Source organism: Mycobacterium sp. FW102-FHT13B02 (assembly GCF_058790275.1).
This window is the reverse complement of the sequence record NZ_JBYTCM010000006.1, coordinates 167481-222345: the sequence shown is the minus strand read 5'-3', so window position 1 is coordinate 222345 and position 54865 is coordinate 167481. Positions and strand designations below refer to the sequence as shown.

Sequence of the window (54865 nt, the reverse complement as noted above, 5' to 3'; positions counted from 1 at the left end):
GCAAGTACTCCGGCAGGTCAGCGGAGGAGCGACGGGCGCAGCGGCGTCGGCTGCTGCTGGACGCGGCCGAGGCGCTGTGGCGCGAGGGCGGGCTGTCCGCGCTGAGCGTCCGCGCGGTCTCGGCCCGCGCCAAACTGACCGACCGCTACTTCTACGAGCAGTTTGCCGGCCTCGGTGCGCTGATCGGCGCCGTGATCGACGACGTGCTGGAAGGGCCCTTCGCCGCCATGCTGGGCGCCCTCAATTCACCACCGTCGGTCAGCGTGAGTACTCGGCTGACGCTGGCCCTGGCCGCCTTCATCGAGCATGCCGAGAACGATCCGCTGGCGGTGCGGATCTTCCTGACCGATGCCCGGCACATCGAGTCCGTCGCCGAACACATTCGGGTCGCCCAGCATCGGGTGGCCGCCGCGGTCCTGGCCTTGCTGCAGCCCGACAAGGATGCCGATCAGGAGAGCTTCGATGCGGCACTGTTCTGCGTCGGCGGAGTCGCGATACTGCTCAATGAGCGGCTGCTCGACCCCGCGAAAACCGTTACCGCAGAAGACTTTGCGGGGCAGGCGGTGCGGTGGTGCGCCCGGATCTTCAGCGTCGTCGAGGATCCGGGCACCGCAAACTAGGTCAGGCGCCTGCCCGCGCGGCCCGGTTCACCGCCGAGACGACGGCCCGCAGCGACGCCGTGGTGATCGACGGCGCGATGCCGACACCCCACACCGACTTGCCGCCGATCGAGGCCTCGACATACGCCGCGGCTTGGGCCTCCTCGCCGGCGGACATGGCGTGCTCGGAGTAATCCAGTACGTCGACGTCGAACCCGACGGCGCCCAGGGCGTCGATGAAGGCCGCCAGCGGGCCGTTGCCGGCGCCGACGATCTCGCGCTCTTCACCGTCGATCTTCACGATCGCGGTGATGGTGTCGGTGCCGCCGTCCTCTTCGGATGCGTCGACCTTCTGGCGCATGCGCTCCAGCGGGGTGATGGGCGTCAGGTACTCCTCGTTGAAGACGTCCCACATCTCCTTCGGGGAGACCTCGCCGCCCTCGCCGTCGGTGATCTTCTGGATGGCCTGGCTGAACTCCATCTGCAGCCGGCGCGGCAGCACCAGCCCGTGGTCGGCCTTCATGATGTACGCGACCCCGCCCTTGCCGGACTGCGAGTTCACCCGGATGACGGCCTCGTACGTGCGGCCGACGTCCTTGGGGTCGATGGGCAGGTACGGCACCTGCCACAGGATGTCGTCGACGTCAGCGTCGGCGGCATCCGCGTCCACCTTCATCTGGTCCAGGCCCTTGTTGATGGCGTCCTGGTGGCTGCCCGAGAAGGCGGTGTACACCAGGTCGCCGCCGTATGGGTGGCGCTCGGCGACGGGCAGCTGGTTGCAGTACTCGACCGTGCGGCGGATCTCGTCGATGTTCGAGAAGTCGATCTGCGGGTCCACACCGCGGCTGAACAGGTTCAGCCCCAGCGTCACCAGGCACACGTTGCCGGTGCGCTCACCGTTGCCGAACAGGCAGCCCTCGATGCGGTCGGCGCCGGCCAGGTATCCCAGCTCGGCGGCCGCGACGCCCTCGCCGCGGTCGTTGTGCGGGTGCAGGCTCAGGATGATCGAGTCGCGCGGGGCCAGGTGCCGGTCCATCCACTCGATCGAGTCGGCGTAGACGTTCGGGGTGGCCATCTCGACGGTCGCCGGCAGGTTCACGATCAGCGGCCAGTCGGGGGTGGGCTGGACTACTTCGGCCACCGCGTTGCAGACCTCGACGGCGTATTCCAGCTCGGTGCCGGTGTACGACTCGGGGGAGTACTCGAAGCGCCACAGCGTGCCCGGGTGTTTCTTGGCCTCCTCGACGCACAGCTTCGCGCCGTCGATGGCGATCTTCTTGACGGCCTCGCGGTCCGCGCGGAAGACCACGCGCCGCTGCAGGATGGACGTCGAGTTGTAGAAGTGCACGATCACCCGCGGGGCGCCGTTGCACGCCTCGAAGGTGCGCTCGATCAGCTCGGGCCGGCACTGCGTCAGGACCTGGATGGTGACGTCGTCGGGGATGGCGCCCTGCTCGATGATCTCGCGGACGAAGTCGAAGTCGGTCTGGCTGGCCGACGGGAAGCCGACCTCGATCTCCTTGTAGCCCATGCGGACCAGCAGGTCGAACATCCGGCGCTTGCGCTCCGGGCTCATCGGGTCGATCAGGGCCTGGTTGCCGTCGCGCAGGTCGACCGCACACCAGCCGGGTGCGACCGTGGCGACCTTGTCGGGCCAGGTGCGGTCAAACGGAACGTTCGCGGTACCGAATGCCGGGCTCCCGCCCGGCACCTCGTTGGCGAAGCTGCGGTACCGGCTGACGGGCATCGCGGAATTGCGCTGGGTGTTCCAGGACGGCTGGCCTTCGCGGCGCGGGCCGGACGGGGTGGTGATGGCGCGTACCGACGAGAAGGAGTCGGCAGAAGAATCGGGAGAGTAAGTGGTCACGGTGTGTTGCTCCGGTCTGTCTGGATGGGACCTAGAAGGTCAGGACCGGCGCATCGCCAACCCCCGCGACGGGAGGCCGGTCGGATCAGACCCCGTCGCGGCGTCCGAGGAGGAGCACCCGCGCGTTAAACATCACTGGCGAGTTTACTCCGGTCCAGTAGTTCTCCAAAACCCGGTCGAACCCTCTCGTGCCAAGTTCCTGGCCAGGTGTAATGGCCGCGGCGCCGACTGTGCCGATACAGTTCGTCCGTGTTGACGAGATGGTTGTTGAGCCTGGACCGGAGCTGGAAGATCGGCATCGCGGTCGCGCTCACCGTCGTCATCGGCCTCGTGGTGTGGCAGACCGAGTTCCGCGGGCCGACACCGGAGTGCAAGCCGGTGCGCGAGATGCTCGACTACAACAAGGCGCAAGCCGTGCAGATCGAGTCGAAGATCGACAAGAACTCGGGCGGCGTTCCGACCATTGCCGAGGAGACGGCGTACCGGGCCTGGGCGGACGGCATGGCCGAGCGGGCGCAGAAGGTCACCGGCGACAAGGTCGCGGCTCACGCGGTGCAGCTGGCGACGCTGGCGTCGCAATTCGCCTCGGCGCTGGACGCCTACCGGATCGCGGCGCAGGGCCGGGCGCCCGGCGCGCCCGCGCCGACCGAGGCCTACCAGCTGTCAGCGATCAACGCGCAGATCACGGAGCAGATGAAGGCGCTGACCGACGCCTGCCCGGCGCAGCGGAAGCTGACCGACATCTTCTAGACGGGCCAGTTCAGGACGACCTCGTCGAGCGGTAGCCGTTCACGGGGGCGGCCGTCGCGCTCGGCGATGTCGGGACCGGCCTGCGCGTAGTCACCGAGGGTGCCGACGGCGATGACCATCAGTGGGCGCAACGTCCCGGGCAGGCCGAACGCCTGGGCGGCGCCCGGCACGTCGAAGCCGGCCATCGGATGCACGATGAGGCCGCGGGACACTGCCTCGACCGACAGATTCGCCATCGCGGAACCGGCATCCACCGCGCTGTACAGCGCGGTCTTCTCGTCGGGTCCCTCGTCGGCACACAGCAGGATCAGCGCCGACGCGGCATGGGCGTAGCTGTTACCGCGTCGCAGCAGTCCGGCGAGAGTGACGAACGTCTCGTCCCCCCGAACTCCCACGACGAACCGCACGGGTTGGCGCCCGCCCCAGGTGGCCGCCCACCGCGCCGCCTCCAGCACTGCGGTCAGATCCTCATGCGGCAGTTCGGCATTGGGGTCGAAAGCACGTGGGCTCCAGCGGGCGGCGATGTCGGGATGGATCGCGACCGACGTCGCGGCGAGTCGATCAGACGCGCGATGCACGTCTGCCAAGCTACCGGGCAACAAAATCGGCTTCGCCCCTCCCTTATCCTTGTGGGCAGCATTGATGCGAATGCAAGCTGGCCAATTCAGAGAAGGAAACGCGAACAGTGGCGCTCGTCGTCCAGAAGTACGGCGGATCCTCGGTGTCGGACGCCGAGCGGATCCGTCGAGTCGCCGAGCGGATCGTCGAAACCAAGAAGGCCGGCAATGACGTCGTCGTCGTGGTCTCGGCCATGGGCGACACCACCGATGATCTGCTGGATCTGGCCCGTCAGGTTTCCCCGGCGCCACCTGCCCGCGAAATGGACATGCTGCTCACCGCGGGTGAACGCATCTCGAACGCGCTGGTCGCCATGGCCATCGAGTCCCTCGGCGCGCAGGCCCGGTCGTTCACCGGCTCACAGGCCGGCGTGATCACCACCGGCACGCACGGCAACGCCAAGATCATCGACGTCACCCCGACCCGGCTGCGGGAAGCCCTGGACGAGGGATTGATCGTGCTGGTCGCCGGCTTCCAAGGCGTCAGCCAGGACAGCAAGGACGTCACCACGCTGGGCCGCGGTGGCTCGGACACCACCGCCGTGGCGCTGGCCGCCGCCCTGCACGCCGACGTCTGCGAGATCTACACCGATGTCGACGGCATCTTCACCGCCGACCCGCGCATCGTGCCCAATGCCCGCCACCTGGACACCGTCTCCTTCGAGGAGATGCTGGAAATGGCGGCCTGCGGAGCCAAAGTGTTGATGCTGCGCTGCGTGGAATACGCCCGCCGCTACAACGTTCCGATTCACGTCCGGTCCTCGTACTCCAACAAGACCGGCACCATTGTCAAAGGATCGATCGAGGACATCCCCATGGAAGACGCCATCCTCACCGGAGTCGCCCACGACCGCAGCGAGGCGAAAGTCACCGTTGTCGGCGTGCCCGACGTTCCGGGCTACGCCGCCAAGGTGTTCCGCGCGGTCGCTGACGCCGACGTGAACATCGACATGGTGCTGCAGAACATCTCGAAGGTGGAGGACGGCAAGACCGACATCACCTTCACCTGTTCGCGCGAGAACGGTCCGGGCGCCGTCGAGAAGCTGACGTCGCTGAAGGACGAGATCGGTTTCTCGCAGGTGCTGTACGACGACCACATCGGCAAGGTGTCGCTGGTCGGCGCCGGCATGCGCAGCCACCCGGGCGTCACCGCCAAGTTCTGCGAGACGCTGGCCGCGGCCGGCGTCAACATCGACCTCATCTCCACCTCCGAGATCCGAATCTCGGTGCTGGTCAAGGACACTGAGCTGGACACGGCTGTCGCGGCGCTGCACGAGGCTTTCGGCTTCGCCAGCGAAGAGGCCGCGGTGGTCTACGGCGGAACGGGGCGCTAGTCATGGTTGCGATCGGTGTCGTAGGGGCGACCGGCCAGGTGGGCCAGGTCATGCGCAAACTCCTCGAGGAGCGCGACTTCCCGGCGAGCTCGGTGCGGTTCTTCGCCTCGGCGCGGTCCGAGGGCAAGAAGCTGACGTTCCGCGGCCAGGAGATCGAGGTCGAGAACAGCGAGACCGCCGACCCGTCGGGCCTGGATATCGCGCTGTTCTCCGCCGGCGCGACCATGTCGCGGGTGCAGGCGCCGCGTTTCGCTGCGGCCGGTGCCATCGTCGTCGACAACTCGTCGGCGTGGCGCAAGGATCCCGATGTGCCGCTGGTGGTTTCGGAAGTCAACTTCGACCGGGATGTAGCTGGCCGTGTCCTCCCCAAGGGCATCATCGCCAACCCGAACTGCACCACCATGGCCGCCATGCCGGTGCTCAAGCCGCTGCATGACGAGGCCGGCCTGACCCGGCTGATCGTGTCGAGCTACCAGGCGGTGTCGGGCAGTGGCCTGGCCGGTGTCGACGAGTTGGCCTCGCAAGCCCGCGCGGTGATCTCGGGCGTCGAGCAGCTGGTGCACGACGGATCGGCACTGGAGTTCCCCGCGCCCGTAAAATACGTTGCGCCCATTGCCTTCAACGTCATTCCGCTGGCCGGCTCGTTGGTTGATGACGGCTCGGGTGAAACCGACGAGGACCAGAAGTTGCGTAACGAGAGTCGCAAGATTCTCGGCATCCCGGAGCTCGCCGTGAGCGGCACGTGCGTGCGCGTGCCGGTGTTCACCGGGCACTCGCTGTCGATCAATGCCGAGTTCGCGCAGCCGCTTTCGGCGGAGCGGGCCCGCGAGCTGCTGGCCGACGCGGCCGGTGTCTCGCTGGTCGACGTGCCGACGCCGCTGGCCGCCGCCGGCGCCGACGACTCGCTGGTGGGCCGCATCCGCCAGGACCCGGGTGTGCCCGGCGGTCGTGGCCTCGCGCTCTTCGTCTCGGGGGACAACCTGCGAAAAGGTGCGGCACTCAACACTGTTCAGATCGCCGAACTGCTCGCCGCCAAGTAGATATCCGCCAAATCGACGAAATGGTTGCTGCCACCCGGGTGTCAGCAACCATTTCGTTGTTTTCGGCCCTGATTGTCGCGGCACCGATCGCGCAGGCTGATCCGCCTGCGCCGGTGCCCACACCGGTACTCAAGCCGCTGGCGCTCGGCGAGGTGACACGCATCGGTCCAGTGGCCGGAACCGGCACGCCGACAGCCGATTACGGCATCGGGGCCACCGATCTCTGCGAGTTCATGGAGTTCCCCAGCGGCATCCTGCAGATCTGCGGTGACAGCTTCGCGGGGCAGGGCGTCGGATTCGGCGGCTGGTACGCGCCCGTCGCGCTGCATGTCGACACCGACTCCGTCAATTCACCCGGCGGACTTCGCTACCGTGGCGTCACGGGCATCGACAAGCCACTGCTGGCCGACCCCAAAGTTCCGGGCACGTCGCAACTTCCGGCCGGTGTGGTGAGTATCAACAGGGAAAACTATCTGCTGATCACCACCACCAAGGACCTGGTGCCCGCCAGTTCGCGGCTGGTGAAGGCCGACCCCGCGCGCGGGGCGTGGCCGACCGTGCCGGGGTCCGTGCGGCCGGCCAAATACGCTGGGGGAGCGCAGAGCCAGATCACGGGGTACTACGACCCGGTGCCCACCGCCGACTCGCCGCGTGGCTGGGTGTACATCGTCGCCAACAACTTCGACCGCAGCAGTCTGATCTTCCTCTACCGCGCGACGCCGCAGTCGTTCACCGACCGGTCCAGCTGGCAGGGCTGGTCGGCCGTCGCGGGCTGGGGTAAGCCGCCAACCCCGTTGTGGGGCGACCGAATCGGTGAGATGAGCATGAAGCAGGTCGACGGCAAGACCGTGCTGTCCTACTTCAACAGCAGCACCGGCAACATGGAGGTTCGGGTCGCGAACACGCCGACCGAGCTGGGTACCGCCCCGGTCACTACCGTCGTGGTCGCCGGCGGCTGGCCTGAGCAGGCCGAAGAACTGCCTGCGCCACAGGACAATCAGCTGGCCCAGCCGTACGGCGGCTACATCTCTCCGGGCTCGACGCTCGACGAGCTGCGCATCCTGGTCAGCCAGTGGAACACCACGCCACGCGACACCGCGCCGTACCGCGTCATCCAGTTCGCGGTGAATCCGGTCAAGCCGTAGGTGCCGTCAGCGCAGCACCAAGTCGACCCCGGCGCTGTCGAACACCTCGAGCAGCCCGGTCCAGGTATGGGAGTCCAAGGCCTTCTTGGCTTTTGAGCTGTCGGTCAGCACGAATCGGAACGGCTCGTCGTCCGGGGTGCCGAAGCCGCCGCCGAGGCAGTCGGCCAGTGCGTCGAGATTGCTGCCGAAATAGCCGCCGGGGCCGCCCACCGCATGGCCCAACTCGGTGAAAAGGTCTGCGCGGGAAAGGATGTGTGTGCCCCGCACGGTGAAGGTCTTCACGCTCCTCCGATCTGGCAGAACGTCTCGTAGTGATCGCCGGTGTAGAAGAACTCCGGTGGGTTGGCCGGCGGCTCTCCGCCGGTGATCACTCGCCGCGTGCCGCGGGTCTTCGCGCCTGGCGTCGGCACCGTGTACTCGTGGTAGTAACCGCGCTGCTGGTTGGGCAGCCGGTGCTCGAAATTGCCGAACACGATGCCGTCCCGTGAGGAGGGGAACGGCCCGCCGTGGTGGATCAGATTGACGGTGGTGCCGGCCTCGGCAGGCAGCGACGACAGCTGGCAGACGGGCAGCCCGGACGCGCTCTTGGCCGTCGACGACGGCCCTGCCGACGGCGCCTGCGACGCGGCCGTCGGACCCGGCCCGGTCAGCGTGGCGGACTGCCTGGCACACGCCGGGATGAGGGGCAGCAGCAACGCGGTGCCGCACGCGAAGACCACGGCGCGCAGGGTGGTTCTGGACATCGCACCTTTTCTGCCGCATTCTCGAAATCGGAGCATCGGCCGGCCCCCAAAGCCCGGCCGATGCTTCCGCTACAGAGGCCACGCTACCGCGCCACGCGCCTCATAGCTGATTCTTACGCGCAACCCAGCCACGGCTGTGGTTGATGGACGGATCATCGATGACATGAGTGACGACACCCCTAAAGCAAACCCCGAGACGCCGGACACCCCGACGGACTCCTTCCCGCCCGTCCCCGCAGCGACCGCGGTGGCCGCGCCGGTCGTCGAGCACAAGCCCAGCAAACTCAACAAGGTGCTGGCCTGGGTCGGCATCGTCGCCGGCATCGTGTTCATCGTTGCGACGATCTTCTTCTCCGGCTTCATCCTCGGCGCGCATTCCGGTGGCGGCCACCACGGTTGGTACAAGCACCACCGGGGACAGGACACCTCGGAATTCCGAGAGGGTCACGGTCCGCGCGGCGGCGGTATGTGGCACCCGATGTTCCCCGGCGGTCCGGGCTGGCAGGGCGGCCCGAACGGTCCCGGCTGGCAGGGCCCCGGCGGACAAGGCCAGGGCGGCCCCGGCATGCAAGCACCCGGCCAGCCCGGTCCGGCCCAGCCCGGACGCTGACCCCACCAGTCCCGCATCAAGCGACAGGCCGTGCCCGATCAGGGTGCGGCCTGTCGTCTGTTCGGGGAACGTGGCCGGTCACTGGCATTATCGGAGTCATGACTGCGCGCCCGCTCTGGTTCACAGCCTGCGTCATCGCTGCACTGGTCGCCCCGCCCGCTGCGGCCGCCAAACCGTCGGACCCCGGCGTCGTGTCGTACGCAGTCCTCGGCAAGGGGTCGGTGGGCAACGTGGTCGGCGCGCCGATGGGCTGGGAGTCCACCTTCACCTCGCCGTACCAGGGCTTCTTCGTCGACCTTCCGGTGTGCAACAACTGGGGCGACATCGGCCTGCCCGAGGTCTACGGCGACCCGGACCTGGCGTCGTTCAACGGCGCCGTGACACAGACGTCGGCCACCGACGACAGCCACTCGGCCAAGCAGGCAGTGGGAGTGTTCGCGACCTCGGAGGCTGCCGCACGCGCGTTCCACCGGGTCGTCGACCGCACCGTCGGATGTTCGGGGCAGACCACAGCGATGCACCTCGAGGACGGCCGCACCCAGGTCTGGAGCTTCGCGGGGACGCAAGCCGGCCCGACGGACGAGGCGTGGGTCAAGCAGGAGGCGGACACCGATCGCCGCTGTTTCGTGCAGACCCGGCTGCGCGAGAACGTTCTGCTGCAGGCGAAAGTCTGCCAGTCCGGCAACGCCGGTTTGGCGGTCAACGTGCTGGCCGGGGCCATGCAGAACACCCTCGGGCAATGACGTTGTCCTGGGTGAGCCAGGTATCGCACAAATACGGCGCAGACTTTTGTCGGTGCCCCATGGCATCGTCGGACGAACACGTAATGCTCGGGACGCGTCTGAACTAGGCAATCCAGACTTGGTCCGGGAACACCAACCAACGGATGCGGGGGCCACCCCGATTCTTCGGAAGGGGATGTTCAGATGGGCACCGCTACTGCCGTGCGCCGTCCGCACGCCGAATACCCAGAGTTGTCGAGCGCGTACGGCGCCGCGCTCCTGGCCGGCGGGGGTTGCCTGCGGGACGGGCCGATCGGGCGCGTCGGCCTCGAACTCGAGGCGCACTGCTTCGATCTCTCGGACTTATCGCGGCGGCCCGCTTGGGCTGAGTTGACCGAAGCGGTTGCGGCGGTGCCGCAGTTGCCCGGCGGCAGCGCGATCACGATGGAACCCGGTGGTGCCATCGAGTTGTCGGGGCCACCACTGGACGGTGCGGGAGCCGCGATCGCGGCACTGCAGGCGGACCAGGAGGTACTGCGGGAATCATTGCGGCGCCACGGGTTGGGCCTGTTGCAGGTAGGGGTGGATCCGCTCCGACCGCAGGCCCGCGTCAACCCCGGCGGCCGATACCGGGCCATGGAGGAGTTCTTCGCGGCCGGCGGCACGGGTGCGGCCGGGGCGGCGATGATGACCTCGACGGCCTCGCTGCAGATCAACGTGGACGCCGGCCCGCGGGACGGCTGGGCTGACCGGGTTCGGCTGGCCCACGCCCTGGGCCCGACCATGATCGCCGTGTCGGCGAGCTCGCCGATGCTGGGCGGAGAATTCACCGGTTGGCAGAGCACGCGCCAGCGGATCTGGGGCCAGCTGGACACTGCGCGCTGCGGGCCGATCCTCGGCGCCAGCGGTGACGACCCGGCGAGCGACTGGGCGCGGTACGCCCTGAAGGCGCCGGTGATGCTGGTGCACACGCCGGAGGCGGAGCCGATCACCGAATGGGTGCCGTTCGCCGACTGGGCGGACGGGCGGACGCTGCTCGGCGGTCGCCGGCCGACCGAGGCCGACTTGGACTACCACCTGACGACGCTGTTTCCACCGGTCCGGCCGCGGCGCTGGTTGGAGATCCGCTACCTCGACGCCCTGTCCGACGACCTGTGGCCGGCCGTGGTGTTCACTCTGGTGGCGTTGCTCGACGATGCCCGGTTGTCGCATATCGCTTGGGAGGCAACAGAATCGGTGGCCACCGCCTGGGATCAGGCGGCCCGGGTGGGGCTGGCCGACCCGCGCTTGCGCGCATCGGCCGTGCGGTGTGTGCAAGCCGCCGCCGAGGTCGCACCGGCTGACGTGGCGGACTCGATGGAACGGCTGCTGCGGCAGGTGACCCAGGGGCGCAGTGCGGCCGACGATTTCGCGGACCGGGTCGTCGCGCATGGAATCGATTCGGCCATTACCGGGTTGGCACATGATGACCGGCTGGAAGGTGGGGTGTGAGTACGCGCGAGCTGTTGGCTCGAGGACTGGCCAGAGCCCGGGACCGGACGCTGGCCCTGGTCGAGTTCGACGACGCCGAATTGCTGCGCCAGTACCACCCGCTGATGAGCCCGTTGGTGTGGGACCTCGCGCATATCGGTCAGCAGGAAGAACTGTGGCTGTTGCGCGGTGGCGACCTGAGCCGGCCTGGGCTGCTGCCGCCGGAGGTGGACAGCCTGTACGACGCGTTCGTGCATTCGCGCGCCAGTCGGGTGTCCCTGCCGCTCCTGCCACCGACCGATGCGCGCGCCTTCTGCCGCACCATCCGGTCCAAAGCCCTTGACGCCCTTGACCGTCTGCCTGACGAGCCCGCTGCCGAGTTTCCCTTCGCCCTGGTGATCAGCCACGAGAACCAGCACGACGAGACCATGCTGCAGGCATTGAACCTGCGCAGCGGCCCGCCGCTGCTGGGGCCGGGCATGGTGTTGCCGCCCGGGCGCGGCGGGGTGGCGGGCACCTCGGTGCTGGTGCCCGGCGGACCGTTCGTGCTCGGCGTCGATGCCGCCGATGAGCCGTTCGCACTCGACAACGAGGGACCTGCGCACGTCGTCGACGTGCCGTCGTTCCGGATCGGGAGGGTGCCGGTCACCAACGCCGAGTGGCATGAGTTCATCGCCGACGGCGGGTATCGGCAACCGCGGTGGTGGTCCGCGGCCGGCTGGGAGCATCGGCAGCAGGCGGGCCTGGTGGCACCGCAGTTCTGGAGTGCCGACGGCACCAGCCGGGTGCGGTTCGGCCATGTCGAGGAACTGCCGCCCGACGAACCCGTGCAGCATGTCAGCTTCTATGAAGCCGAGGCCTATGCCGCCTGGGCGGGCGCACGGCTGCCCACCGAGGTGGAGTGGGAGAAGGCCTGCGTCTGGGATCCGGCGGCGGGAGCGCGGCGCCGATTCCCCTGGGGCGCGACCGAACCCGACGCGCACCGGGCCAACCTCGACGGCGGCGCGCTGCGTCCGGCACCGGTGGGGGCCTACCCCGACGGCGCCTCGGCCTACGGTGCCGAACAGTTGCTCGGCGATGTGTGGGAGTGGACCACGTCACCGCTGCGGCCGTGGCCGGGGTTCACACCGATGATCTACGACCGCTATTCACAGCCGTTCTTCGAAGGCGCCGGCAGCGGTGACTACCGGGTGCTGCGCGGCGGCTCCTGGGCCGTGGCAGGTGACATCCTGCGGCCCAGCTTCCGTAACTGGGACCATCCGATCCGCCGGCAGATTTTCTCCGGCGTGCGGCTCGCCTGGTCCGTCGAGAGCGAGGGCGACTGATGTGTCGCCACCTGGGCTGGCTCGGTGCTCCCGTCTCGGTGTCGTCGCTGATCCTGGAACCCGCGAACGGGCTTCTGGTGCAGTCTTATTCGCCCCGGCGGCAAAAGCACGGGTTGCTCAATGCCGATGGCTGGGGCGTCGGCTTCTTCGATGGCGTGACACCGCGACGCTGGCGCAGTGCCGCCCCGTTGTGGGGCGATGCGTCCCTGGCATCGGTGGCACCGGCGCTGCGCAGCGGGTGTGTGGTCGCCGCTGTCCGCTCGGCGACGGTCGGGATGCCCATCGAGCCCTCGGCGTCGGCGCCGTTCACCGATGGTGAGTGGCTGTTGTCGCACAACGGCGTCGTCGACCGCGCGGTGCTGCCCGTGTCCCGGACGGCGGAATCGACCGTGGACAGCGCGATGCTGGCCGCCCACATCTTCGCCCGGGGGCTGGACAGCCTGGCGGACACCGTGCGCGAGGTCGGGGAATCCGACCCGTCGGCGCGGCTGAACATCCTGGCTGCCAACGGTTCCCGAATGCTGGCCACCGTGTGGGGCGACACTTTGTCGGTGCTGCGTCGCCCCGACGGGGTCGTGCTGGCCAGCGAGCCCTACGACGACCACCCGGACTGGCAGGACATCGGCGACTGTCATCTCGTCGAGGTGACGGCCGCCGGGGTCGAGGTAACAGCGCTGGTATGAACTGGAGAAGAGGACCGCAATGACACCGAGCAAGACGGCACCCCTGCTGATCAATCATCTCGCTGCCGACTGGGCGCCCCGGGCGCTGCGACGCGATGTTCGAGAGGGCCTGTCGCTGTCGCCGAAATCGTTGCCGCCCAAGTGGTTCTACGATGCCGTCGGAAGCGATCTGTTCGATCAGATCACCCGCCTGCCCGAGTACTACCCGACCCGCACCGAGGCGCACATCCTGCACGAGGCCGCCGGCGCCATCGTGGGTGCCTCCGGCGCGGACACGCTGGTCGAGTTGGGCAGTGGTACGTCGGAGAAGACGCGCATCCTGCTCGATGCGTTCCGCGACGCCGCTGCGTTGCGCCGGTTCGTGGCGTTCGACGTCGACGAGAACGTGCTCAGCGCGGCGCTCGCCCAGCTGTCCGACGAGTATGACGGTGTCGAGATCAGCGGGGTGCGAGGCGATTTCGAACAGCACCTGGGTGAACTGCCCGTCGCCGGCCGCCGGCTGATCGTGTTCCTCGGGTCGACGATCGGCAACCTGACGGCCGGTCCGCGGGCCGAGTTCCTCGAGAGCTTGGCCAATGCGATGCGGCCGGGCGACACGCTGTTGCTCGGCACCGACCTGGTGAAGGACATCACCCGGCTGGTGGCGGCGTACGACGACAGCGCCGGAGTGACCGCGCAGTTCAACCGCAACGTCCTGGCCGTGGTGAATCGCGAGCTGGACGCGGATTTCGATCTCGACCGCTTCGAACATGTGGCACGATGGAACACCGAACACGAACGTATCGAGATGTGGCTGAGGTCCGTTGCCGCGCAACGGGTTCAGATACGCGAGTTGGATCTTTCAGTGGAGTTCGAGACGGGTGAGGAGATGTTGACCGAGGTGTCGTGCAAGTTCCGCCCCGAGGGCGTCGCGGCCGAGTTGGCGGCCGCCGGGCTGCGTCAGACCGACTGGTGGACCGATCCGGCAGGGGACTTCGGCCTGTCGCTGGCGGTCAAGCCGGACCTGCGGACGTGAGCGGGGCCGATCCCGCCGTCGCGCACCTGTGGCGCGCTGCCCGGCCCAAGCCGCTGGGTCTGCACTTCGACAACGCCGCCTGTTCGCGGCAGAGCTTCGCCGTCATCGACGCCGCTGCTCAGCACGCCCGGCTGGAGGCGCAGGTCGGCGGTTACGTCGCCGCCGAAGCCGTGGAACCCGTGCTGGAAGCCGGGCGGGCCGCGGTGGCCGCGCTGACCGGGATGTCCGCCGGCGACGTCGTATTCACCACGGGTTCGGCCAACGCGCTCAACCTCCTGCTGAGCAGCTGGGACGGGGAGAAGACCGTCGCCTGCCTGCCGGGCGAGTACGGCCCCAACCTGGTGATCATGGCAGCCAACGGATTCACCGTCCGGGAGCTGCCGGTCGACGATCAAGGGCGGCTCGACGTCGAGGTGGCGGTCGCGGTGATGCAGGACGACCCGCCGGCGCTGGCCCATCTGACGGCGCTCGGCAGTCACCGCGGCGTGGCGCAGCCGTTGTCCGAATTCGTCGCGGCATGCCACGCGCTCGGCGTGCCGGTGGCGGTGGACGCGGCTCAGGCTCTGGGTCACCTGGACTGCGCCGTATCGCCCGACGTCATCTACGCATCGTCGCGCAAGTGGCTGGCCGGACCGCGCGGCGTCGGGGTGCTGGCCATACGTTCGTCGGTGTCGCACCGGCTTCGTCCGCGCATTCCACTGCCGGACTGGGGCACACCGTTGCCGGTCTTGAAGCGACTGGACCTGGGTGAGGCCAATATTGCTGCCCGCGTGGCCTTTTCGATGGCGCTCGAGGAACATCTGGTGGCCGGGCCGGAGCTGGTGCGGGCCCGGTTGGCCGAGGTGGGACGGCACACCCGGACTGCGCTGGCGGGCTTGCCCGGCTGGCGGGTGGTCGAGAATGTGGATGAGCCCACGGCCATCACCACGCTGGAGCCGACTCGCGGCGCCGATCCGCACTCCGTGCGCGCCAAGCTGATTGCCGAACACCGCGTCGTCACCACCGTGGCGGGGATCGAGCGGGCGCCGTTCGAGATGAAGATTCCGGTGCTGCGGGTCTCGCCGCACGTCGACGTCACCGGTGAAGAATTGGAGACCTTCGCCGGTGCGCTGACTGCGGCATCGGCCTGAGCGGAGTCGTCAGGCCTTGTGCGCCGTGAGCAGGAACGCCGGCATCTTCAGGCGGCCCTTCTCGTCCAGGGCGTGCGGCGGCATTTCGAAAGTGGGCTGGCCGGGGCCGGCGGGCAACCGAGCGGGCATGCTCGCATGGATGAAGGCCGGCCGAATGTCGTCGATGGCCCAGTACTTTCCGACGGCCGCGCGCAATTCGTCCTCGGTGACCTCGTTGGGCTTCTGTTCGGCCTCCGCCGGGAACGCGCCTTTGGCGAACACCAGGATGAAGTACTTGGCGCCCGGCGCGGCCGCCCGGAATACCGCCTGCTGGTACGCGTCGCGGGCTTCCACCGGCAGCGAGTGGAACAACGTCGAATCCATGATGGTGTCAAACCGGCCGTCAAAGCCCGTGAAGGTGGTGATGTCGTCCTGGACGAACGTGGCGTTGGGCAGATTCCGTTCGGCGGCAGCCTTTTTCGCAGCGGCAACCGCGGTGGGCGTGAGTTCGATGCCGACCACGCGGTAACCCTCGGCGGCGAGCGCGAGCGACAGTTCGGCGTAGCCGCAGCCGGCGTCGAGCACCTCGCCGGTCACCTTGCCGGCGGCGATCAATGCCGCCAACTCGGGCTGCGGTTCGCCGATGTTCCACGGCGGTGGCCCGTCGAATCCGCCTTCTTCGCGATAGGCGCTGTCCCAGTCCATCACTTCGTCGGAGTCCGTCATGGCTCCAACGTACGCCGCGGATTCGGCCGCAAATCTAACGTCGGGTGGCGATTGCGATTTGTGGTGTGCACAGGCCGCCGCGCAGTTCGATGTCGACGCCAGCGTGGTCGGCCAGTGCCCGCAGTGCCGCCGGGCTGTAGGCCCGCAGCGAACTGATGACGCCGTCGTGCACGAACGGAACGAACGGAGCCAACGGCAGCATCGCGGCCAGCCGCATCAGGTGCAGTGGCGCCGGTGGCCGGGGTAGGTCGATGATGAGCAACTTGTCCGCCACGCGGGTGCCCTCGGCGAGGACCCGGGCAGCGGCAGCCGGGGGCAGGTGGTGGAATGACAACGCGAAAACGGCCAGGGCATAAGCACTGTCGGCCGCGTCGATGGCGGTGGCGTCCATGTCCCGCACCGTCACCCGAGGATCGGAACCGAGGTCACCGGCGGTGATGGCCGCGACCGAGTCCGGCTCCAGATCGGTCACCGTCAGGGTGGCCGTGGGGTGCATCTCCAGCACCTTCTTCGACAGCCCGCCATGGCCGGCCCCGAGCTCGAGTATCCGGGGATCGGGGACGTCGGCCACTTCGTCCATGACGATGAGGGCGAACCGTTCATGCAGCCCGAACCAATCGCCGGTGAGCTCCAATGCCCGTACCACACTGCGTTTGATCGCCGGGTCGATGTCGCTGCGGTCGAGATACTCGGGCTGGCCGGTCTGCAGTGCGCGGTCCAGGCAGGATGCCTGCGGACCGCCGCGGGGCATCCGGTCGATGTCGGTACTCACCCGAGTGCCGCCGTCAGGGTCGCGGGCACGTCGATGTCGGCCACGGCGAGGTTCTCCTCCAGATGAGCGACGGACGACGTACCCGGGATCAACAGCATGTTGGGCGCTGCCGCCAGTGTCCAGGCCAACGCGACCTGTGCGGGCGTCCGCTCGAGTTCGCTTGCTGCCTTGCGGATTTGGGGATGACCGAGGACGGGGTTCTCCGGCACGAATGCCGACCCGAGCGGGAAGAAGGGGACAAACGCGATACCACGTGCGGTGCAGGCGTCCAGCACCGGCTGCGAGGACCGGTCGAGCAGGTTGTAGGCGTTCTGGACGCACGCGACATCGGTGCGGTCCAGAGCGATCTCGAGGTGCTCGAGCGAAATACAGCTGAGGCCGATTCCGCCGATCAGCCCCTCGTCACGGGCCGCGATCATCGTGTCCAGCTGGCGGTCGAACAGCTTTCGGTCGACCTCGCCGGGCGCGCTCGCGTCGCCGTCCGGACCCATCACGCGCAGGTTCACCGCGGCCAGCCGGTCAGTACCAAGGGTTTCCAGATTCTGCTCGATGGCAGCGCGCAGCTCGTCGGGTTGCTGCGCCGGTAGCCAGCTGCCGGTCTGGTCCCGGCGCGCACCAACCTTGCTGATCAGCGCGAGGCCCTGCGGGTAAGGGTGCAGGGCCTCGCGGATCAGCTGGTTGGCGACGTCGGGGCCGTAGAACTGCGCGGTGTCGATGTGGTTGACACCGAGCGCGACGGCACGTTGCAGCACGGCGATGGCCTGCTCGTGGTCACGCGGTGGGCCGAACACGCCGGGGCCGGGCAGCTGCATGGCGCCGAACCCGACGCGGTGGACTTGGTATTCGCCGAGCGTGAACGTCGTCATGTCGCCAGGCTATCTCTAGTCGGACTCTCCGAGAATCTGGTAGATCTCGCGACGCGCGTTGTTCACGATATCCAGGATGCGTTGCTGCTGTTCGTCGTTCGCGGAATGCACCGACTGGGCGACCGCGCCGAACAGCTGGCCGAGCGCGTTGCGCAGGTTCAGGGCGGCCGGGTCGGCGCCTTCGGCGATCTCTTCCCAGGGCGCCGTTTCGATCGCGTCGGCGACGGTGCGTCCTTCGGTGGTGAGCTCGAACGTCTTCTTGCTGCCGTGGCTTTCGGTCGGCGCGATCAGGCCTTCGTCCTCCAACAGCTGAAGGGTCGGGTAGATCGAGCCGGGGCTGGGCTTCCACAGACCGTCGCTCCGTGCGGCGATCTCCTGCGTCATTTCGTAGCCATGCATCGGCCGCTCGGTGAGCAGCTTGAGGATGGCGGCACGGACGTCGCCACGCCGGCTGCGGCCACTGCCGCGTCCGCGGCCGCCGTGACGTCGACCGCGGGGGCCGCCCGGCCCGAAGGGGCCGGCACCGAAGCCGGGTCCGAAGCCTGGGCCGAAACCGAAACCAGGGCCGAAGCCCGGTCCGAAGCCGAAACCGGCGTCGCCGCGGTGTTCCTGCAGGTGGGCGCGGAATTGTTCGCGCATCTCACGACGTCCGTGGCCGCCGTGGCCGGCGAACCCGCGATGCGGTGGGGTGAAACCAAAGCCTGGACCGTCGAACGGGCGGCCGGGTGGAGTGAATGGGGTGTCCATAGATGTGTTCTCTCTTTCGGCGGGAGGCACCTTCTGCGCCTCCGATGCATTAACGATATATCGGGAACTATCGGAAGGCAACAGCTCGCTGAGAGTTGGCTGCGCGCAGCCCGCGCTGGGCGTGGTCGCGATTAAGGTGTGGCGATGGCGGTGAAGTGGCTGGACGATCCCGAGGATCATGACTACGACGCAGCGGCCGATTACCTGACCATGCTGGCCGCCGAGGGCGAGGTGGCCAACGTGGTGGCGGCGCTGAAAACCGCGAAGGCGACGACGAGGAAAGCGAAAGACATCCTGCGCGCGGCGCAGCTTCCGTTGTTGCCGGAGTCCAACGCCCACGTCAGGGCGGACCTGAGCAAGATCAGCGACGGCAAGAAGCTTTCGCCAATCCTGTTGGTACGCGGCGACGTTCACAATGGCGCCCCATTGCAGATCGGCGACGGCTACCACCGGGTGTGTGCCAGCTACCTGACCGACGAGAACACCGACATTCCATGCCGGCTCGTGACATGGCAGTCCTGACCGCTGCGCAGACCGGCTGACAGATGGGCGACTTCGGATTCCATGCCCTGGCGCTGCTGGCCGTCATCGGACTGGTGGGACCATTGCTTGCGGCGGTGCCGAAGGTGCGGGTGCCAGTCATCGTCGGCGAACTCGCGGCCGGAATCGTGGTGGGGCGGACCGGGTTCGGCATCATCAATGCGGGCGACCCGACGTTCTCGCTGCTGGCGGACATCGGCTTTGCGCTGGTGATGTTCATCGTCGGCACCCACGTGCCGGTGCGCGACACGTCGTTACGCGGTGACCTGCCCAGAGCGCTGTTGCGCGCGATCGTGGTGGGCGCGTTCGCGGTCGTGTTCGGCGCCGTCGTCGCGCAGCTGTTCGGCACGGGCCACGCTCCGTTGTACGCGGTACTGATGGCCTCGTCCTCGGCCGCCCTGGCGTTGCCGGTCATCCAGTCACTGGGCCTGTCGGGACCTCCGGTGCTGTCCGTCACCGCCCAGATCGCGATAGCCGACGCCGCGTCGATCGTGTTGCTGCCGTTGGCGATCAATCCAGCCGGCGCACCGCGCGCGGCGCTGGGCGCACTGGCGATCGCTGGGTGTGCCGTACTGCTGTACGTCTTTCTGCGGTATGCCGCCAACCGGGGCTGGCTGCTGCGGATGCACAGGTACTCGCACCGCCGGCACCTGGCATTGGAACTCAGGATCAGCCTGATCGTGCTGTTCAGCCTTGCGGCGCTGGCGAAGTCGACGCACGTGTCGATCATGCTCGCGGGTTTTGCCCTGGGCCTGTGCCTTTCGGCCGTCGGCGAGCCCCGTCGGCTGGCGCGCCAACTGTTCGGCATCACCGAAGGGTTCTTCGCACCGCTGTTCTTCGTCTGGCTGGGCGCCTCGTTGGAGGTTCGGGAACTGGGCGAGCACCCGGGTTTGATCGGGCTCGGCGTGGCGCTGGGTGTCGGGGCGGTGCTTGCGCATCTCAGTGGCCGGCTGTTGGGGCAACCGCTGTCGCTCGGGGTGCTGGCGGCGGCGCAATTGGGTGTGCCGGTGGCTGCCGCCACGTTGGGGACCCAGCAGCATCTGCTGGGTCCGGGAGAGCCGTCGGCGTTGATTCTCGGCGCGTTGGTGACCGTGGCAGGGAGCTCGGTCGCCGGTGTCATTGCCAAGCGTGGGCAAACAGTCGCGCCCTGAATCGCACGGTGCCACCCGACTCGACGCGCTGTCTCAGCATGTGGACGCCATCCGCGTCAGGGATGCTCTTGAGGGCGCGTCTGCGGCTATGACTGACGCTCGCGCAAGTTCTGCGTAGCGAAATTTGCTGGCCGCACAATTTCTCCACGGATTCGCTTTGCGGTCCATAGCGCATTCCGCCATGTGGCGCGCGTCTCTCGACTCTGTGAAGTGCCTGTGACGTGGCCGACGCTGATTTGGGCGGTGCAACTGGCCAAATTTGCTGATTCTGTAGAAGGGCTAACTTGCCTGCTAAAACAGCAATCTAACGCAATTGACAATTTCGCCGGGCGTCAATTTCGATTAGCTGAAAAATGCCCCGGATGATCAAAAACACCCATTTACAAGGGGTAAGTTTTTGCCTCACACGGGTGTCGCGATAACTGGGAGGATCTAAATGCAGCTCACAATGAAGCCGTATCTCACTGCGGGCGTTGCCCTCGCGGGAGCGAGCGTGATTGCTGTGGCACCGGTGGTGCCGCAGACCGCAACGCATCTGCCGGCAGTTCCGCACGTCCAGGTCGCCGATGTGCAGTTGACGGCATTGGTCAACCCGATCGTGGCGCTGGGGAACATCTACAACGCCCTGGCCGAGACGGTCGGGCAAACCAGCTACATGGTGGAGACCACGGTGAATCCGTTGGTGCGCCAGGTGGTGCTCGATGCGAACTACGGTGTACAGCAGGGCATGCAGTTGATCGGCAACATCACCGGCGCGACGTTCACCCTCGGCGGCGCGCTGCCGGGCACGCTCGCCAACGTGGTGGGCAACCTGGGCACCCTCAATGTCAACGGTGCCATCGACTCGCTGGTGGGAGGTCTGCTTCCGGGCGGCCTGCAATTGATCACCGGAATCAACGGCCCGGTGCAGAACATCCTGCAGCAACCGCTGGCGGTGGGTGAGGCATTGGTGCCCGCGGTACTCGATTCGGTTACCGCATTGGTCGCCGGTTTGGCGATTTCGACCGTCGGGATCGGATGCGGGTCATGCACCGGAACCACTCCGGTGGTTCAGCAGGTGGTCAACAGTGTGACGGGAATTCTGCAGTCGGTACTCACCCTGAATCCGGGCACCATTTACAACGGCGTGCTCAACAATGTCGTGAGCCTGGTGCAGAACATTCAGAAGAATGTCACGGATTTTGAAACCGGGACCGTTCCCTACATCGTGAATCGGATCATCACGGCGCTGAACGTGAATCCGAACGCCCCTGGCGGCGTCACCGTGCCCGCCGCCGCGGCGCCGGTTGCGGCACTGGCGGCGACCAAGACGGCCGAGACCACGAAGACGGCGACGGAGTCCTCCGCCGCCGGATCGGCCGAAACGGCGATGACGACGAAGAAGGCGGCCACCGCAACTGCGGCGACCTCGACCGAGGCGGCACCGGCGACCGATACGGCAAAGGCCACGTCCACCAAGGCTGCTACCGATACCAAGGCTGCTACAGACAGCACGACCTCGGCTACGGACACCAAAGCTGCTACGGATACCAAGGCTACGGATGCCAAGGCCACGGATGCCAAGGCCACCGACACCAAGGCCACGGATGCCAAGGCCACCGACACCAAGGCCACGGACGCGAAGACCACGACCAAGGGCACCGACGCCAAGGGCACCGACGCCAAAGGCGCTGGTACCACGGCCACCGGTACCACGGGCACCGACAAGGTGACGACGCCCAAGGGCAGCGCGCCCCAGACCAAGAAGGCGCAGAACCCCGTGTCCCAGGTGGCGAAATCGATCGCCGGCGCGGTAAAGGGCGCCACCAAGGCGCCCAAGAGCAAGTCCGACAGCAAGTAGTCGATTGGCTGACTGTGGCCCCATCGCCGAAAGGTGATGGGGCCACAGTGTATTCAGCGACTACTGCCGCCCGTGGAACGCGGCGGCCACGATCGCCGCGGCCGCCGCGGCCAGTGCCGCCGCGGTCGCTGCGGTGGCACCGATCCCCGAATCGAAGGCGACGCGCGCCGACTCCATCAGGTGACTGCCGAGTTCGGTCGGCAGGGTCCGGGCCACCGAGATGGCGCCGCCGATGCTCTCGCCGGCGTCCGCCGACTGTACGGGCGAAAGTGCCCCGGGCAGTTCGACGTTCGCACGGTAGAACGCGGTGAACATCGTGCCCAGGCCGGCGGTGCCGATCACCGCACCCAGCTCATACGCGGTCTCCGACACCGCTGACGCCGCGCCGGCCTTCTCGGGCGGCACCGACGCCACGATGGTGTCGTTCGAGATCGTCTGCGACACACCGACGCCCAGCTCGAGCACGGTGAACGACGCGATCACCCCGACGATGGTCAGATCGTGGCGGAACATCACGATCAGCAGAAAGCCGGCGGCCACCAGGAGCAGCCCGGCCACGATCAACGTCTGCGGGGCGAACCTCTTGGTCAGTCGCACCACGGCAATGCCGGCGACCGTCGATGCTGCCGCACCCGGCAGCATGACCAACGCGGCGGTCAGCGGGTCCAGTCCGAGCACCAGCTGCAGGTGCTGCGAGATGAAGAACAGGAACCCGATGAGGCCGACCATCGACAGGAAGTTGGCCAGAATCGACGCGGTGAAGGGGCCGTGGCCGAACAGCCGCATGTCGAGAATCGGTGTGGCACTGCGGTTCTGCCGGCGCACGAACCAGACGCCCGCGGCGATGCCGAGAGCGACGGCCGCCAGCGTCAGCGTCGAGATGCCGTCGTGTGCGGCGGTCTTGATCGCCCACACCACCGGCAGCATCGCCACCAGGGACAGCAGCACGCTGAGCGCGTCGACCGGGCCTGGATTCGGATCCCGTGATTCAGGCACCAGTTTGGGTGCCAGCACCAGCAGCGGCAGCAGGATCGGGACGGCGATCATGAAGACCGCACCCCAGTGAAAGTGCTGCAGCACCAGACCGCCGACGATTGGGCCCAGCGCCGAGCCGGCCGCGAAGCACGAAGCCCAGATGGCGATGGCGAGCCGGCGCGACGTGGCCTCGGTGAAGATGTTGCGGATCAGCGACAGGGTCGACGGCATCAGCATGGCGCCGAACACCCCGAGCGCGGCACGCGCCGCCACCAGATAGCCGGCGCTGGGCGCGAATGCCGCGGCAGCTGAGATGGCGGCGAATCCGACGGCGCCGATGAGCAGAAGCCGGCGCCGGCCGAACCGGTCGCCGAGGCTGCCCATGGTCACCAAAAGGGTTGCCAGCACCAGCGAATAGATGTCGACGAGCCACAACTGGGTGGCGGCCGACGGGCGGAAGTCTTCGGCGATGCGGGGCAGGGCGAAGGCCAGCACTGTGTTGTCGATGGAGATGAGCAGCACGGGCAGCATCAGTACTGCCAGCGCCCACCAATGACGCCCTGGGGTCCGGTTCGTCACGTCGTTGGTGACGAGACTGGTGGACATGGGAACTCCTTAGCTGTTCATGCGGCGGCTGTCCGAGCCGAAGTCGGCATGAAATGTGTTGAAGCGAAGCAAACTCGGGCGGATCAGGACTGATCCGGGGTGATGGTGCCGGCCGTCAGGCTGGCCATGATGGCGTCGACGATCTCGACCCGCGGCGCGATGTTCCGGCGCAGTGCCTCGTATCCGGCGTCGAGCAGGGCCCAGAAAACCAGGCGCGGCCACTCCGGTGGGCTGGTCTGCGGTCGTGCCGAAACCCGCGCCAGCACTTCGGCTATCGCCTCGTCGCCGGTATCGAGGATCGCGGACAGGTCCGGGTCGGCCACGATGGTCGGCTCGTTGTAGACGAAGGGCACGATGGGCCCGAGGTCCAGCTGGGATTCGACGACGCGGCGCAGCGCCGCGAGCGGGGGACCGCACGCGGGTTCGGCTTTGTCGATGGCGGTGTTGCTCATCTCGTGGACGTACAGGGCGACGGCGCGGATCAGCTCGGAGCGTTCGGCGAAGTACCGGTGCAACGTGCTGCGGCCCACGTTCGCGGCGGCGGCGATGTCGCTCAACGACGCCGCGGGGTTGGTCGCCAGAACGGAGGTGGCGGCATCGAGGATCGCCTTCCGGGTGCGCGAACGCACGCCGGTATCGAACGATTTCAACTCAGCCATGCATCAAAGATAGCGCAATGCGATCTAAAATGGGACAGATATGTCCCATTTTACCCGGCAGCGCCGACTGAACAGGCATTTCGCGCGGCGGTTGCTGCGGGGAATCTGGTTCAACCCGGCGGCTCCGGGGTATTCGCACAGTGTCATCTGGAGCGTCAAAAACTACACTTGACGGTATCTATTACTGATTTTGTTGGGTTGTTTCCGGAGGCGGGCCATGGCCACGTACAGGAAGATTGCATCGACAACAGCACTCGCCGCGGGCCTGGTGGCTGCGGTTCTGGGTATCGGTTCGGGAAATGCGAGCGCCTCGCCGGCGCACGACCCGGGCCTGATCCCCATGGACCACGGTTGGGGCGGCGACGATTGGGACAACCACCACGGTTGGGGCTGGGGCCACCGCGGTTGGGGCGACGACCAGGGCTGGGGCGGTGGCCCCGGGTGGCCGCCGCCATGTGTGACCGTGCCGTTCGTCAGCGTCTGCGCATAAGGCTGCACGCGCGAATTTCTCGGGTCGGTTGGCGACGCGGGCCGCCGACGCCTGGGCGGGTGAGCTGCCGCAGCCGCTGAAACAAGAAGGCCCCGACCAGATTTCCCTGGTCAGGGCCTTGCTCACTTGTCGGGGTGGCGGGATTCGAACCCACGACCTCTTCGTCCCGAACGAAGCGCGCTACCAAGCTGCGCCACACCCCGTGTGAAGCTTCGACAGCCTATCGCACGGGTGCCCCCAGAAGCCAAACGGCCCTTTGCAGGTGAGGTAACCGCAGGTGGATGGGCGCAGCGGCGAAAATCACGTCCACCGGAGGGATGGAATTTCGCGCATCGTGGGTTTAATCAAGTGACTGTGGTGAACGACAGCTGAACACGAGAAAGCGAGGAACGATCATGACCGGATTGGGAGCCCTGCTCTACTGCGGATTTTTCGGTCTCGCGGCGCTGTGGCTGTTCTTCACCTCTGACTACCGCGCAGCCATGCGGACGGGTCAGTCCCAGCGGCCGGAGCGCTCGAATTCCGCCAGTGCCGCCACGGCTTCGATGGAATCCAGCCCCCGGCTGCTGACCCACGCGTCGTCGAAGTAGGTGTCGGCGTAGCGGTCGCCGCTGTCCGCCAGGAGTGTCACCACCGATCCACTCCGGCCGTGCGCCACCATGTCGGCCAGGAGCCCGAACGCGCCCCAGATATTCGTCCCCGTGGACGGGCCTACCCGTCGGCCCAGAACCTTGCTCACGTGCCGCGCTGCGGCCACTGAGGCGGCATCCGGGACGCATACCATGGCATCCACCACCCCGGGCAGGAACGACGGCTCCACCCGAGGCCGTCCGATGCCTTCGATGCGCGACGACGCGCCGGTGAACACGTCCCGGTCGCCCGTGGCCCACGACGGATAGAACGCTGAATTCTCCGGGTCCACGACGCACAGCCGGGTGGCGTGGCGCCGGTAGCGGAGGAACCGCCCGATCGTGGCACTGGTGCCGCCGGTGCCTGCGCCGACCACGATCCACTCGGGGATCGGATGGGCCTCGTCACGCAGTTGCGAGAAGATCGACTCCGCGATGTTGTTGTTGCCCCGCCAGTCGGTGGCCCGCTCGGCATTGGTGAACTGATCCAGGTAGTGGCCGCCGGTCTCGTGCGCCAGCCTTTCCGCCTCGGCATACACCTGAGACGACTGCTCGACGAAATGGCAACGGCCACCCTGGTTTTCGATCAGCTCGACCTTGCTCGCGCTGGTCGACGTCGGCATCACCGCGATGAACTCCAGGCCCAGCAGCGCCGCGAAATATGCCTCGGACACTGCCGTCGAACCGGACGACGCCTCGATGACCGTCGTCTGCGGACCGATCCAGCCGTTGCACAAGCCGTACAAGAACAGCGACCGGGCCAGCCGGTGCTTGAGGCTGCCGGTGATGTGCGTGCTCTCGTCCTTGAGATACAGCTGGACGTCGACGTCTGCGCTCCACGCGGCTGGCAATGGATAACGCAGGAGGTGGGTGTCGGCGCTGCGCCGGGCATCGGCCTCGATCAGGCGGACGGCATTGTCGACCCAGCCGCGGTCGACGCTGCGTGCCGCCACCGGTGAGGTCACCGTGCGGAGACAGCCGGCTGTGTCACGTCGGCGTGGATACCGCTGTGCCCGCCGCCGGTCGGTGCGGCCACCAGAGTCAGCAGCGTCACCTCGGGCCGGCAGCAGAACCGCACGGGCGTATACGGCGACGTGCCGAGGCCCGCGGAGACGTGCAGCTGCGTGTGCGCGCCCCAGCGGGACGGGCCCTTCGCCCGGGAGGTGTCGATGTCGCAGTTGGTCACCACCGCGCCGTAGAACGGGACGCAGAGCTGCCCGCCGTGCGTGTGCCCGGCCAGCACCAGCTGGTAACCGTCGTCGGCGAACCGGTCCAGCACCCGGGTGTACGGCGCGTGGGCGACGCCCAGCGACAGATTGGCCGCCGGGTTGGGCCGCCCGGCGATGGTGTCGTAGCGGTCGCGGTCCAGGTGCGGATCGTCGACGCCGGCCACGGCGATGAGCTGGCCGTTGACTTCGATCTCGCGCCGGGTGTGGGTCATGTCCAGCCAGCCGCGCTCGGTGAACGCGGCACGCAGGTCCTGCCACGGCAGCGGCCGACCAGTGATCCGCTTGTGCTTGCTGAACAGATAGTTGGCCGGGTTCTTCGGCTTCGGTGCGAAGTAGTCGTTGCTGCCGAACACGAACACCCCGGGTACTGCCAGCAGATCGCCCATCGCCTGCACCACGGCCGGCACCGACTTGGGGTGCGAGAGGTTGTCGCCGGTGTTGACCACCAGATCCGGCTCCCAGCGGGCCAGTTCGCGCAGCCACGCCTGCTTGCGGCGCTGCGCGGGCATCATGTGCAGATCGCTCAGATGCAGCACCCGCAGTGGCGACGAACCGGGTGTCAGCACCGGCATGGTGACTTCGCGGACCACAAATGCGTTGCGTTCGACCAGCGACGCGTAGGCGAGGCCTGCAGCCAGTGTTCCGGCGACGCTGACGGCGGCATTGCGGGCGATGGCAGACATGCAGGCAGCCTACTTGCTCAGTGCTGCGGTTGACCCGTTGTCGCTGGTCATCGTTAGAAAGCCCACAGGGTTGGCTTATGTCGTTCTGAGGTTTCGGCCGAGCCTACGGGGGTGGCGGCCCGAGCACCGGCACGGTGATGGGCGGCAGGCCCGGAATCTCCACGACCGTCGATCCGATCTGCACCGGCGGCAAGCCGTCGAGTCCCGGAATCCCTATTGGGGGCGGCGGCGGAGGCGGCGGCGCGATGCCGTTGCTGACCTGGATCGTGACGATGGATCCGGGGATGGTCTGGCCCGACGGGGAGCTGCCGACCACCTGGCCCGACGGCGCGGTGCTGTTCACCCACGACGGCTGCGGGGCCAGTTGGAAGCCGGCCTCCTTGATGCGGTTCTGCGCCATGTCGAGGTCCATACCCGCGACGCTCGGCACCTTGGAGCCCGGCCCGCCGTCGACGTAGCGCGGGTCGGTGGGTGGCATCACAACGCCCGGCGGGGTGAACTGCTTCATGGCGGTGAACCAGGTCCGGGCGGGTTCGTGGCCACCGTAGAGATCACCGCGGCCGCACTGACGCAGCGGGAACGAACACAGATCGGAAGGCGTGCTGGAGTCGTCGTAGATGTAGTTGGCAGCGGCGTAGGCGCTGGTGAAACCGAGGAACGCCGACGACCGGTGCGCCTCGGTGGTACCCGTCTTGCCGGACACCGGCAATGTCCAGCCCACCGACTGCGCGGCGCCGGCACCGGTGCCGCTGACGGCGTCCTTGCTCATCGCGTTGGCCAGCGTGTTGGCCAGGCCCTCGGGGACCGCCTGCTCGCAGGTCTGGGTGGTCACCGAGACCTCGTTGCCGTGCCGGTCGAGCACCTTGTCCACCGGGTTCGGCGGGCACCAGGTGCCGCCCGAGGCCAGCGTGGCCGCGACGTTCGACAGTTCGAGGGCATTGACCTCGAACGGGCCGAGGGTGAACGAACCGATGTTCTGCCGCTTGATGAAGTCGGACAGGCTCTCGTTGCTGTTCGGGTCGTACGGGCGGGCGGTGCCCGGGTCGGCGTAGGAGCGCAGACCCAGCTTCACCGCCATGTCGACGGCGCGGGCGACGCCGATCTGCGAGATCAGCTTGGCGAACGCCGTGTTCGGCGACGTCGCCAGCGCTTCGGTGACGTTCATGCTGCCCCGGTAGCGCCCGTCGTTCTCGACGCACCACTTGTCCTTCGGGCAGCCCTTGGCACCACCGCTGCCCAGGCCCTTGGCCTCGAACCGGCCGGGCACGTCCAGCTGGGCGTTGATGCCCATGCCCATGTCCAGGGCCGCGGCGGTGGTGAAGAGCTTGAAGATGGAGCCCGCGCCGTCGCCAACGAGCGAAAACGGTTGCGGCTGCATGGTTTCCCCGGCCGAGGTGTTCAGGCCGTAGGTCCGGTTGCTGGCCATCGCCACCACCTGGTGGTTGTCCTTGCCGGGCCGGATGACGCTCATGACGCTGGCGATGCCGTCGATGCCGGGGGAGGCGATGCCGTCGATCGACGACTTGACCGAGTTCTGGATGTCAGGGTCGAGCGTGGTGCGAATCAGATAGCCGCCCTTGGCAACCTGGTCCTTACTGATGCCCGCCTTCGACAGATAGTCGAGCACGTAGTCGCAGAAGAAGGCGCGGTCCGCGGCGGCGATGCAGCCGCGGGGCAGCTGGTTGGGCTGCGGCAGGATGCCCAGGGGCTCCGCCTTGGCGGCCCGCAGAGCCTCGGCCTCCTGGGGGACGTTCTGGATCATGGTGTCCAGCACCAGGTTTCGACGTGCCAGGGCGCCGTCGGGGTTGACGTATGGGTCCAGTCCACTGGTGGACTGCACCATGCCGGCGAGGAGCGCGGCCTGCTGCCAGTTCAGCTGCGAGGCGTTGATGCCGAAGTACGTCTGGGCGGCGTCCTGGATGCCGAACGCGCCGTTGCCGAACGACACCAGGTTCAGATAGCGCGTCAGGATCTCGGACTTGGTGAAGGTCTTGTCGAGCGTCAGCGCCATGCGGATCTCACGCAGCTTGCGGGCCGGGGTGGTCTCGATGGCGGCCCGTCGTTCGGCGTCGCTCTGGGCGACCACGAGCAGTTGGTAGTTCTTGACGTACTGCTGCTCGATGGTGGATCCACCGCGCGTATCGGCGGAACCGGACATGTAGCCGGACAGGCCCGTCAGGGTGCCCTTCCAGTCCACCCCGTTGTGCTCGGCAAACCGTTTGTCCTCGATCGAGACGATGGCGAGCTTCATGGTGTTGGCGATCTGATCGCTCGGGACCTCGAAACGGCGCTGCGAATACAGCCACGCGATCGGGTTGCCTTTGACATCCACCATGGTGGATACGGCCGGCGCATCGCCTTCGACCAGCTGGGCCGAGCCGTTCGCCACGACATCGGACGCCCGGTTGGACATCAGTCCGACACCCCCGATGAGCGGGAACATCATCCCGGCCAGCACCACGGCGGCGAGCAGACAGCACCACGTCATCTTGATGACGGTGACCGCGGTCGGCGGACGATTCTGCGGTCGCTCGGACATGGGGTACAGCGTAGCGACCGTCGTAGCCGGCAGCCGAGTGCTGGTCGATTACCACGTCTTCAGGGCTACCAGGGCGCTGCGACACGGGCAAAAATTAACGTTTGGACACTCGTCCCAAAAAAGCGACCTTTGACCCATTGCGCAATAGGCCCCTGACCACCTAACTTGAACACACAATGCGATCTAGGTAACACTACTAGCCGCAATGTGGCGTAGATCGCATCAGCGATCTACTTGGGAGGACACGGCCGTCGGGAGACGGTATGACGAAGGGATCGCTGGTGGCAGGTACACAGCCAGTATTTCGCGCGGCAATCGCTCCCCATGCCGGAAACGGCGCGATACAGGGCGTGGTCCAACCTGAAGCAGAAGCCCGAATCGCCTGGGTCTCCCAAGCCCGGTGCCGACAGGCCGACCCGGATGAGCTGTTCGTCCGCGGCGCCGCACAGCGCAAGGCCGCCGTCATCTGCCGGCATTGCCCGGTGATCGTCGAATGCGGTGCCGACGCCCTCGACAACCGCGTCGAGTTCGGTGTCTGGGGCGGCATGACCGAGCGCCAGCGCCGCGCCCTGCTCAAGCAGCACCCCGAGGTGGTGTCCTGGGCCGAGTTCTTCGCGACCCAGCGCAAGCACCGCAACGCGGTCTAAATCTCTTCTCGCGCAGCGTATTAACCGCGGTTTGTGGCGGGTTTTCGGCGACAGCGTCGCATGTCCGGCCGTAGAAAATGCGGCCGGACATCGTTCGAGCGCGCCGGAGCCTGAACGGCGAAGCTACCCGGCCTTCGCGACGTCGCCGGTGATCTGATCGGCGATGGCCCGCAGCGCCTCCAGGTCGGACACCTCGAAGGGCAGTGACGGCACGCCCACCAACGCCACATGCGGGTTGGCTCCCGTGAACCGCGACAGCAGCCGCACCTCACGCTTGGAGATGACGGTGCGGTTCGCGTGGATCCGCAGCGTCGCGGCGGCCAGCGCGTCGGCGTCCTGACCGGACTGCTCCAGCTTGCCGGCGGCCTCGTCGGCCGCATCGGCGGTCAGGTCGCACAGCATGGGATGGGTGCGGTTGAGGATCAGGCCGGCCAGCGGCATCTGTTCCTGAGACAGCCGGTCGACGAAGAACGACGCCTCACGCAGCGCGTCGGGCTCGGCGGCAGAGACCACGACGAACCGGGTGCCGGGGCGCTTGAGCAGTTCGTAGGTGCGGTCGGCCTTCTCGCGGAACCCACCGAACGTCGCGTCCAGGGACTGCACGAAACCGGCTGCGTCGGAAAGCATCTGCGAACCCAGCACGGTGGACAGCGCCTTCATCGCCAGGCCCATGGCCCCGGTGACGAGGCGGCCGATGCCGCGGCCCGGCCCGAGCAGCAGGCGCCACAGGCGGCTGTCCATGAAGTTGCCCAGCCGCTTCGGCGCGTCCAGGAAGTCCAGCGCATTGCGCGAAGGCGGGGTGTCGACGACGACCAGATCCCACTTGTCCTCGGCCAGCAGCTGGCCGAGCTTTTCCATCGCCATGTACTCCTGCGTGCCCGAGAGCGACGTGGCGACCGTTTGGTAGAACTGGTTCTCCAAGATCGCGTCGGCCCGGTCCTCGCCCGAGTACTGCAGCACCATCTCGTCGAAGGTGCGGCGCATGTCCAGCATCATCGCGTAGAGCTCGCCCGGCACCTCCGGCGCCAGCGGCACCCGCTGCGGGGTGTTGCCGAGATCCTTGATGCCGAGGGCCTGCGCCAGCCGCTTGGCCGGGTCGATGGTCAGCACCACGACGGTGCGGCCGTACTCGGCGGCCCGCAGCGCCATCGCGGCGGCCGTGGTGGTCTTGCCGACGCCGCCCGCGCCGCAGCACACCACGACGCGATTGGCGGTGTCGGACAGGATCGCGTGCATGTCCAGCTTCACGAGGTTCGTTCCTGGCTTACCGCTCATTTGGTGCCAACCCCTTGCTGCTCGAGCGCTTCGGCGAGTTCGTACAGGCTGCCCAAGTCGACCCCGTCGGGCAGGGCGGGCAGTTCGAGGCGGGGCACTTCGAGGGCGTCGAGCGCCTCGGCGCTCTCGGCCCGCGCCATCATGCGCGTCGCGTGCTGGATGGTCTCGGTGAGTAGTCCGGCGAAGTCGTTGTCGGACAGGGTGATTCCGGCGTCGGCGAGGCCGGCGCGCACCGCGTCGGCGTCGACGACGCCCTCGGCGGCCTTCGTCAGATCATCCGTCGACAGGTACGCCGGGATGGTGCGGTTGACGATGACGCTGCCGATCGGCAGATCCAGCTCCCGCAGTTCCTCTATGGCCTCCAGGGTCTCCTGCACAGGCAGCGCCTCGAGCAGCGTGACCAGGTGTATGGCGGTGAGCTCCGAGTGCAGCAGCTTCACGACGCCGTCGGCCTGGGAGTGCACAGGGCCACCCTTGGCGAGATCCGAGACGGCCTTGGTGACGTCGAGGAAGCGGGAGATGCGGCCCGTCGGCGGGGCGTCGACCACGACGGCGTCATAGGGACGCTGCCCCTTGAGTTCCTTGGCGGTCTTGCCGCCTCGGACGACGACCTCCTTGATCTTGCCGGTGAGCAGGACATCACGCAGGCCGGGTGCGATCGTGGTGGCGAACTCGACGGCGCCGATGCGCTTCATGGCACGGCCCGCGATGCCGAGGTTGTAGAACATGTCCAGGTATTCCAGGAATGCGGCCTCGGTGTCGATGGCCAGCGCGTTGACCTGCCCGCCGCCCTCGGCGGTCGCGATCTTCTGCTCTCCGTACGGCAGTGGCGGCACGTCGAAAAGCTGGGCGATGCCCTGGCGCCCCTCGACCTCTACCAGCAAGACGCTGCGGCCGCCGGCGGCCAGCGCCAGCGCCAGCGCGGCGGCGACGGTGGTTTTGCCGGTGCCGCCCTTGCCGGTGACGAAATGGAGGCGCGCCTGGTCCAGGCGCGCGGGCCAACCGGTATGGGTTTGGCCCGTGGATTCGGAGGTCACCCCAGCATGTTAACCATGCGGTACCCCTCGGCCGATAAGCTCGGCGGCATGAGCGAACCGACCCGGTGGGAGTACGCCACCGTCCCGTTGCTGATCCACGCCACCAAGCAGATCCTGGACCAGTGGGGCCAGGACGGATGGGAGCTGGTGTCGGTATTGGCCAACCCGAGCGGTGAGCAGCACGTGGCCTACCTGAAGCGGCCGAAATGAGCAGTGTCGGCGGGGGAGAGCGAAGCGACCCGGGGAATGTCACAGCGCGGTTGGCCGAACTCGGCATCGAGCTGCCGGAAGTTGTTGCACCCCTGGCGTCGTACGTCCCCGCAGTCCGGACCGGAAACCTCGTCTACACCTCGGGACAGCTGCCCATGCAGGGCGGCAAGCTGCCGGCCGAGGGCAAGGTCGGCGCTGAGGTCAGTGCCGAGGACGGCAAGGCCCTGGCCCGGATCTGCGGCCTCAACGCCCTGGCCGCCGTGCACGCGCTGGTCGGCATCGACTCGGTGGTGCGGGTGGTGAAGGCCGTCGGATTCGTCGCCTCGGCGCCGGGCTTCAACGGCCAGCCCGCGGTGATCAACGGGGCGTCCGAATTGTTCGGTGAGGTGTTCGGCCCCGCGGGCGCGCACGCCCGGTCGGCGGTCGGGGTGTCGGAGTTGCCACTGAATGCTCCCGTTGAGGTGGAGTTGATAGTCGAAATCGCATGACCCATCCGGCGTATGGCGTACTGAGGCCGGTCACCAGAACCGCCTCGGTGCTGCTGTGCGACAACCCGGGGATCATGACGCTCGACGGCACCAACACCTGGGTGCTGCGCGGGCCCGGTAGCGACGAGATGGTCGTCGTCGACCCGGGGCCCGACGACGATGCGCACCTGGAGCGGATCGCTGCGCTGGGCAAGATTCCGCTGGTGCTGATCAGCCACAAGCACGACGACCACACCGGCGGCATCGACAAACTGGTCGCCATGACCGGGGCGGTGGTGCGGTCGGTGGGTAGCGGTTTTCTGCGCGGCCTGGGCGGACCGCTCGCCGACGGCGAGGTGATCGACGCCGCGGGCCTGCGGATCAAGGTGATGGCGACGCCGGGGCACACCGCGGACTCGCTGTCTTTCCTCGTCGACGACGTCAGGGGCGAGCGCAGCGACGGGAAGGGTGCCGTGCTCACGGCCGACACCGTCCTCGGCCGCGGCACCACCGTCATCGACAACGAGGACGGCAGCCTGCGCGACTACCTGGAATCACTGCGGCGGCTGCAAGGTTTGGGCGGACGGACCGTCCTGCCCGGGCATGGCCCCGACCTCGCCAACCTGGCTGAGGTCACGGCCAGGTACCTCGCCCACCGCGAGGAACGGCTGGACCAGGTGCGGAGCGCCCTGCGGGTGCTCGGTGACGAGGCGTCGGCGCGGCAGGTGGTCGAGCATGTCTACACCGATGTCGACCAGAAGCTGTGGGACGCCGCAGAAAAGTCGGTCCAGGCCCAGTTGGACTACCTGCGGACTGCTTAGTAAGACCAAACGCCGATGCCCCCGACACGCTGTGCGTGCGGGGGCATCGGCGGAACTTCCTCGCGCTGAGCCGAATACTCGCGCGTTACCTCGCTCGGCGGGCCAGCCGCTCCGAGTCGGAGATCAGCACGCTCTTGCCCTCGAGCCGGATCCAGCCGCGGTGCGCGAAGTCGGCGAGTGCCTTGTTCACGGTTTCGCGCGAGGCGCCGACGAGCTGGGCGATCTCTTCCTGGGTCAGGTCGTGCGTGACGCGCAGGGCGCCACCCTCCTGCGTGCCGAACCGCTGGGCCAGCTGCAGCAGCTGCTTGGCCACCCGACCGGGCACGTCGGTGAAGATCAGGTCGGCCAGGTTGTTGTTGGTGCGGCGCAACCGGCGCGCGAGCACGCGCAGCAGCTGCTCGGCGATCTCCGGGCGGTCGGCGATCCACGCACGGAGCGCTTCACGGTCCATCGAGACCGCCCGCACCTCGGTGATGGTGATGGCGCTCGAGGTCCGGGGACCCGGGTCGAAGATCGACAGCTCACCGAACATGTCCGACGGACCCATGATGGTCAGCAGGTTCTCCCGGCCATCCGGTGACCGGCGGCCGATCTTCACCTTGCCGGAGATGATGATGTAGAGGCGGTCGCCGGGCTCGCCCTCGGCGAACACCGTGTGTCCGCGGGGGAAGTCGACCGGCTGCAGCTGTTTGGTCAGTGCGGATACCGCGGTGGGCTCGACACCCTGGAAGATTCCGGCCCTCGCCAGGATCTCGTCCACGTTGCTCCCTAAGGCTGGTGAGTGATAAAAAACGCGCGCAAGCTAGCCAGTGAACTGGTTAACAAAGTCAGTCTAGTGGTAAGCCGTTTCGCAACCAGCCACGCTACACACGATTCGTCTGGCGAGTCTCGCGAAATTGCGGATTGCTCGCATAGTGGGCATACGCGCGGCTGGGTAATTCGGGCTCACCGAAGGCTCCGAGCGGGTTGTCGCGCGTGGGCGACGGGGCCGCCAGCGCACGGGGTTCCTCGAATCGGGGTGCCGATCGGTGCGGCAGTGTGCCCGCGGCTGCGGCCTGCTGTGACCAGGCCGTTTTGACCTTGTCGACGAACGCCTTGACGTCGGCCGCGGTGTAGGTCTCCTTGGACGTATCGAGCATGGCTTCAAGGCGGCTCAACCCGAAGGTTGCCACCATGAGCAACCCGGGAATGCACACAACCAGCAACCAGGACACACGCAGAAGTAAACACGCCGAATGTCTCAGGGTGATCACGAAACGACGCCGGTCAAAGTATCCTTACCGACTTCTCTCAGTACGCTTACCGGCGTGCCTGCGCGACGATCCACCGCAAAATACGACCGTGAAACCCATCTTGGTCTGGTGCGTCGCGCCCGCAGAATGAATCGCGAACTGGCGCAAGCATTTCCGCACGTCTACTGCGAACTGGACTTCACCACTCCGCTGGAGCTCGCGGTGGCCACCATCCTGTCGGCGCAGTGCACCGATAAGAGAGTGAACCTCACGACACCGGCGCTGTTCGCCAAGTACCCGACCGCGCTGGACTACGCGCAGGCCAACCGGACCGAGCTCGAGGAACTGATCCGGCCCACCGGCTTCTACCGCAACAAGGCAACGTCGATCATCGGGCTGGGCCAGGAACTGGTGACCCGCTTCGACGGCGAGGTGCCGGACACCCTGGACGAGCTGGTCACGCTGCCCGGCGTGGGCCGCAAGACCGCCAACGTCATCCTCGGCAACGCCTTCGACGTCCCGGGCATCACGGTGGACACCCACTTCGGGCGGCTGGTGCGGCGCTGGCGCTGGACCGCCGAGGAGGACCCGGTCAAGGTGGAACACGCGGTCGGGGAGTTGATCCCGCGTAAGGAGTGGACCCTGCTGTCGCACCGCGTGATCTTCCACGGGCGCCGGGTCTGCCACGCCCGCACGCCGGCCTGCGGCGTGTGCGTCCTGGCCCGCGACTGCCCGTCCTACGGCACCGGGCCGACGGACCTGGCGACCGCTGCGGCGCTGGTCAGGGGGCCGGAGACCGAGCATCTGCTGGCACTGGCCGGGATCACCGAGTGAGTCGGTCGACTCGCTGGACCGTGGTGGTGCTGGCCGTGTTCACCGTTCTCGGCGTGGCGCTGTGGCGGCAACTGGGCGACCAGACCGCGTCCGGGCCGTCGGGCCAGCTGACCGGCCAGTTGAACGGCGCCCGGGCGCATCGCGACGCCGACACCCCGGCGGCGCTGGCCGGGCCGCGGGCCAAAGCGGCCCTGCCGCCGTGTCCCACGCCGCTGGGCGGACCCGGACCAGGGGCCATACAGGGCATCACGGTGGACTGCGCGGGTGACGGCGCGCCTGTCGACGTCGCGAAGGCCGTCGCCGGCCGGGCCGTGGTGCTGAACCTGTGGGCCTACTGGTGCGGACCCTGCGCCGACGAACTGCCGGCGCTGGCCGAGTATCAGCGCCGGATGGGCACGAAGGTGACGGTGCTGACCGTGCACCAGGACGAGAATGAGACGGCCGGGCTGCTGCGGCTGGCCGAGCTGGGTGTCAAACTGCCGATGCTGCAGGACGGCCGGCGGCTGATCGCGGCGGCGCTGCGCGTGCCCAACGTGATGCCTGCGACCGCGGTACTGCGCCCGGACGGTAGCGTTGCTGAGGTCCTGCCCAGGTCGTTCACCAGTGCCGATGAGATCGCCGCGGCGGTGAACCCACAGTTAGGAGTGTCGGGGTGAACATGCTGAACCCGCAGGCCGCCCCGGCGTGGCTTCGGCCACTTGTCGACAACGCCCCGGACCTGCCGCAGGCCTACCGCCGCCGGGTGCCGGCCAGCGTGCTGGCGGCCATCACGGCCGCGGGCGCCACGGCGACATTGACCGGAACCAAACGCGACGCCGCGGTCCTGGTGCTGTTCTCGGGGGCGCCCGACGCCCCGGCGGGCGCCCTGCCGCCCGATGCCGACCTGCTGGTCACCGTCCGCGCGTCGACGTTGCGACATCATGCCGGGCAGGCGGCGTTCCCGGGTGGCGCGTCCGATCCGGGGGATGGCGGTCCCATCGGCACCGCACTGCGTGAGGCGACCGAGGAGACCGGTATCGACGCCTCACGGCTGCACGTGCTGACGACGCTGGACCGAATGTTCATCCCACCCTCGGGTTTTCACGTGGTCCCGGTACTCGCCTACTCACCCGACCCCGGCGACGTCCTCGCTGTCGACCCGGCGGAGACGGAAATCGTCGCGCGGGTTCCGGTGCGCGCCTTCGTCAATCCCGAGAACCGGTTGATGGTGTACCGCAAGGAGAACACGCGGCGGTTCGCCGGCCCGGCATTTCGGCTCAACCAGATGCTGGTGTGGGGCTTCACCGCTCAGGTGATCTCCGCGATGCTCGATGTCGCAGGCTGGGCCCAGCCGTGGAACACCGACGTCATCGAGGAACTGGACGCGGCAATGGCGCTGTTGGGGGACTCCAACGGCTACCGTGTGGATCAACCATGACACCTTCACAATGGCTGGATCTGGCCGTTCTGTCCGTCGCATTCGTCGCCGCCGTCTCGGGCTGGCGGTCCGGGGCGCTGGGCTCTCTGCTGTCTTTTCTCGGTGTGGTGCTCGGGGCGGTGGCCGGTGTGCTGCTCGCGCCGCATGTCGTGGCGCACGTCGACGGCGCTCGTAGCAAGCTCTTCGTCGCCTTGTTCCTGATCCTTGGCCTGGTGGTCGTCGGCGAGATCGCCGGAGTGGTGCTGGGCCGCGCGGTCCGCGGCGCCATGCGCAACGAGGTGGTGCGCGGATTCGACTCGGTGGTCGGCATGGCTCTGCAACTGGTCGCGGTCCTGGTCGCCGCCTGGTTGCTGGCCACCCCGCTGACATCGTCGGACCAGCCGAATCTGGCTGCGGCGGTCAACGGCTCGCGCGTGCTGTCAGAGGTCAACGATGTCGCACCGGCCTGGCTGAAGCGGGTGCCCACGCGGCTTTCGGCGCTGCTGAACACCTCCGGCCTGCCGTCGGTGCTGCAACCGTTCGGCCGCACCCCGATCGTCAGCGTCTCGGCTCCCGACCCCGCGCTCGTGGGCGACCCGGCGGTGGCCGCCGCCAAGGGCAGCGTCGTGAAGATCCGCGGCGTCGCGCAGAGCTGCCAGAAGGTGCTCGAGGGCACCGGATTCGTCGTGGCGCCGGGCCGGGTGATGTCCAACGCCCACGTGGTGGCCGGCTCCAACAGCGTCACCGTCCAGGTTGACGACAAGAGCTACGACGCCAAGGTCGTCTCCTACGACCCTGAGGCCGACATCTCGATTCTCGATGCGCCCGACCTGCCCGCGGCGCCGCTGAAATTCGACAAGCAGGAAGCTCAGACCGGTACCGGCGCGGTGGTGATGGGCTATCCGGGCGGCGGTGAGTTCGCCGCGACCCCGGCCCGCATCCGCGAGATCATCAAACTCAACGGGCCGGACATCTACCACTCCACGACCGTCACGCGCGAGGTCTACACCATCAGAGGCAATGTCCGCCAAGGCAATTCGGGTGGCCCGCTGATCGATGGCAGTGGCAGGGTGCTCGGTGTCGTGTTCGGCGCCGCTGTCGACGACGCCGACACCGGCTTCGTTCTCACCGCCGACGAGGTGGCCAAGCAGATGGCCAAGGTCGACAATCAGGACGCGGTGCCGACCGGAAAGTGCATCTCAGCCGGGTAGCTGGTGCAGGAACGTCGACAGTTCCGAGGTGACGGTCGACGGCTGCTCTTCGTGCGCGAAATGCCCTGCACCGGTGACGGATACGAAGCGGGTATGCGGAGCGTAGCGCTGGGTCCGGCGGACCGGGTCGTCGAGCACGTAGGGATCGGCGGTGCCGTGCAGATGCAGGATCGGTACCGCGGTGCGCTGCTTCATCGCGCGCATGAAGCGCCGGCCCTCGCCGCGGACCTGACTGCGCGCCGCCCAGCGCTGGTACTCCAGCGCCGAGTGGGCGGCCGACGGAATCTGAATCGCGGTACGCAGGTGCGTGGCCGTCTGCGCGAAATCCTCCGACGCCGGCCAGGCGGCGCCGGCGCGGCTGCGGACCAGCTGCTCGACGGCGGCGCCGTTATGGCGCGTGAGGACATGTTCGGGCCACCACGGCACCTGATTGCGCAGCATCGCGGGCAACAGGGCCGCGCGCTGGCCGCGGTCGGTGAGCGTCGAGGATCGCAGCGCCATCGGGTGCGGTGAACTGACCAGCGCGATACCCCGCACGGCCCGCGGATGCAGCATCGCCGTGGCCCAGCAGACCAGGCCACCGTCGGCGTGCCCAACCAGCACGGCCGAATTGTGCCCCAGCGCTCGCACCAGGCCGGCGGTGTCCCCGGCCAATGTCCACCCGTCATAGCCGGTCGGCGGCTTGTCGCTGTCGCCGTAGCCGCGCAGGTCCACGGCGACCACCCGGGCACCGCGCAGGTCGCGCAGCTGATTGCGCCACGAGTACCAGAACGAGGCGAACCCGTGCAGCAGGATCACCAACGGGCGCTCCGCGTTGGAGGAACCGTCCGCGTTCCGGTGGTCGGGCTCCGAGCTCTCGCCCTCCACTACATGGAAGCGGATCCCGTTTGCGTGCACCTGCAGGTGTCGCCACGGACCGTCGATCCGGACGACCGACGGATCGGGCGGCGGCACTACCAGCCTGAGGTGTCGCTGGAAGCCGTGCGGGCGATGCTCTGACTCGAGGACTTTTCGTGGCCCGGCGTCAGCGCCACCTTGGCCTCCTTGACCGTGGCGATGGTGTCCCGCGGCCCACGGATCTTGCGGACCTTGAGGAAGCCCAGGAACGCGAGCGCACCGGTCGTCAGCACCATGAGTGCGAAGATGATGAGGTACGACGCCCAGCTGGGCAGCCACAGCTCCAGCAGCGAGCCGAGGAAGAAGAAGAAAAAGAACGTCGAGTAGAACAGCACCACCAGCGCGGCGATGAACAGGACGCTGCCGGTCAGGCCCTTCTTCACATCAGCGGTGATCTCGGCACGCGCCAGCTCGACTTCGGCGCGCACCAGCGTCGACATCTGCGCGGTGGCTTCCTTGACCAGATCGCCGATCGACGGATCAGCCTTGGGTGCATGGGGATCCACCAGCGGGATCGAGGTCACCGTGGCTGGAACTGCGCCATTCTTGCGATCGCCATTGCTCACGAACACGTCCTCCCGGCGTCGGTGTAGTCCTGGCATATGTTGCCACGTGGGGCGCCGGTTAACGATCCCGGCCAGCGATACACTGCCCCGATGCGTTTGGCACCCCTGTTCGCGACGGCCATTGCCCTGCTCGGCGTCTCGGCCGGGGTGCCGGCACACGCCGATGTACCGGTGCCGCTGGGCGGTGGCTCGGGCATCGTGGTCGACGGCGACACCTTCTGCACCCTCACCACCATCGGGCACGACAACCGCGGCAAGCTCGTCGGCTTCACGTCGGCGCACTGCGGCGGCCCGGGCCACGAAGTGGCGGCCGAGGGCGCCGAGAACCGCGGCAACCTGGGCGTCATGGTGGCCGGCAGCCAGCCCCTGGACTACGCCGTCATCGAATTCGACCCGGCCAAGGTGCAGCCGCTGAACAACGTCAACGGATTCCAGATCGACGGCATCGGTCCGGACCCGGCGTTCGGCCAGGTGGCGTGCAAACTGGGCCGCACGACCGGCTACACCTGTGGCGTCACCTGGGGTCCGGGACAGGACCCGGGCACCATCGTCGACCAGGTGTGCGGCCAGCCGGGCGACTCGGGTGCGCCGGTCACCGTCGACAACAGGCTGGTCGGCATGATCCACGGGGCCTTCAGCGATGACCTGCCGACGTGTGTCGTCAAGTACGTGCCGTTGCACACCCCGGCCGTGACGGTGTCGATCAATGCGGTGATCTCCGACCTCGACGCCAAGAACCGCCCGGGCGCGGGTTACGTCCCCATCGCCTGACGATACGAAAAAGTCCCCCAGCGTGATGTTGGGGGACTTTCACGTTTTCGGGTTACTTGCTGGCGCGGATGGCCTCGAAGACGCTGGGGTCGACCAGGGTCGAGGTGTCGCCGAGTTCGCGGCCTTCGGCCACATCGCGTAGCAGGCGGCGCATGATCTTGCCGCTGCGGGTCTTGGGCAGCTCGGGCACCACGTGGATCTCGCGCGGTTTGGCGATCGGGGAGATCTCCCGCGCCACCTGTGTGCGCAGTTCCTCGATCATGTTCTCCGGTCCGCCGTGCGCCGATTCCTTGAGGATGACGAACGCGCAGATGGCCTGGCCGGTGGTGGCGTCGGTGGCGCCGACGACGGCGGCCTCGGCCACTCCGGAGTGCCCGACGAGCGCGGATTCGACCTCGGCGGTCGAGATGCGGTGGCCCGAGATGTTCATGACGTCGTCGATGCGGCCCAGGACCCAGATGTTGCCGTCGGCGTCGTAGCGGGCGCCGTCACCGGCGAAGTACCAGCCCTGCTCGGCGAACCGGGACCAATAGGTGTCCTTGAAGCGCTCGTCGTCACCCCAGATGCCGCGCAGCATCGACGGCCACGGCTTGTCGAGTACCAGGTAGCCGGTGACGTGCTCTTGTTCGTCGGCGCCGGGGACCAGTTCGTTGCCGTCGTCGTCGACGATCTTGGCGCTGATGCCGGGCAGTGGGGTCATGGCCGAGCCCGGCTTGGCGGAGGTGACGCCGGGCAGCGGCGAGATCATGATGGCGCCGGTCTCGGTTTGCCACCAGGTGTCCACGATGGGGGCTTCGCCGGCGCCGATGTATTCGCGGTACCAGCGCCAGGCCTCTGGGTTGATGGGCTCGCCCACCGAGCCGAGCACCCGCAGGCTCGACAGGTTGTGCGACGCCGGGATCTGGTGGCCCAGCTTCATGAAGGTGCGGATCAGCGTCGGGGCGGTGTAATAGATGGTGACGCCGTACTTTTCGATGATCTCGAAGTGCCGGTGCTCGGTCGGCGAGGTGGGGGTGCCTTCGTAGACCACCTGCGTCACGCCGCCCGCCAGCGGTCCGTACACGATGTAGGTGTGCCCGGTGACCCAGCCGATGTCGGCGGTGCACCAGTACACGTCGTCGGCTTTGATGTCGAAGACGTTGTGGTGGCTGTAGGACGCCTGGGTCAGGTACCCGCCGCTGGTGTGCACGATGCCCTTGGGCTTGCCGGTGGTGCCGGAGGTGTACAGCAGGAACAGTGGCTGCTCGGCGTCGAAGGCCTCGGGTGTGTGCTCGGGCGACTGCGAGTCGACGGTCTCGTGCCACCAGACGTCGCGGCCTTCGGTCCAGTCGACGTCGATGCCGGTGCGCTTGACCACCAGGACGTGCTTAACAGAGGACTGGCCGGCCCCGCCTGATCCCAAGGCCTCATCCACGGCGGACTTGAGCGACGCCGCCTGGCCGCGGCGGTACTGCCCGTCGGTGGTGATGACCAGCTTGGCTTGGGCGTCCTCGACGCGGGCGGCCAGCGCGGTGGCCGAGAATCCGGCGAACACGACCGAGTGCATGACACCGAGACGGGCGCAGGCCAGCATCGCCACGATGGCTTCGGGCACCATCGGCATATAGATCGCGACGCGGTCACCGGCGACCAGGCCCAGGGCGGTCAGGGCGTTGGCGGCCTTGCTGACCTCGTCCTTGAGCTGGGCGTAGGTGATGTCGCGGGCGTCACCCACGGGCTCGCCTTCCCAGTGGATCGCGACACGGTCGCCGTTGCCGGCCTCGACATGGCGGTCGACGCAGTTGTAGGCGACATTGAGCTTGCCGTCGCCGAACCACTTGGCGAACGGGGCGTTTGACCAGTCCAGGACCTCGGTGAACGGGGTAGCCCAGGACAACCGCTCGCCCTGGCGGCGCCAGAATTCCAGGCGGTCGGCGTCGGCCTCCTGGTAGAGCGCGGCAGTGGCATTGGCCTGTGCGGCGAACTCGGCAGGCGGTGGATAAGCCTGTGGCACAGCGGTGTCTTGTGTCATGGCTGTGAGCGTAGTCACTGACACGTTGCAATGACGTTGGAGGTGGCTCGCCACCGTGACGTTGGAGGTGGCTCGCCACCGTGACGTTGGAGGTGACCGCCTGGTGGCACTACCCTGTGCGGACGTGGCTGCACCTGACCCGCTGGCTCCTTTGGCAGAACTGCCCGGCGTGGCCGTGGCGGGCGACGAGGCGCGTGAAGCGCTCGGTAGAGCCCATCGACACAAGGTGAACCTGCGCGGTTGGCCCGCCACCGCGGCCGAGGCCTCGGTGCGGGCGGCCCGGGCATCATCAGTGCTGGACGGTGGCGCGCTGAGCTTCAGTAAAGAAGGCGAGGCTCCCGCCAAAGGGGAACGCGCTGACGCCGTGCTGGCCGGCGCGCTGCGGGTGGCCGAGGCGCTCGAAGGTGGCGCGACGGCGTTGATCGGGGTCTGGCAGCGGGCACCGTTGCAGGCGATCGCTCGGCTGCACACGCTGGCGGCCGCGGATCTGGCGGATGAGGACCACCTCGGCCGCCCCCGCACCGATGATCCGGATGTGGGTCGGCGGCTGGAACTGCTCGGCGAGATCGTGGGTGGCGGGAGCCGGGTGCCGGCGACGGTGCTCGCGGCCGTCGCGCATGGCGAACTCCTGAGCCTGGCTCCGTTCGGGGTGGCCGACGGTGTGGTGGCGCGCGCGGTGTCCCGGCTGATCACCATGGCCAGCGGGCTGGACCCGCACGGTCTCGGTGTGCCCGAGATGTACTGGATGCGTGAGGTCGGCGAATACCGTGCCGCGGCACGGGGCTTCGCGTCGGGAACCGCTGACGGCCTGACGGCCTGGCTCATCTGCAGCAGTCGCGGCCTGCATTCCGGGGCGCGCGAGGCGTTGTCCATCGCGCAGGCTTCTGCCAAGTAGCGGTCCGGCCGGCACCGGCTCCAGCAAACAGGCAAATATAAAAGCGGGCGGCGCTCCGTCGTCAGAGGTCTGACTCGGCTCGCCGCCCGCTAGCACGGAATCCCGGTTACCAAGCGTGCTTGTTGGGTTGTGTGGGTGGCCTCGGCGTCCCTGCAACGCGCTGCGGCTGGAACTCCACCCAAGGAATTCTCGTAGCCGTTCGCTTTTCGCAATTACGCAGGCCCACAACGCTTTTACCATTGTCGCGGTATGTGCTCCGCGTGGGTGCCGGTATTCCGTGCTGGGATGCCCTCTTCGGGAGGTCGAACCTTCTCTTCCGGTTCGGTCTTGGCCTCGGGGGCTTCCGTGCTTCCTTTGTACTCCGTGACCGCAGTCACATCAAGGGCCAATCGCGGGCGATTTCTGATTGTTACGGAGGGTCCTTCAGCAACTCGTCAGTAGCTGTCAGAAGTTCAGACGACGGAGCAGCGAGTACGTCACGGCGCCGGCTGCGAGGGCGCTGGCGCCGACGGCCAGAGTCGTGGCGACGGCGGCACTCGACGGCGCCGGGAGCCGGTCTCGCAGCGAGACCGGGCGGTTGAAGGTCAGTACCGGCCAGCCGCGCGCGACGGCCTCCTTGCGTAGTGCGCGATCCGGATTGACCACGGCCGGGTGGCCGACGGCCGCGAGCATCGGCAGATCGGTGATGGAGTCCGAGTAGGCGTAGCAGTGCTCGAGCGCGTAGCCCTCACGGGCGGCGAGTTCCTCGATGGCCTGCACCTTGCCCTCGGCGAAGCAGTAGAAGTCGACGTCGCCGGTGTACTTGCCGTCTGTGACCACCATGCGTGTTGCCATCGAATGGTGGGCGCCGAGTTCGCGGGCGATGGGCGCCACGATCTCCTCGCCCGATGCCGAGACCACGACGACGTCACGGCCGCACAGCTTGTGATCGGCGATCAGGTTGGCGGCTTCGGCGAAGACCAGTGGGTCGACGATGTCATGCAGCGTCTCGGCGACGATCGACTTGACCTGTTCGACGTCCCAGCCGGTGCACATGTTGGTCAGGTAAGACCGCATGCGGTCCATCTGATCGTGGTCGGCGCCGGACATCAGGAACAGGAACTGTGCGTAAGTGGACTTGAGCACGGCTTGTCGATTAAGCAGTCCCTGGTTGAAGAAAGGTTTGCTAAAAGCGAGGGTGCTCGACTTGGCGATGACGGTTTTGTCGAGATCGAAGAAGGCTGCGGTGCGCACCGGACCGCTGGGCTCGGCCTCCTGGCGCGGCGCGGCCGCGGCCTCGGCGGCCGGATCGGTTGCGGTCACGGCTCCCAGCATAAGCTCCGGAATGCCGGTGCCGGGTGGGCGGCAGCGTCGCCGTGTCGGTCGCCGGTGACCTGACCGCCGCGGCGATTGACGTGCTGACACGCCCCTTTCACAGACAATCAACAGTTGCGCAGAGCACTGTTGACGTGTGTATAGTGGGCTTTACCCGGCTAGCTCCGGGTGTGCATCAGCCCGACCCCCCGGGGCTGATCCACGACGACCTCCGCCTCCTCCCCCCCTGGCGGGGGTCGTCCCTTTTTCGGGGTAGGTCAGATTTCCTCCAGGCGAAGCCTCTTCGACGCGTTTCTGTCGGCGTCCGTTCGCTCTTTTCTGCCTGTGGCGTAACCGCCGCGATCCTGACTCGTCGAATGTCGCTCGAAGTTCGCGAAAAGTTGCGGAACGACATTCTCACGACTCCGTCAATAAAGTTGTCCACAGTTTGCGATCCATCCACATTCTGCGCGTGCGCTCTGGTGTCGCGGCCTGCTGCCGATCACGGTGGACTTATGACAACAACCGGGGCGCTGGCGCTGATCTCTGACGCCGGACTGCGCGACGACATCGAGCGCATCGCCGCGGCGGCGGGCATCAGGGTGGTGTACGGGGCGGAACCGTCCGGCCGGAATGCGTGGGTCGGAGCCGCGGCGGTACTGCTCGATGTCGCGGCCGCCCAGCGCTGTCGCGAGCTCGGGATGCCACGGCGGCCTGCTGTAGTGCTGATCGCCGCCGAAGTGCCGGGCACCTGCGAGTTCGAGGCCGCGATGGTGATCGGTGCGCAGGATGTCATCACCTTGCCCGGCCAGGAGTCCGATCTGGTCGGTGTCCTCGCGGACGCTGCAGCCGGCGAATCGGACGGCCGCCGAGGTGCCGTCGTCGCGGTGATCGGTGGCCGCGGCGGTGGTGGGGCATCGGTGTTTGCGATCGCGTTGGCGCAGGCCGCGGGCGACCCGGACCACGAATGCCTGTTGGTCGATGTCGATGCCTGGGGTGGCGGCATCGACCTCGCCCTCGGCGCCGAGGGCGATGCCGGCCTGCGCTGGCCGGACCTGGCGGCAGCGGGAGGAAGGCTCAGTTATACGGCGCTGCGTGATGCGCTGCCGCGCCGGCAGGGCGTGGTGATGCTGTCGGCCGGACGCACCGGCGTCGAATTGCGGCCGACGGCGCTGGCCGCGGTTGTCGAGGCCGGAAGCCGGGGCGGTGCGACCGTGATCTGCGATGTGCCGCGGCAGGCATCGGTCGCGGCGGAGACCGTGGTTGCCGCAGCTGATCTCGTAGTCGTGGTGGCGCCGGCGGATGTGCGGGCCTGTGCGGCCACACGTGTGGTGGCGGAATGGGTGGCGGCACTCAACCCGAACGTCGGTTTGGTGGTGCGGGGTCCCGCGCCCGGCGGGCTCCGCGCTACCGAGATGTCGACGATGCTGGGGTTACCGCTGCTGGCGGCCATGCGTGCGGAGAGCAGTCTCGACGATGCACTCGAGCGGGGCCGTCTCGGCCGCAGTCTGCGGAGCCGGTCGCCGCTGGCGGCGGCCGCCCGTCGCGTCCTCGCGGTGCTGCGCGGGCAGCCGGGGGCGGGGCGCGCATGACGTCGTCGTTGGTGGATCGCGTACGGGAGCGCCTGGCCGCGCAGAACAGCGGTGCGCTGCATCCCAACACGGTGGCCGCAGCCATCCGCGCCGAGTCCGGCGGCGTGCTGGCCGACAGTGACGTGCTGGCAGGCATGCGGCTATTGCAGACCGAGCTGACCGGTGCCGGGATTCTGGAGCCGCTGCTGCGGGCGCCGGGTACCACCGACGTGCTGGTGAGCGCGCCCGACGAGGTGTGGGTCGACGATGGAAACGGGTTGCGCCGCAGCATGGTCCGCTTTCCGGACGAGGCCGCCGTGCAGCGCTTGGCGCAACGGCTGGCGCTGGCTGCCGGTCGCCGACTCGATGATTCGCAACCGTGGGTCGACGGTCACCTGGGCGGTATCGGTGGCGGCTTGAGCGTCCGGTTGCATGCCGTGCTACCCCCGATCGCCGCGGCAGGCACCTGCCTCTCGCTGCGGGTGCTACGGCCCGCGACCCAGGACCTGGCCGCTCTCGTCGGGTCCGGAGCCATCGCGCCACCGGCCGCGTCGTTGATCGACGACATCGTGGCGGCGCGGCTGGCCTTCCTGGTCTCCGGCGGGACCGGCGCCGGAAAGACCACCATGCTGTCGGCGCTCCTCGGTGCCGTCGACCCGGCCGAACGCATCGTCTGCGTCGAGGACGCCGCCGAGTTGGCGCCACAACATCCGCACCTGGTCCGGTTGGTCGCCCGCGGCGCCAACGTCGAAGGCGTCGGTGCGGTGACGGTGCGCGATCTGGTGCGGCAGGCGCTGCGGATGCGTCCGGACCGCATCGTGGTCGGAGAAGTTCGCGGCGGCGAGGTCGTGGACCTGCTCGCCGCACTCAACGCGCCCTTTAGTTGCCAAAAATTTGAATTTGTCATTGTCTTTCCTGCTCAAAATGTGGAGGACGCGTTCGCGACGATATTGAGTTGATGCGACGTGTCTCGCTTGCGGTGGTCGCCGGAGGCGCTGTGGCTGCCGGCTTTTCACGATGAGTTGGGTTGGTCGGTGACGAATAGCTGAGTCACGTTGCGTTGACGTTCCCGCTTGACGTTGGCGCGTGCCCCGTCGAGTGATCGGGTGAGCTTCTGCACTTCGAGGTGCGCGTCTGTCAGGTTCTGGTTCGCCACGGCCAACAAGCCCCTCAGCCGGGCGTTCTCATCGACGAGGTGCACGCCTTCGGGGTCGTAGAGCTGGCCGATGAGATCGGCGATGCGTGAATCTCGTTCGGCGAGATCGGCCTTGAGCTTCTTGGCATGAGCTTCGGCGTTGACGGCCCTCTCGCGCCAGGACGAGGTCCGCCCATCGATGTTCTGTTCAGCGCGAATCGTGGTGGCGATCTGCGAGGCGTTGCGTGCATCCAGGACTGCCTGGGTCAGTTCGGGGTGGCGCGGGTCGTAGATGAACGTTTTGCCGACCCCGGAGAGGTCGCAGACGTCTTTGACAGTGAACGGAACTCCGGTTTTCGTGAGCTTGCCCAGGGCTTTTCGGATTCGTTGTTCGCATTCGATGCTGCGGTGCGCTCGCTTGGCGATCGCTTCGACGGGCCGGCGCCGTTTCCTAGCGGCCGCGCCCGGGCGCGAGGTGGAGTTGGTGGCGCTCATGCTGGGGTCATCTCCGATCCTTGGGCTGGTGGCGCGAGTTGGTCGAGCGTCCATCCGGTGGTGAACACCGGATGGAAGTAGTCATGGCTGGGGCTGCGCAGGTCGAGCTTTTCGGCTTCTTCGAGCAGGCCGAGCTCATCGAGGGCTTCACGCAGTCCGGCGAGAACCGGCTGCCAGGGGTCCCACGCGGACAGGATGTAGTCGCGGGCATCCTCGTTGGGGGCGCCTTCGGCGAAGTGAAAAGCGGCGTCGCGCTTGCGTTCCCAGTACGCCAAATCCGCTCCGGTCAGGGCGAAGTGTTCGCACGGCCCTTGGGGTCCGCTGGTGCAGTTCTTCGCAAAGGGGCAGCTTTCGCCACCGACCACGGGGCCGTATCGGCAGATTCCGTGCTCCACAGGGATGACGGCTAGGTCGATCCGGTCGCGCACCGCCGCCGGGTCGGCGTCGAGGTCGCCGGGGCGCAGCAGGATGGTTCCGGGTTTGTTGGTGCCCGGTCCGGCGGCCCAGATCTGCTTGAGGTGCTTGGCCATGCTCGCGTCGTTGTAGCGGGCGTAGTGCGCGAGCGCTTCGTCGGAGAAGTGGCCCAGCAGCTGGCGGACCAGTTCTGCCGGGGCGCCGCTGTTGAGCAGCGAGGTGGCCAGTGTCGCACGGGTCTGGTGGGTGGTGATCCCGGACAGACCCAGGCCGGCGAACCACTTCTTCCATGACTTGCTGAACGAGGTGTAGGAGACTTCCAGGGTCAGATCGGGGTTGAGGTGCGCGCCGGGGAACAGCGGCATGGTCCGTTCCCATTCGGCCTCCAGCCGCTCACGCCCGGGACCGTCGAGCGCAGCGAGGCGTTTGCGGTAACGGTTGCGCAGTTTGGCTTTGGTGATCGCCTGACGGCGCAGCAGCCGCTCGTAAACCGGGACGTGGCAAGGTATTCCGTAATCGACCACATTGACCTTGCTGATGTCGCGCCACAGGTACGGCTGCGCCACGCCGACCATCCCGATGCACCCCAAGCGCAGGTTGAGGACCTCGCTGATCCGGCCGCCCTGAAAAGCCTGTACCAGCCACACGTCAGACAGGCCCACCTCGGCGGTATCCAATTCGTCGAGCGCACGCAGATTGTCGGGATCGACGAGCAGCTGGTAATCACCGAAGCTCAACGGCCTCGGCAGCGGGCTTCTCGCGGGAACCGGGAAATCAGGAAACCGCAGCAGGAAATCTTCGGGTGTCGTCGATGGCCGGCCGCGTTCTTTATTGTGCGCCAGCACGAGGTAGGCGTTGCGCATCAAGATGTGCCGGGCGCGCTCGACCAGCACCCCGTCAGCCTTTCGGGCTTCGTCAATCAGCGGTGGAACAGGGATCTGCTCTTTGAACCACAGATTGATCAGCTCTTTGATCGCGTGTGCGTCGACGGCGTGCAGCAGCGCCGGATCGTTCCCGTGATCGGGGCGTATTTGCTCCAGCACGTACGACAACAGCACGGTCCCCGAACGCCGGTAAAACACCGTGCCCGTCGAGACCCGCTTCCCGTCAGGTTCAAGGGACTGGTCGTAGAGGTAGTCCCACAGCGCGTCGCGCAGCCACCGCTGAGAAATTTTGGTCAGGTCCCATACTGAACGACGCCGTTCACCAATTTGACTGCCGGGGAACGCTTTCCCGCCGGAGACGACGTGGTCAAACCAGCCGGCCTCTTTCGCAGTCTCCTTGGTCAGCATCAGGCTGCGTGCCGCGATGGGCAGGTCCCGGCAGATGCGCTGCTGGGGGCGGTTGTCCTGATCTGCTGCGATCGCCTCCACCATCGGGTCCAGCAGCGATACCGCACCAGCGGCGGCCAGTCGATCCACCACCGCCTGGATGTCCATGGGCCGCCACTGCGTGCGCCGTGCCGTTTTGGCGTGACGGTCGAGCCCGTAGCGGATTTCGCGCTGCAAACTCGCCGGCAGGGCCGCCAAATGCAGTTCTCCGCGGCTATCCAGGGTCCTGGTGGTGGCAACCGTCACCGGCGAGGCCAGCCAGTCCTCGAACGCCTCTGGGGTGCGCCCGCCTCCGCTGCGTTTGGTCCACAGGCGCCAGCCCTGCAGGTGCGTGCGGCACAGCGGTCGCTTGTGCGCGCCGCTGAATTGGCCGCAGTCGGCGTCGCGGACACACGGCCGAACCGCGCACTCGGCATCGAACGGCGGCAGCGGTTCTTGCGTTGCACGCCAATCTATTTCGTCAATGCCCAGCTGGCGAGCACGCCGCAGCCGCTTATTGTGCTGGGAACACAATCCGTTGCCCGCTACTTCACGGTTGTCGCCGCAGATCGAACACCCCGGGCGGCGCTCCAGTGCCCATCCCCAACTCCGGCTGCCGTGCGGCGCGGAAGTGGTCGTGAACTCCTCCATTGTCTTTGACCCGCGAAGCAGGGTGAATTCGCGTGCGTGGAAAATGCACAGCAAGCTGGTAATGGTGGTCCCGATCGCGCCGTCACACCCATTGACCGGGCACCCCCACCCGTAGGTGGAATGGTTGCGCGGGAACACGATGGGCTCCGCCAACAGCCACGACGGGAACTTCTGACTGATCAGCTCATACCGCTGCTCAGCTGACAGTTCCATATAGTCCGCCGAGGTCTCAACCAGCGCAGGTCGTGACTGCTCGCTGATCGCGGCTTCGGCGCTCACAGCTGGGCTCCGCCGCTTCTGGTGCCGCCGGCCAGTCCCGGGGCCGTCTCCCAAACCCGATGCAGGTGCGCCATCGCTTCCCGGTTCGCCGACTTGCCATACAACTCGGTGACCATCGACGGGCTGGACCAGCCGAACTCCTGAGCGACCATCTCCGCGTTGAAATCCGTCTCCGCGTACAACGCCGCAGCCGCCCGGTGACGGAACGCGTGCGGGGTGATCCGGGCATTAAGACCGGCACGCTCACACGACCGTCGCAGCATCTTGCGCACCGCCGACGTCGTCAACGCCCGCCCCGGCGAGACGCCCCGCAGATGCACCAGCACCTGCTCGTGGTCAGCCAGATGCGCGACCGGCTGATACTCGTCGAGCAGATACCCGTAGAAGCTGCTGACCATCGCCGGGCTCACCGCGCGGATCACCCCGTCCAGCACATAGCCGTCGACGCTCAGTCCCGCCGACGCATACGCCTTGGCCCGCGCCCGATTGGGATTGTCGTCGCGGCCGACGACATGGATATGCGGGTCGGCGCGTTGGCCGCACGGATGGTGCTCGGTCAGGTGAAGATCGCAAAACCGCAGGCCGCACATCCCACCGACCCGCAAACCCCCGTCACGCAGCCACGTGACGATCATCAGATCGCGCGCGGTGGTCAGCACCGACGGCTCGAACAGTGACGCCACTACCGCGTCTGCCAGAAACCGTGGTCGCCGCGCAGACGTTCGGGGCGCCAACGGATTTGACGTAACCTGCCGCGCGCCTTTGCGTTTCACCGTCCGGGGTGCGGCCTCGAAACCGGCGACCAGCTCGACGCTGGCCTGACCCCTCACCGCCAAAGCTATGTAGTAGGCCTTCACGATCGTGGCCACGTTGGCTGCCGCCGACGCGCCCAACGGTTTCTGTTTCGCCGACCGCCACGGCACACCGTAGACACCGTCCGCCTGACCTGTGAGCCCATTCATGTAGCGGCGCAGGTCATCCAGCGTTACCGCGGTGGTGGCCTTGCTGTTTACGTGAAGCCAGTTGAGGTGATCAACCAGGCTGTAGGCATACGTTTCTTGGGTCGACGAACCGAACCGCGTCAACACATCCAGTGACGGCCGGTGCAGTTCCCCAGCTGGCGTGAAAATCCAGTACGACTGCCGGCCACCGGTGTGAGCAATCCTTCGGACAGTGAATCCACCTTCGAGCAAGTCCCAACCTCCCCAGTAGCAATGTGACGAACGCATTGCTACTGGGCGTCCGCGACGCCAGGAAAGAGACTCTCCGCGAACGTACCGAACGTTCACACAGTAGGCATCTAAGACAGGCCACGAGGGTGGTGCTGGGACGGTCCATGCCAACAGTCCCGCCGAGGTGCCCGCCCGTATGGAGGCGTTGGCGTCCGTCGGCGGATTGGACCGGTCCGCGCTGCATTCTCAGCTGGCGGCCGCGTGCCAGCTCGTACTGCACACCGCGCGAGCCCGTGATGGCCGACGGTACTTGAGCGAGGTCGCGGTGTTGCACCGCGTCGGCGACGGGACCGTAGCGGCGGTGACCGCGTGGCAGGTCGATCGGGGCGCCGGACCGGGAATGGCGGCCCTTCGCGAGCTGCTGGCCGCTCGGGGTCGGTCATGAGCCCCGCACTGATGCTGGCGCTGGCGGTACTGGTGGCGCCGCGGCCGGGCGGGCTCGAGCGGTTGGGGCATCGAAAACGATTGGCGGGACTGGGGTCTCGCAGTGGTTCGCGGATGTTGTGGTTGCCGGCGGCGGTCGCCGTGGTGTCGCTGGTAGCGCTACCCCTGCCGGTGACGCTGGCGGGTGCGGCCCTGGTCGGGACCGTGGGGTTGCGGTGGCAGCGCTCGCGACGGGAGGCCGCACGCGCCAGGGAGGCGCAGACGCTGCAGGGTGCGCTCGGCATCCTGGTCGGGGAATTGCGTGCCGGGGCACATCCGGTGGCAGCGTTCGACGCCGCGGCTCATGAGGTGGACGGACCGGTCTCTGCGGCGTTGGGAGAGGTCGCGGCACGCGCCCGGCTGGGCGCCGATGTCGCGGCCGGGCTGCGCGCCGTGGCGGGGACGTCGGCGCTCCCGGCGCACTGGCAGCGGCTGGCCGTGTACTGGCAGCTGGCGCTGGACCACGGCCTGGCCATCGCCCCGCTCATGCGTGCCGCAGAGCGGGACGTCGTTGCACGCGAACGCTTCTCGTCGCGGATCAGAGCGGGTATGGCCGGGGCCCGTACGACGGCGGCGGTGCTGTCCGGATTGCCCGCGCTCGGAATTGTCTTGGGGCAGTTGATCGGTGCGCATCCCGTCCGCTTCCTGCTCGGTGACGGCGCGGTCGTGCTGGTGGTCGGGGTGCTGCTGTGCTGCCTCGGGCTGTTGTGGTCGGACCGGATCATCGCGCGGGCGCAGCGATGAGCACGGCGTCGCTGCTTCTGCTCGCGGTGGCGATTCTGCTGATCCCTGGTACGCCGGCGCACAGAATCTGGCCGCGGGTGCCGGACCGGTCATCGCCCCCGGCGACGTCGAACGACGACCCGTTGGCGGTGCCGTCGAGCTTGGACGTGCTCGCGGCCTGTCTGTCGGCGGGCATGGCGACCAGTGCCGCCGCCTCGGCTGCGGTGCCGTCCGCGCCGGCCGGATTGGCCGGTGTGCTGCGTCGCGCGGCCGAACTGCTGGCTTTGGGGGCAAGTCCGGCGACGGCCTGGTCGGACCGGGGTGGCGGTACGAATCCGCACGTGATCGCGCTGCTGCGGTTGGCTCGCCGATCGGCGTCCTCGGGTGCCGCGATGGCTCAGGGCGTCGCCGAACTGGCCGAGCAGGCCAGGGCCGACGCCGGTGACGCGGCGGACGCGGCTGCCGAGCGGGCCAATGTTCTGATCGCCGGTCCGCTGGGGCTCTGCTACCTGCCGGCCTTCGTCTGTCTCGGCATCGTGCCCGTTGTCGCCGGTCTGGCGGGTGACGTGTTCCGGTCCGGGCTGCTGTGACCCACGCAGATTTCCGACGCCGGCCGGCGTCACCACAAGGGGAGGGAAACCATGAAACCGAACATCATTCGCACGCTTGAAGCCCGAGCGACCATGCTGCTCACCGATGAGGGCGGGATGTCGACCGTCGAATATGCCATCGGCACGGTGGCCGCCGCGGCGTTCGGCGCCATCCTGTACACCGTGGTCACCGGGGACTCGATCGTCAGTGCTCTGACCAACATCATCTCTCGTGCCCTCACCACGAACCGATGACCGCGGCGGCGTCACGGTCGAGGCGGCATTCGCGGTTGCCGCGCTCATCGCGGTCGCCGTCCTCGGTATCGGTGGCCTCGCGGCGGTCTCGATGCAGGTGCGCTGCCTCGACGCGGCCCGGGAGGCGGCCCGGCTCGCGGCCCGCGGCGACGACCGTGCCGCCGTCGAAACCGCCCGTCGTACCGGACCCGACGGCGCCACGGTCGAGGTGCGGCGCGACGGGGGACGGGTCGTCGCGCGGGTCCGTGTCCCGGCGCCGTTGCTACCCGGCATCACGGTGGGAGCGGAGGCGGTGGCGGCGCCCGAGCCCGGTGTGTGACGACGAGCGGGGTGCCGCGACGGTGTTCGCGGTCGCGCTGATCGCGGTGCTCATCGGCCTCATGACCGGGGCGGCTGCCGTCGGTGCCGCGGTGATGGGCCGCCACCGCGCGCAGTCGGCGGCCGACCTTGCCGCATTGGCGGCCGCGGGCGCGTTGGTCTCAGGGCCCGGCCAGTCCTGTAGCCGCGCCGCCGCTGTTGCCGAAGCCATGGGCAGCCGGGTTGGTCAGTGTTCGGTGCGGCAGTTGGACGTGGTGGTCGACGTGGAGGTGCCGGTGCGGTTCGGCCGGTGGAATCTCGGCGTCGCGCACGGTCAGGCCCGCGCCGGACCAGGCGAGCGGTAGCCCGACCGCGACGATGATCTGTGCGACCGTGAGCCGCCCTGTGTCACTTGGCATATCGCTACCGTAGAATCTCAACTATGG

The 54865-nt window shown here is 67.7% G+C and carries 57 protein-coding genes, 1 tRNA gene and 2 pseudogenes (2 of these 60 only partly in view); 35 read left to right on the top strand and 25 right to left on the bottom strand.

Features of this window, described 5'->3' with window-relative positions:
- Positions 1-620 carry the 3' portion of a TetR/AcrR family transcriptional regulator gene (locus tag AC3WTE_RS13260; protein WP_492438058.1) on the top strand. It extends 46 nt beyond the left edge of the window, so the window shows 620 of its 666 coding nt (coding positions 47-666); the start codon falls outside the window, past its left edge; its stop codon occupies positions 618-620.
- A gap of 1 nt (position 621) precedes the next feature.
- Here AC3WTE_RS13260 and leuA read toward each other — a convergent pair whose 3' ends face one another.
- Positions 622-2466 carry a 2-isopropylmalate synthase gene (gene leuA / locus AC3WTE_RS13255; RefSeq protein ID WP_492438057.1) on the bottom strand — a complete coding sequence of 615 codons (1845 nt, stop codon included), beginning with the start codon at positions 2464-2466 and terminating at the stop codon, positions 622-624.
- Positions 2467-2715: 249 nt separating this feature from the next.
- On the opposite strand from leuA, the gene AC3WTE_RS13250 reads away from it, so the two are divergent.
- Entirely contained in the window at positions 2716-3216 is a 501-nt protein-coding gene (locus AC3WTE_RS13250; protein WP_492438055.1) for a hypothetical protein, read from the top strand.
- On the opposite strand, the gene AC3WTE_RS13245 is transcribed toward AC3WTE_RS13250, so the two are convergent.
- Positions 3213-3794: a nitroreductase family protein gene (locus AC3WTE_RS13245; RefSeq protein WP_492438053.1), complete on the bottom strand. Its 582-nt coding sequence runs from the start codon at positions 3792-3794 to the stop codon at positions 3213-3215. The two genes, AC3WTE_RS13250 and AC3WTE_RS13245, sit on opposite strands and share 4 nt — an antisense overlap.
- A gap of 107 nt (positions 3795-3901) precedes the next feature.
- On the opposite strand from AC3WTE_RS13245, the gene AC3WTE_RS13240 reads away from it, so the two are divergent.
- From AC3WTE_RS13240 to AC3WTE_RS13230, 3 genes are read left to right on the top strand one after another with little or no spacing between them, the layout of a single operon-like run.
- On the top strand, positions 3902-5167 hold the full coding sequence (locus tag AC3WTE_RS13240) for an aspartate kinase (RefSeq protein WP_459367237.1): 1266 nt from the start codon (positions 3902-3904) through the stop codon (positions 5165-5167).
- A 2-nt stretch (positions 5168-5169) separates the two neighbouring features.
- Positions 5170-6207 carry an aspartate-semialdehyde dehydrogenase gene (locus tag AC3WTE_RS13235; protein ID WP_492438051.1) on the top strand — a complete coding sequence of 346 codons (1038 nt, stop codon included), beginning with the start codon at positions 5170-5172 and terminating at the stop codon, positions 6205-6207.
- Positions 6208-6227: 20 nt separating this feature from the next.
- Positions 6228-7352, top strand: coding sequence for a DUF4185 domain-containing protein (locus AC3WTE_RS13230; protein WP_492438049.1), 1125 nt, complete (start codon positions 6228-6230; stop codon positions 7350-7352).
- A 6-nt stretch (positions 7353-7358) separates the two neighbouring features.
- On the opposite strand, the gene AC3WTE_RS13225 is transcribed toward AC3WTE_RS13230, so the two are convergent.
- Together AC3WTE_RS13225 and AC3WTE_RS13220 are read right to left on the bottom strand one after the other, a co-directional pair.
- Positions 7359-7634, bottom strand: coding sequence for a barstar family protein (locus AC3WTE_RS13225; RefSeq protein ID WP_492438047.1), 276 nt, complete (start codon positions 7632-7634; stop codon positions 7359-7361).
- Positions 7631-8002 carry a guanyl-specific ribonuclease gene (locus AC3WTE_RS13220; RefSeq protein WP_492438280.1) on the bottom strand — a complete coding sequence of 124 codons (372 nt, stop codon included), beginning with the start codon at positions 8000-8002 and terminating at the stop codon, positions 7631-7633. Before AC3WTE_RS13220 ends, AC3WTE_RS13225 begins: the two co-directional genes overlap by 4 nt.
- Before the next feature lie 256 nt (positions 8003-8258).
- Here AC3WTE_RS13220 and AC3WTE_RS13215 point away from each other — a divergent pair, with 256 nt between their 5' ends.
- The 7 genes from AC3WTE_RS13215 (at position 8259) to egtE (ending at position 15050) form a co-directional block, all read left to right on the top strand.
- Positions 8259-8705, top strand: a complete 447-nt coding sequence (locus AC3WTE_RS13215; RefSeq protein WP_459367232.1) for a hypothetical protein — start codon at positions 8259-8261, stop codon at positions 8703-8705.
- Positions 8706-8803: 98 nt separating this feature from the next.
- Positions 8804-9448 carry a sensor domain-containing protein gene (locus AC3WTE_RS13210; protein WP_492438045.1) on the top strand — a complete coding sequence of 215 codons (645 nt, stop codon included), beginning with the start codon at positions 8804-8806 and terminating at the stop codon, positions 9446-9448.
- 183 nt (positions 9449-9631) lie between these two features.
- Positions 9632-10918 (top strand): ergothioneine biosynthesis glutamate--cysteine ligase EgtA, encoded by a 1287-nt coding sequence (gene egtA, locus AC3WTE_RS13205; protein WP_492438043.1) that lies wholly within the window; start codon positions 9632-9634, stop codon positions 10916-10918.
- Entirely contained in the window at positions 10915-12222 is a 1308-nt protein-coding gene (gene egtB, locus AC3WTE_RS13200) for an ergothioneine biosynthesis protein EgtB (protein WP_492438041.1), read from the top strand. Before egtA ends, egtB begins: the two co-directional genes overlap by 4 nt.
- Positions 12222-12905, top strand: a complete 684-nt coding sequence (gene egtC, locus AC3WTE_RS13195) for an ergothioneine biosynthesis protein EgtC (protein ID WP_492438039.1) — start codon at positions 12222-12224, stop codon at positions 12903-12905. Before egtB ends, egtC begins: the two co-directional genes overlap by 1 nt.
- A gap of 19 nt (positions 12906-12924) precedes the next feature.
- Positions 12925-13920 carry an L-histidine N(alpha)-methyltransferase gene (egtD, locus tag AC3WTE_RS13190; protein ID WP_492438037.1) on the top strand — a complete coding sequence of 332 codons (996 nt, stop codon included), beginning with the start codon at positions 12925-12927 and terminating at the stop codon, positions 13918-13920.
- Complete coding sequence (gene egtE / locus AC3WTE_RS13185; RefSeq protein ID WP_492438035.1) at positions 13917-15050, top strand: ergothioneine biosynthesis PLP-dependent enzyme EgtE; 1134 nt, start codon at positions 13917-13919, stop codon at positions 15048-15050. Before egtD ends, egtE begins: the two co-directional genes overlap by 4 nt.
- A gap of 9 nt (positions 15051-15059) precedes the next feature.
- On the opposite strand, the gene AC3WTE_RS13180 is transcribed toward egtE, so the two are convergent.
- Genes AC3WTE_RS13180 through AC3WTE_RS13165 form a run of 4 tightly spaced genes read right to left on the bottom strand, consistent with a single transcriptional unit; the run spans position 15060 to position 18140 of the window.
- Entirely contained in the window at positions 15060-15755 is a 696-nt protein-coding gene (locus AC3WTE_RS13180) for a class I SAM-dependent methyltransferase (protein WP_492438033.1), read from the bottom strand.
- A gap of 34 nt (positions 15756-15789) precedes the next feature.
- A complete protein-coding gene (locus AC3WTE_RS13175) occupies positions 15790-16506 on the bottom strand; it encodes a methyltransferase domain-containing protein (protein ID WP_492438278.1) in 717 nt (238 codons plus the stop codon).
- 17 nt (positions 16507-16523) lie between these two features.
- Positions 16524-17393, bottom strand: coding sequence for an oxidoreductase (locus AC3WTE_RS13170; protein WP_492438031.1), 870 nt, complete (start codon positions 17391-17393; stop codon positions 16524-16526).
- 15 nt (positions 17394-17408) lie between these two features.
- A complete protein-coding gene (locus AC3WTE_RS13165; RefSeq protein ID WP_492438029.1) occupies positions 17409-18140 on the bottom strand; it encodes a PadR family transcriptional regulator in 732 nt (243 codons plus the stop codon).
- A gap of 144 nt (positions 18141-18284) precedes the next feature.
- Here AC3WTE_RS13165 and AC3WTE_RS13160 point away from each other — a divergent pair, with 144 nt between their 5' ends.
- The 3 genes from AC3WTE_RS13160 to AC3WTE_RS13150 all read left to right on the top strand — a co-directional run bounded on the left by AC3WTE_RS13160 (position 18285) and on the right by AC3WTE_RS13150 (position 21671).
- Positions 18285-18662 (top strand): hypothetical protein, encoded by a 378-nt coding sequence (locus AC3WTE_RS13160; RefSeq protein WP_492438276.1) that lies wholly within the window; start codon positions 18285-18287, stop codon positions 18660-18662.
- A 23-nt stretch (positions 18663-18685) separates the two neighbouring features.
- The gene (locus AC3WTE_RS13155; RefSeq protein WP_492438027.1) at positions 18686-19831 is read left to right on the top strand and encodes a cation:proton antiporter; all 1146 of its coding nucleotides are present in this window, start codon (positions 18686-18688) and stop codon (positions 19829-19831) included.
- A 436-nt stretch (positions 19832-20267) separates the two neighbouring features.
- A complete protein-coding gene (locus AC3WTE_RS13150; RefSeq protein ID WP_492438025.1) occupies positions 20268-21671 on the top strand; it encodes a hypothetical protein in 1404 nt (467 codons plus the stop codon).
- Positions 21672-21731: 60 nt separating this feature from the next.
- On the opposite strand, the gene lfrA is transcribed toward AC3WTE_RS13150, so the two are convergent.
- Both lfrA and AC3WTE_RS13140 read right to left on the bottom strand, forming a co-directional pair.
- Complete coding sequence (gene lfrA, locus AC3WTE_RS13145; protein ID WP_492438023.1) at positions 21732-23252, bottom strand: efflux MFS transporter LfrA; 1521 nt, start codon at positions 23250-23252, stop codon at positions 21732-21734.
- An 83-nt stretch (positions 23253-23335) separates the two neighbouring features.
- Positions 23336-23911, bottom strand: a complete 576-nt coding sequence (locus tag AC3WTE_RS13140; RefSeq protein ID WP_492438021.1) for a TetR/AcrR family transcriptional regulator — start codon at positions 23909-23911, stop codon at positions 23336-23338.
- Between the two features lie 217 nt (positions 23912-24128).
- Here AC3WTE_RS13140 and AC3WTE_RS13135 point away from each other — a divergent pair, with 217 nt between their 5' ends.
- Positions 24129-24401: a hypothetical protein gene (locus tag AC3WTE_RS13135; protein ID WP_492438019.1), complete on the top strand. Its 273-nt coding sequence runs from the start codon at positions 24129-24131 to the stop codon at positions 24399-24401.
- A 129-nt stretch (positions 24402-24530) separates the two neighbouring features.
- Here the strand turns inward: AC3WTE_RS13135 and AC3WTE_RS13130 are convergent.
- From AC3WTE_RS13130 to ponA2, 4 genes are all read right to left on the bottom strand, one after another.
- Positions 24531-24604, bottom strand: a tRNA-Pro gene (locus tag AC3WTE_RS13130).
- Positions 24605-24894: 290 nt separating this feature from the next.
- The gene (gene cds1, locus AC3WTE_RS13125; RefSeq protein ID WP_492438017.1) at positions 24895-25995 is read right to left on the bottom strand and encodes an L-cysteine desulfhydrase Cds1; all 1101 of its coding nucleotides are present in this window, start codon (positions 25993-25995) and stop codon (positions 24895-24897) included.
- A complete protein-coding gene (locus AC3WTE_RS13120; RefSeq protein ID WP_459367215.1) occupies positions 25992-26942 on the bottom strand; it encodes a metallophosphoesterase in 951 nt (316 codons plus the stop codon). The genes cds1 and AC3WTE_RS13120 overlap by 4 nt, the downstream gene beginning before the upstream one ends.
- Positions 26943-27045: 103 nt before the next feature.
- The gene (ponA2, locus tag AC3WTE_RS13115) at positions 27046-29481 is read right to left on the bottom strand and encodes a transglycosylase/D,D-transpeptidase PonA2 (protein WP_492438015.1); all 2436 of its coding nucleotides are present in this window, start codon (positions 29479-29481) and stop codon (positions 27046-27048) included.
- 281 nt (positions 29482-29762) lie between these two features.
- Here ponA2 and AC3WTE_RS13110 point away from each other — a divergent pair, with 281 nt between their 5' ends.
- Complete coding sequence (locus AC3WTE_RS13110; RefSeq protein ID WP_459370520.1) at positions 29763-30128, top strand: WhiB family transcriptional regulator; 366 nt, start codon at positions 29763-29765, stop codon at positions 30126-30128.
- Positions 30129-30251: 123 nt separating this feature from the next.
- Here AC3WTE_RS13110 and bagB read toward each other — a convergent pair whose 3' ends face one another.
- Positions 30252-31403 carry an ATPase BagB gene (gene bagB, locus AC3WTE_RS13105; protein WP_492438013.1) on the bottom strand — a complete coding sequence of 384 codons (1152 nt, stop codon included), beginning with the start codon at positions 31401-31403 and terminating at the stop codon, positions 30252-30254.
- Entirely contained in the window at positions 31400-32440 is a 1041-nt protein-coding gene (gene bagA / locus AC3WTE_RS13100) for an ATPase BagA (protein WP_492438011.1), read from the bottom strand. The genes bagB and bagA overlap by 4 nt, the downstream gene beginning before the upstream one ends.
- A gap of 48 nt (positions 32441-32488) precedes the next feature.
- On the opposite strand from bagA, the gene sp36 reads away from it, so the two are divergent.
- From sp36 to AC3WTE_RS13085, 3 genes are read left to right on the top strand one after another with little or no spacing between them, the layout of a single operon-like run.
- A complete protein-coding gene (gene sp36, locus AC3WTE_RS13095; protein WP_090562576.1) occupies positions 32489-32650 on the top strand; it encodes a Sp36 family protein in 162 nt (53 codons plus the stop codon).
- Complete coding sequence (locus tag AC3WTE_RS13090) at positions 32647-33138, top strand: RidA family protein (RefSeq protein ID WP_492438009.1); 492 nt, start codon at positions 32647-32649, stop codon at positions 33136-33138. Before sp36 ends, AC3WTE_RS13090 begins: the two co-directional genes overlap by 4 nt.
- Positions 33135-33938 (top strand): MBL fold metallo-hydrolase, encoded by an 804-nt coding sequence (locus AC3WTE_RS13085; RefSeq protein WP_492438007.1) that lies wholly within the window; start codon positions 33135-33137, stop codon positions 33936-33938. The genes AC3WTE_RS13090 and AC3WTE_RS13085 overlap by 4 nt, the downstream gene beginning before the upstream one ends.
- 85 nt (positions 33939-34023) lie before the next feature.
- On the opposite strand, the gene crp is transcribed toward AC3WTE_RS13085, so the two are convergent.
- Together crp and AC3WTE_RS13075 are read right to left on the bottom strand one after the other, a co-directional pair.
- Positions 34024-34698, bottom strand: a complete 675-nt coding sequence (gene crp, locus AC3WTE_RS13080) for a cAMP-activated global transcriptional regulator CRP (protein WP_020100982.1) — start codon at positions 34696-34698, stop codon at positions 34024-34026.
- 103 nt (positions 34699-34801) lie between these two features.
- Positions 34802-35152 (bottom strand): hypothetical protein, encoded by a 351-nt coding sequence (locus AC3WTE_RS13075; RefSeq protein WP_492438004.1) that lies wholly within the window; start codon positions 35150-35152, stop codon positions 34802-34804.
- A 165-nt stretch (positions 35153-35317) separates the two neighbouring features.
- Here AC3WTE_RS13075 and nth point away from each other — a divergent pair, with 165 nt between their 5' ends.
- The 4 genes from nth to marP are packed head-to-tail and all read left to right on the top strand — an operon-like array spanning position 35318 to position 38611.
- Entirely contained in the window at positions 35318-36004 is a 687-nt protein-coding gene (gene nth, locus AC3WTE_RS13070) for an endonuclease III (RefSeq protein ID WP_492438274.1), read from the top strand.
- Positions 36001-36660 carry a TlpA family protein disulfide reductase gene (locus AC3WTE_RS13065; RefSeq protein ID WP_492438002.1) on the top strand — a complete coding sequence of 220 codons (660 nt, stop codon included), beginning with the start codon at positions 36001-36003 and terminating at the stop codon, positions 36658-36660. Before nth ends, AC3WTE_RS13065 begins: the two co-directional genes overlap by 4 nt.
- A 2-nt stretch (positions 36661-36662) precedes the next feature.
- Entirely contained in the window at positions 36663-37421 is a 759-nt protein-coding gene (locus AC3WTE_RS13060) for an NUDIX hydrolase (RefSeq protein WP_492438272.1), read from the top strand.
- On the top strand, positions 37418-38611 hold the full coding sequence (gene marP, locus AC3WTE_RS13055; RefSeq protein WP_492438000.1) for an acid resistance serine protease MarP: 1194 nt from the start codon (positions 37418-37420) through the stop codon (positions 38609-38611). Before AC3WTE_RS13060 ends, marP begins: the two co-directional genes overlap by 4 nt.
- On the opposite strand, the gene AC3WTE_RS13050 is transcribed toward marP, so the two are convergent.
- Entirely contained in the window at positions 38600-39565 is a 966-nt protein-coding gene (locus tag AC3WTE_RS13050; RefSeq protein WP_492437998.1) for an alpha/beta fold hydrolase, read from the bottom strand. The genes marP and AC3WTE_RS13050 overlap by 12 nt on opposite strands.
- Positions 39565-40074 (bottom strand): phage holin family protein, encoded by a 510-nt coding sequence (locus AC3WTE_RS13045; protein ID WP_492437996.1) that lies wholly within the window; start codon positions 40072-40074, stop codon positions 39565-39567. Before AC3WTE_RS13045 ends, AC3WTE_RS13050 begins: the two co-directional genes overlap by 1 nt.
- Positions 40075-40164: 90 nt before the next feature.
- Here AC3WTE_RS13045 and AC3WTE_RS13040 point away from each other — a divergent pair, with 90 nt between their 5' ends.
- A complete protein-coding gene (locus AC3WTE_RS13040) occupies positions 40165-40845 on the top strand; it encodes a S1 family peptidase (RefSeq protein WP_492437994.1) in 681 nt (226 codons plus the stop codon).
- A gap of 52 nt (positions 40846-40897) precedes the next feature.
- Here the strand turns inward: AC3WTE_RS13040 and acs are convergent, their stop codons facing one another.
- Entirely contained in the window at positions 40898-42856 is a 1959-nt protein-coding gene (gene acs / locus AC3WTE_RS13035) for an acetate--CoA ligase (RefSeq protein ID WP_492437993.1), read from the bottom strand.
- Positions 42857-42980: 124 nt separating this feature from the next.
- Here acs and AC3WTE_RS13030 point away from each other — a divergent pair, with 124 nt between their 5' ends.
- Positions 42981-43751 (top strand): Fic family protein, encoded by a 771-nt coding sequence (locus tag AC3WTE_RS13030; protein WP_492437991.1) that lies wholly within the window; start codon positions 42981-42983, stop codon positions 43749-43751.
- A 444-nt stretch (positions 43752-44195) separates the two neighbouring features.
- Here AC3WTE_RS13030 and AC3WTE_RS13025 read toward each other — a convergent pair whose 3' ends face one another.
- A complete protein-coding gene (locus AC3WTE_RS13025; protein ID WP_492437989.1) occupies positions 44196-45065 on the bottom strand; it encodes an HAD-IB family hydrolase in 870 nt (289 codons plus the stop codon).
- A gap of 494 nt (positions 45066-45559) precedes the next feature.
- On the opposite strand from AC3WTE_RS13025, the gene ssd reads away from it, so the two are divergent.
- Together ssd and AC3WTE_RS13015 are read left to right on the top strand one after the other, a co-directional pair.
- Positions 45560-46636: a septum site-determining protein Ssd gene (gene ssd / locus AC3WTE_RS13020; protein ID WP_492437987.1), complete on the top strand. Its 1077-nt coding sequence runs from the start codon at positions 45560-45562 to the stop codon at positions 46634-46636.
- Positions 46633-47487: pseudogene (locus AC3WTE_RS13015) on the top strand (TadA family conjugal transfer-associated ATPase); the annotation flags it as partial. The gene ssd and the pseudogene AC3WTE_RS13015, both read left to right, overlap by 4 nt.
- A 140-nt stretch (positions 47488-47627) precedes the next feature.
- Here AC3WTE_RS13015 and AC3WTE_RS13010 read toward each other — a convergent pair.
- The 3 genes from AC3WTE_RS13010 to AC3WTE_RS13000 are packed head-to-tail and all read right to left on the bottom strand — an operon-like array spanning position 47628 to position 52092.
- Complete coding sequence (locus tag AC3WTE_RS13010; RefSeq protein WP_492437986.1) at positions 47628-48245, bottom strand: hypothetical protein; 618 nt, start codon at positions 48243-48245, stop codon at positions 47628-47630.
- A complete protein-coding gene (locus AC3WTE_RS13005; RefSeq protein WP_492437984.1) occupies positions 48242-50899 on the bottom strand; it encodes a tyrosine-type recombinase/integrase in 2658 nt (885 codons plus the stop codon). The genes AC3WTE_RS13010 and AC3WTE_RS13005 overlap by 4 nt, the downstream gene beginning before the upstream one ends.
- A complete protein-coding gene (locus AC3WTE_RS13000; protein WP_492437983.1) occupies positions 50896-52092 on the bottom strand; it encodes a tyrosine-type recombinase/integrase in 1197 nt (398 codons plus the stop codon). The genes AC3WTE_RS13005 and AC3WTE_RS13000 overlap by 4 nt, the downstream gene beginning before the upstream one ends.
- 103 nt (positions 52093-52195) lie before the next feature.
- Here AC3WTE_RS13000 and AC3WTE_RS12995 point away from each other — a divergent pair.
- The 7 genes and pseudogenes from AC3WTE_RS12995 to soxR all read left to right on the top strand — a co-directional run.
- A pseudogene (locus tag AC3WTE_RS12995) lies at positions 52196-52516 on the top strand (TadA family conjugal transfer-associated ATPase); the annotation flags it as partial.
- Positions 52513-53298: a type II secretion system F family protein gene (locus AC3WTE_RS12990; RefSeq protein WP_492437981.1), complete on the top strand. Its 786-nt coding sequence runs from the start codon at positions 52513-52515 to the stop codon at positions 53296-53298. The pseudogene AC3WTE_RS12995 and the gene AC3WTE_RS12990, both read left to right, overlap by 4 nt.
- Positions 53295-53867: a type II secretion system F family protein gene (locus AC3WTE_RS12985; protein ID WP_492437980.1), complete on the top strand. Its 573-nt coding sequence runs from the start codon at positions 53295-53297 to the stop codon at positions 53865-53867. Before AC3WTE_RS12990 ends, AC3WTE_RS12985 begins: the two co-directional genes overlap by 4 nt.
- 51 nt (positions 53868-53918) lie before the next feature.
- Positions 53919-54122 (top strand): DUF4244 domain-containing protein, encoded by a 204-nt coding sequence (locus AC3WTE_RS12980; protein WP_492437978.1) that lies wholly within the window; start codon positions 53919-53921, stop codon positions 54120-54122.
- Positions 54100-54441, top strand: a complete 342-nt coding sequence (locus AC3WTE_RS12975; RefSeq protein WP_492437976.1) for a TadE family type IV pilus minor pilin — start codon at positions 54100-54102, stop codon at positions 54439-54441. Before AC3WTE_RS12980 ends, AC3WTE_RS12975 begins: the two co-directional genes overlap by 23 nt.
- Positions 54434-54784 carry an Rv3654c family TadE-like protein gene (locus tag AC3WTE_RS12970; RefSeq protein ID WP_492437974.1) on the top strand — a complete coding sequence of 117 codons (351 nt, stop codon included), beginning with the start codon at positions 54434-54436 and terminating at the stop codon, positions 54782-54784. The genes AC3WTE_RS12975 and AC3WTE_RS12970 overlap by 8 nt, the downstream gene beginning before the upstream one ends.
- Positions 54785-54861: 77 nt before the next feature.
- On the top strand, positions 54862-54865 hold the beginning of the coding sequence (soxR, locus tag AC3WTE_RS12965) for a redox-sensitive transcriptional activator SoxR (protein WP_492437972.1). Its footprint extends 485 nt past the window's final position; 4 of the gene's 489 nt are visible here — the first part of the coding sequence; its start codon is at positions 54862-54864; its stop codon lies beyond the right edge, outside the window.

Excerpts from the sequence above, each read along its gene's own strand:
- AC3WTE_RS13155 (WP_492438027.1), top strand. The coding sequence starts at position 18,686 with ATGGGCGACTTCGGATTCCATGCCCTGGCGCTGCTGGCCGTCATCGGA.
- egtC (WP_492438039.1), top strand. The coding sequence starts at position 12,222 with ATGTGTCGCCACCTGGGCTGGCTCGGTGCTCCCGTCTCGGTGTCGTCG.
- AC3WTE_RS13165 (WP_492438029.1), bottom strand. The coding sequence starts at position 18,140 with ATGGACACCCCATTCACTCCACCCGGCCGCCCGTTCGACGGTCCAGGC.
- ponA2 (WP_492438015.1), bottom strand. The coding sequence starts at position 29,481 with ATGTCCGAGCGACCGCAGAATCGTCCGCCGACCGCGGTCACCGTCATC.
- AC3WTE_RS13215 (WP_459367232.1), top strand. The coding sequence starts at position 8,259 with ATGAGTGACGACACCCCTAAAGCAAACCCCGAGACGCCGGACACCCCG.
- AC3WTE_RS13040 (WP_492437994.1), top strand. The coding sequence starts at position 40,165 with ATGCGTTTGGCACCCCTGTTCGCGACGGCCATTGCCCTGCTCGGCGTC.
- sp36 (WP_090562576.1), top strand. The coding sequence starts at position 32,489 with ATGAGCGAACCGACCCGGTGGGAGTACGCCACCGTCCCGTTGCTGATC.
- lfrA (WP_492438023.1), bottom strand. The coding sequence starts at position 23,252 with ATGTCCACCAGTCTCGTCACCAACGACGTGACGAACCGGACCCCAGGG.
- egtA (WP_492438043.1), top strand. The coding sequence starts at position 9,632 with ATGGGCACCGCTACTGCCGTGCGCCGTCCGCACGCCGAATACCCAGAG.
- bagB (WP_492438013.1), bottom strand. The coding sequence starts at position 31,403 with ATGAGCGGTAAGCCAGGAACGAACCTCGTGAAGCTGGACATGCACGCG.
- egtD (WP_492438037.1), top strand. The coding sequence starts at position 12,925 with ATGACACCGAGCAAGACGGCACCCCTGCTGATCAATCATCTCGCTGCC.
- AC3WTE_RS13175 (WP_492438278.1), bottom strand. The coding sequence starts at position 16,506 with ATGCCCCGCGGCGGTCCGCAGGCATCCTGCCTGGACCGCGCACTGCAG.
- AC3WTE_RS13010 (WP_492437986.1), bottom strand. The coding sequence starts at position 48,245 with ATGAGCGCCACCAACTCCACCTCGCGCCCGGGCGCGGCCGCTAGGAAA.
- AC3WTE_RS13230 (WP_492438049.1), top strand. The coding sequence starts at position 6,228 with ATGGTTGCTGCCACCCGGGTGTCAGCAACCATTTCGTTGTTTTCGGCC.
- AC3WTE_RS13135 (WP_492438019.1), top strand. The coding sequence starts at position 24,129 with ATGGCCACGTACAGGAAGATTGCATCGACAACAGCACTCGCCGCGGGC.
- AC3WTE_RS13150 (WP_492438025.1), top strand. The coding sequence starts at position 20,268 with ATGCAGCTCACAATGAAGCCGTATCTCACTGCGGGCGTTGCCCTCGCG.
- AC3WTE_RS12990 (WP_492437981.1), top strand. The coding sequence starts at position 52,513 with ATGAGCCCCGCACTGATGCTGGCGCTGGCGGTACTGGTGGCGCCGCGG.
- AC3WTE_RS13085 (WP_492438007.1), top strand. The coding sequence starts at position 33,135 with ATGACCCATCCGGCGTATGGCGTACTGAGGCCGGTCACCAGAACCGCC.
- AC3WTE_RS13060 (WP_492438272.1), top strand. The coding sequence starts at position 36,663 with ATGCTGAACCCGCAGGCCGCCCCGGCGTGGCTTCGGCCACTTGTCGAC.
- acs (WP_492437993.1), bottom strand. The coding sequence starts at position 42,856 with ATGACACAAGACACCGCTGTGCCACAGGCTTATCCACCGCCTGCCGAG.
- AC3WTE_RS13120 (WP_459367215.1), bottom strand. The coding sequence starts at position 26,942 with ATGTCTGCCATCGCCCGCAATGCCGCCGTCAGCGTCGCCGGAACACTG.
- marP (WP_492438000.1), top strand. The coding sequence starts at position 37,418 with ATGACACCTTCACAATGGCTGGATCTGGCCGTTCTGTCCGTCGCATTC.
- AC3WTE_RS13180 (WP_492438033.1), bottom strand. The coding sequence starts at position 15,755 with ATGACGGACTCCGACGAAGTGATGGACTGGGACAGCGCCTATCGCGAA.
- ssd (WP_492437987.1), top strand. The coding sequence starts at position 45,560 with ATGACAACAACCGGGGCGCTGGCGCTGATCTCTGACGCCGGACTGCGC.
- AC3WTE_RS12985 (WP_492437980.1), top strand. The coding sequence starts at position 53,295 with ATGAGCACGGCGTCGCTGCTTCTGCTCGCGGTGGCGATTCTGCTGATC.
- AC3WTE_RS13140 (WP_492438021.1), bottom strand. The coding sequence starts at position 23,911 with ATGGCTGAGTTGAAATCGTTCGATACCGGCGTGCGTTCGCGCACCCGG.
- AC3WTE_RS13170 (WP_492438031.1), bottom strand. The coding sequence starts at position 17,393 with ATGACGACGTTCACGCTCGGCGAATACCAAGTCCACCGCGTCGGGTTC.
- AC3WTE_RS13160 (WP_492438276.1), top strand. The coding sequence starts at position 18,285 with ATGGCGGTGAAGTGGCTGGACGATCCCGAGGATCATGACTACGACGCA.
- nth (WP_492438274.1), top strand. The coding sequence starts at position 35,318 with ATGAATCGCGAACTGGCGCAAGCATTTCCGCACGTCTACTGCGAACTG.
- AC3WTE_RS13235 (WP_492438051.1), top strand. The coding sequence starts at position 5,170 with ATGGTTGCGATCGGTGTCGTAGGGGCGACCGGCCAGGTGGGCCAGGTC.
- AC3WTE_RS13025 (WP_492437989.1), bottom strand. The coding sequence starts at position 45,065 with ATGCTGGGAGCCGTGACCGCAACCGATCCGGCCGCCGAGGCCGCGGCC.
- AC3WTE_RS12980 (WP_492437978.1), top strand. The coding sequence starts at position 53,919 with ATGAAACCGAACATCATTCGCACGCTTGAAGCCCGAGCGACCATGCTG.
- AC3WTE_RS13090 (WP_492438009.1), top strand. The coding sequence starts at position 32,647 with ATGAGCAGTGTCGGCGGGGGAGAGCGAAGCGACCCGGGGAATGTCACA.
- AC3WTE_RS13210 (WP_492438045.1), top strand. The coding sequence starts at position 8,804 with ATGACTGCGCGCCCGCTCTGGTTCACAGCCTGCGTCATCGCTGCACTG.